This is a genomic window from Allosediminivita pacifica, assembly GCF_003054175.1.
Lineage (GTDB): Bacteria > Pseudomonadota > Alphaproteobacteria > Rhodobacterales > Rhodobacteraceae > Allosediminivita > Allosediminivita pacifica.
Genome location: NZ_QBKN01000024.1, coordinates 1 through 55,856 on the forward strand (window position 1 = coordinate 1; position 55,856 = coordinate 55,856).

The window sequence follows — 55,856 nt, forward strand, 5'->3', positions numbered from 1 at the left end:
GGCAGAAGTCATCCATCGCCGCGGCCCTTGGCGCAGTTTCGAGGCGGTCGAATACGCGACCTTGGAATGGGTCGACTGGTTCAACAATCGCCGTCTGCTCGAGCCCATCGGGAACATCCCACCCGCCGAGGCGGAGGCCAACTTCTACGCGGCTCTGGAAACTGAAGACATGGCCGCGTAACTAATGACAATAAGCCTCCGACAAACTCGGTGCGGTTCATCATAGTCTTGTAGAGTGGAAGTGAGTAACAATGTACTTACTTAGGTCCCAGCCTCAGGCGCGGAAAACCAGTGGCAAAGCCCACCATAACTGGGTTAGTCGACCCCTGCCGACTAGCGTTATTTCGTCTAGCCCGAGACTTATAAGTTATTGAATAATATAGGTATAATCCTTATCGCCGCATCGTTATGAGTTATTGAGTGGTGCTTTGATCACGGGTCTTGATTTTAGGGGGGCTTCGGGAACGCGGTGTCCAGATCCTTCTAGAACTGCGCAAGATTCATGTTATGTTCTTGATCTGTTCGAGTTGATCTGATATCCATATTCGAAAGTATCTTGCGGTTTCTTTTCTTAGCATCGCATCTGGGTCATAATACGTGCTTCCAGTACTAAAGCTAGGGGCGGATGCTTTGCCAACAACATACACGAAAGAGAGCGTATCGGTTAGCTTTCATTTCTTCGAGAAGGGTGTTCGTCAAGATGACGGGCACTTCAACGCATCTGCGTTTAGTCAAGATGAGTTTGAGAATCTCTTGGCCAAGATAGAAGCCCAGCCAGATCCCGACCTCGATGATCCTTACGATTTCGACGGCGTAAAATATGGAAGGATCGTTCCCTTTCTTGAGCTTGAAAGAGTAGATGAACGAACATTGTTTGGCCAGTTTCGGTCCGCCTATTGGGGTCATGCTTTCGAGAATACAGAGAAGGGGGTGATCGCAGCAGATTCTCTTAATCTGCGGAACTTTTGCTTCCTGCTCTACCTATCAGAGGGTGGGCGCATTTATCTTGGATGTCAGTATCTTGGAAACTACGGGGACTATGGATCCTTAAGCCGCTCGCTCTTTAAAAAAATAGGTCTAGGCCCGAATGTGCGGTCGTGCTCATATTTCTCTGAGGCGGAAGACCTAATGAATACAATCCCGCAAGAAGTGAGGGTTACTCTTTCTAGCAGCAATAAGGAGCTAGCTGCCGGAAATGTATTTAATAGTGGGAGTATGGTTGCCTTCAAGAAATCGGGGAAGGACGAGACATTCGAGGTTACGGTAAGAGATAATCTTTTGTCAATGGTGGGGCAGCCTGTCCCTCAGATAAAGAAGCAGGTCGCAGCAATGTTAAGCCAGAACGAGATATTCTCGGTGGACGATGAGGATATTCTCGATTGCGTAGTAACGGTCCGAAAAATGAAAGCAAGAGGAAAAAAGACTGTTTACCTTTTTGGGCAATCAGGGCGTGCTACGAAGTTCCATATGGACGTTGAACTAGACGATGACGGCTGGCCTGTTCTTGCGAAGGCTAAGTCCAAGATGCTAAAAAAGCTCGACGAGGAGATCATCAATAAGGTGATGCATGACTAGCTTGATTGAGATAGTCAGGCGCAACAACAGCACATTCTACGACAACCGATCCGGGAAGAAGAAGAGTGTTGTCGCGAGGACGTTGCTGTTTGTGACACTGTCTCTTATATCCTCTTGGGTGCTAGGGACGCCATCTGACACAGTTGTATCGGCTGTAATCACAGTGCAGTCGATACTTGTTGGTTTCGGATTTAGTGTTATTTTCTTCTTGGTGAGCAGCGAGCGAGAGAATGAAGATGGTGCCAATGGGATTGAAGACAGAATTCGGCGCAAGAGACTGAATACTCTTTCTGATGAGCTATTCTTCAATATATCCTACTACAACGTTGTGACGTTCTTTAGCGTAACTCTATCTCTTTTGTTTGCATTCAACATAGATGGAGTTTCTTCCTTCGCAGGTGGTGTTGTTGCGGACCTAGATATTCAGGGTGGCGTTAAGGATAACCTGCGCCAATATGTGGAGTGGGCGCATCACATCTTAATAGCATTTCTTTTCTTCGTGCTCCTTGAGAGTGTATTTACATTTTATAGAATTGTTATTAGGGTGAACTTTTTCTTTGATCAAAAGAGAAAGGTCAAATCTCAACGGATTGACCCTCCGGTGGATCGTGTCGTAGGCAAATAGCTGAAGTGGCGCGCTGGCACTTTAATAATCGTTGGGTCGCTTCATTCAATTCGGGCAGGCGGCGTTTAAGTTAATCGCGGAGAGACGGTAATTATGATTATGAGGGGAATTTATGCTGTGGTCGCGAACGATCGAGGGTCCGCTATGAGAAGCGTTTCTCGGCGCTTAACTTCCGATCTAGCCTTTGAATTGGCAGAGGGCCGATAAGGCTTTGCAAACCGTTATTCGTGGGTGGTGATGCTCATGCCAGCATCGCCCGCGTGGTTGGGATCCATCAGTCTTGGCTGTGCGGTGCCTTCGGTTAGAGCGCAGAGGCCCAAATCAAAGCGTGTCGAATGGGTCAGAAACGCTCGATTGCGACTCGGTGCCGGTACCCGGAAAGAGCTTTGAGAAAACCGCTGGCGTGACGCCATGTCGTCGATTGGTGGACCTGCCTGTGGCGTAGGGGCACACTTGTGAGCGCGTCCGTGTCCCGTGACGCGAAGAGAAGGGCAGGGGCCTACCAGCTTGTTTCGCTTCCGGCTTGAAGTTGCCGATGTCTATCCACTCTATGATCGGTGTGAACATGTCGGGCTCGGACTAGTAGAGCAATCAACTGCGAACTGTCTCGCGGTCCTTGTCTGCCCGGCGCCTCTCCTTGTTGCGATTGATCGAAGTAGCGTCGCAATGGAATGCTATCATAAAACGTCAGTGACTTACCGAGAAAGTTCACTAACTTTGGCCGCAGCCGTGTGAAATGCGCGTTGGCCAGCCGAACAACTCGCTCACCAGAAAACCTCATCGAGTTGACGCGGAAGCGCTCGCTGGCGTGTTGATCACAGACAGGCGCCTGAGCGAGCGAGGTCGGGCCTTTCGGCCACCATGCGGTTCAAGTCGCAGGGCGGGCCGACTTTGCGGACCGCGGATAAGTGTCTGTAGGCGAAGTAGCCGTGGCGAAGATCCCAAAGATGCGGTTGAAGAAAAGCCTTTGAGGGGGCTGGCTGCGCCGGGCAGCAGTTGGGATCGTGCATCTCGTGTAGCGTCACTCCGAAAGGGAGCGTCGATTGTACAGCGCATGTCGCTTGTCGCGTTCCTGCATCTACACGTGTGGCGGCTTCTAAGCGCTCAGCTAAAGGTTATCACTTTCCGCGAGCCGTAAAGGCGAATCTTGGTGGGGGGCAGGGTTCTCGCCTCGTCCAGCCTATCTGTACAGAAATGGTCCATGAAACGGTCCATCGCTTCTGTTGAAATTGCTTTAGTGCTTTGAAAATATTGATATTTTTTGGTTTAGCTGGTGCCCGGGGGCGGAATCGAACCACCGACACGAGGATTTTCAATCCACTGCTCTACCCCTGAGCTACCCGGGCACGGGGAAGGGCGCTGCCCTTCGGGTGGAGGCGGTCTAGCGAAGCTCCGGGACGGTGTCCAGAGGGATTTGGCAGTTTTTCGAAGCCCCTTTCGCAGCGTCGCCCCAAGGGGTAATCCCGGTGACATGGCGCAGGCTTTCACCGATCTTTCGGCTTTCTTCACCCATGACTACGACGACGTCATCGACGTCCGCTCGCCGGCCGAATTCGCCGAGGACCATGTCCCCGGCGCCATCAACCTGCCCGTGCTCGACAACGAGGAGCGCGCCCGCGTCGGCACGATCTACAAGCAGGAAAGCCCCTTCCGTGCGCGCAAGATCGGCGCCGCGCTGGTCTTCCGCAACGCCGCCACGCATATCGAGACCCGGCTCTCCCACCACGAGGGCGGCTGGCAGCCGCTGGTCTACTGCTGGCGGGGCGGGCAGCGCTCGGGCGCGTTTTCGTGGATGCTGCGCGAGATCGGCTGGCGGTCCGAGACCGTGCAGGGCGGCTACAAGACCTACCGGCGGCTCGTGACGCAGGCGCTTTACGACACCTCTCTGCCGCACCGGTTCATCCAGCTCGGCGGCTACACCGGCACGGCCAAGACCGACCTGCTGCACCGCCTTGCGGCGCGCGGCGTGCAGGTGCTCGACCTCGAGGGGCTCGCCTGTCACCGCGGGTCGTTGCTGGGCGAGATGCCGGGCGGCCAGCCCAGCCAGAAGGGGTTCGAGACGGCGCTGGCGCAGGCCCTGCATGGTTTCGATCCCGCCCGCCCGGTGCTGGTCGAGGCCGAGAGCAGCAAGATCGGCCAGATCCTCGTGCCGCCGTCCCTTTGGGAGGGGATGAAAAAGGCGCCCTGGATCGAGGTGCGCGCGCCGCTGCAGGCTCGCGCGCAGTACCTTGCCCGCGCCTATGACGACATCCTGTCGGACCGCAATCGCCTGCAGGCCCGGCTGGCGCCGCTGCGCCACCACCGGGGCCACGCGCTGGTGGAACACTGGAACGGGCTCATCAATGACGACGACCGCATCGCGCTCTGCCGGTCGCTGGCGGCGGATCACTACGATCCGGCCTATGACAAGTCGATGCGCGCCATGGAGCCCGACGTGCGCGAGGTCTTCGAGACGCCGGCGCTCGACGACGCGGCGCTCGATGTCCTGGCCGACCGTATGGCCGCGGCGCTTCAGGACATGGTGATCTGAGAGCCCTCGGTGATCCGCCCGATCACCGCCGCCTCGTAGCCGTCGGCCCTCAGAGCTGCCACCACCGATGCCCCATCCGGGATCGCCGCCAGTAACCCGCCCGCCGTCTGCGGGTCGAACATCAGGTCGGCGCGCGGGCTTTGTGGCAGGCCGAGCAGGGCAGCACGGTTCTCGGGGTAGAGCGAGGAGCGCACGCCCTCGGCCGCCAGCGTCTCGGCCCCCGGCAGCAGCGGCACGGCTGATAGGTCCAACTCCGCCCCGTTGCCCGAGGCGCGGCAGATGTTCGACAGGTGGCCGGCCAGTCCAAAGCCCGTCACGTCGGTCATGGCATGCGCCCCCGCCAGCAGCTCCGCCGCTCGTGCGGAAGAGCGCATCATGCTCTGAAGTGCCGCGGCTACCACGTCGCCATCGGCGCGGCCTTCCATCTCGGCGGCAAGCACGGTGCCGGTGCCGATGGGCTTGGTCAACACGAGGTCGTCGCCGGGCCGGGCGCCGGCCAGCGTGATGGCCTCGGCCTCGCACAGGCCCGTGATCGAGAACCCGATGGTCATCTCGGATCCCTGGCTGGAATGCCCACCGACCACCGCCGCGCCGGCTTCGGTGATGACCTTTGACGCCGCACTCATGATCTCGCGCAGCGTGCGCTCGGCGAGTGCGGGCGACATGCGCGGGATGACGATCTGCGCCACCGCTGCCTGCGGGGCCGCGCCCATGGCCCAGATGTCGCCAAGCGCGTGCACCGCCGTGATGCGGGCCATGACCGCCGGGTCCTCGACGAAGGCGCGCAGGTGGTCGGTGGTCAGCACCTGCCGCGCCCCGCCCGTCTGCAGCAGCGCCGCGTCATCGCCGGGTAGGGGGGTGATGTCGTCCCTCGTGGTGGCAGGCAGCCCCGCCAGCGCCGCGCTCAGCGCGCCCGATCCCACCTTGGCGCCGCAGCCCCCGCAGAGCATCTTGCCGCCGAGCGCCTCGTCCTGCCCCGCAGCCCGGGGCGAGGGCACCTCGGGCGCGTTCATGCGGGGCAATTCGCGGAATTTCTCCATGAACTTGCGGTCGATCCGATCCTTCCAGCGCCAGAGCAGCGGCCCCGACGGCGCAAACCCACCCCGATCAGCCAGCGCGGATTTCTCTCCCAGCGAGATGAGCTTGAGGTAGTCCTTCTGCGGGCTGTAGCGCCGCATCCGGCCAGTGCCTGCGAGCGCCGTGCGAAGGTTCTCGAACAGCACAGGCGCCTGCCGCACGGCGTAGACGCCCGCCTTGGGGCGTGGCGCGAAGGCCATGTGTGCGCAGTCCCCGGCGGCAAAGACGGACGCGTCCGAGCCGCGCAGGGTCTCGTCCACCGCGATGAAGCCCTCGTGCAGGTCCAGCCCGCTGGCCCGAAGCCATCCGTAGGGCCGCGCGCCCGCCGCGCCGGTGACGAAGCTCGCGTGCAGCACCTCGCCCCCGGCCAGCACCAGCCCCTCCGCCGTCACCGCCTCGATGGCGCAGTTCTCGCGCAGCACTACACCCTGCGCCGCCAGCGCCGCGCGCAGCTTGTCGGCACTGCGTTCGGGCAGCGCGCTCAGCGCCTGCGCATTGTCCAAGAGCGTCACGCTATGGTCTCGCCCGCGGGCGCGCAGGGCATAGGCCATGGCCATGGCAAGCTCCGCCCCCGCCACGCCGCCGCCGATCACCACGGCCTGCGCCGGGCCGCTTCCGTCGCGCCAGACTGCCCATTTCGCAGCGAAAGGACCGAGTGGCTTGGCGGGCACGCCGTGTTCGGCAAAGCCCGGCAGGTCGGGCATGGCCGAGGTGATGCCCACGTCGACCGAGGCCACGTCGAAGCCCACCGGCGGATGCCCTGCCACGCGGACCTCGCCCCGGAGAAGGTCGATGCCCTCCGCCGCGCCCAGCACCAGCCGCGCGCCGGCGAAGCGCGCGAGCTTCACCAGGTCGATGTCCAGCGCCTCGCGCGGGTAGTGCCCGGCCACGTGCCCCGGCAGCATGCCCGAATAGGGCGCCGTGGGTCCCGGATTGATCAGCGTCACGCGCGCGCCGGGCAGGGGGCGCATCCCCCATTTCCGCAGCACCAGCGCATGGGTGTGCCCGCCACCGATCAACACGAGATCGCGGGTCAGGGGGATCGGGGCTGTCTGCATGTCTCACGCCTCAAAGCTCGCGGCGATCCGGGTAGCACTTTTTGGAGGGCGCGCCCATGCCATGACGGGATCGTGCAGGGATGCGGCGCAAGAATGCTGCGCTGCCGCGTAATTAGCCGCATTTTGCTTCTTGCCGAAACCGGTTTCGGGGCGGACAGTCGGGGCATGGGGGAAGAAATCCACATCGACTCACAGCATCGGCAGGGCGCTCGGGTGACGATTTCCGACGTCGCCAAGGCCGTGAGTCTGACCAAGGGCACGGTGTCACGTGCCCTGAACAACTACCCCGACATCAGCGCCTCGACGCGCCAGCGTGTCATGGCAGCGGCCCGTGATCTGGGCTACACGCCGCTCGCTCATGCGCAGGCGATCCGCACCGGGCGGGTGCGCGCCGTGGGGCTTGTCCTGCACCTCGACCAGCACGACGCGCAGAAGCCCTTCCTCGCCGACTTCCTCAAGGGAATCACCCAAGGCGCCAGCGCCGAGGGCTGGACGCTCACCGTCGCCACCGCCGAGACCGAGGCAGAGGCGACCGAGACCTACCGCCGCCTCGTCGAGGAACGGAAGGCCGACGGTTTCATCCTGCCGCGCACCAAGATGGACGATGCCCGCATCGACTTCCTGCGCGAACGCGGTGTGCCTTTCGTCCTCTACGGTCGCACCGGCGACACCGAGGGTTGCGCCTGGTTCGACCTGTTGGGCGAAACCGCGATGGAAGAGGCCGTGGCCATCCTCGCGGGGCAGGGTCACAGCCGCATCGGCTACATCGGCGGCGATGGCGCCTTCACCTATGCGGCGCTGCGCCTTCAGGGCTACCGCGAAGGCCTCGCCGCCGCGGGGCTGCGCCACGATCCCGCGCTCGAGATCACGGGCTGCGCCACCGCGCAGGCCGGGGCCGCCGCCGCGCAGGACCTGCTCGCCGAGGATCCCGCGCCCACCGCGATCATCTGCGCCACCGACCTGCTGGCCACCGGCGTCATCCGCGCCCTGCGCGCCGCCGGGCACCGCCCCGGCGAGACCATCTCCGTCATCGGCTACGACGGTGCGCCCGAAGCGGCCGCGCTCGAGCCGCCGCTGTCCACCTTCGTGGTCGACCAGCAGCGCGCGGGCACCCGCCTGTCGCAGATGCTGATCGCCCGCATCCGGGGCGAGTCCCCGGAGCTTTTGCGCGAAACCGCGCGTGCGACCTACCGGGAGGGGGGCACCGTCGCCCCGCCACCGGGATCTCAACCAGAAAGGGAGGATCCTTCATGACGATCAAACGCAACCTTGCGCGCCTGATGGCGGGCACGGCACTGGCCGGCCTCGCCGCCGGAAGCGCCGCGGCGGACATCCGCTTCTGGACCACCGAGGAGCAGCCCGAGCGCCTCGCCAAGCAGGAGCAGCTCGCCGAGGACTTCGAAGCCGAAACCGGCATCGCGGTCGAGGTGATCCCGGTGACCGAGAGCGACCTCGGCACCCGTGCCACCGCGGCCTTTGCCGCCGGTGACCTGCCGGACGTGATCTACCACACGCTGCAGTACGCGCTGCCCTGGGTCGAAGCTGGCATCCTCGACGTCGAGGCCGCCACCGAGGTGGTCGAGGATTTGGGCCCCGACACCTTCGCCCCCGGCGCTCTGTCCTTTGCGGAAACCGAAGACGGCTGGGCCTCGGTCCCCGTGGACGGCTGGACGCAGATGATCCTCTACCGCTCGGATGTCTTCGAGGAGGAGGGCCTTGAGCCGCCGACGACCTTCGAGGCCGTCGAGAGCGCCATCGAGGCGCTGCACAACCCGCCGGAAATGTTCGGCTTCGTCGCCGCCACCAAGGTGGACGAGAACTTCATGAGCCAGGTGCTGGAGCACGTCTTCCTCGCCAACGGCGCGACCCCCGTGGGCCCCGACGGATTTACCGGTTTCGAGGAAGAGCCCACCATCGAGGTGCTCGACTTCTACAAGACCATCGCCGAGGCATCGCCCCCGGGCGAGCTTTACTGGGACCAGTCGCGCACGCTCTACTTCGCGGGTGACGCGGCCATGATTATCTGGTCGCCGTTTATCCTCGACGAACTCGCCGGGCTCCGCGACAGCGCCCCGCCGACAATCAACGACGATCCCACCTCGGCCGAGCTGGCCTCCAAGACCGGCATCGTGACCAATTTCGCGGGCCCCTCGAACCCTGATGGCGCCGCCTGGGCCGACCTGCGATACCTCGGCATCACCGTGGACGCGGACTTCGACGAGGCGCAGCAGTTCATCGAGTATTCGATGTCCACCGGCTACACCGAAACGCTGTCGATCGCACCCGAGGGCAAGTTCCCGGTCCGCCGCGGCACAGAGGAAAACCCCGAGGAATACGTCGAGGCGTGGTCCGAGCTGCCCGTGGGCGTCGACCGCCAGGCGCCGCTGGGCGAACTCTATGACCCCGAGATGATCGACGAGATCGTCGCCGGTCTCGACGTGGCCCAGCGCTGGGGCGGCGAGGACGGGCAGCTCGCGCTCGCGTCCAAGATCGTCAACAGCCAGGTCATCAACCGCGTTGTGCGCCAGTACATCGACGGCAACATCGAGGCCGCCGACGCGGTCGCGCAAATGAACGAAGAACTGAGCGCCATCCAGTAAGGCGCCATCGGCGGGGGCCGCGAAGGCCCCCGCTCACCTGAAGGAATGGGAGAACTGCATTGACCGATGCCGTCCCGCCGAAAGGCCGGGGCCCGCTGGCGCGACGCGAGGCGCGGCTTGCCTGGGGCCTTCTGCTGCCCACGCTGGCCATTGTCTCGGCCGTGGTCATCGTGCCGCTGCTGGCCATCTTCTGGATCAGCTTCAAGCCCATCGGGCTTGCCGACCTGCGCCCGCCCGCGCCCGTCGTCCGCGAAAGCCTGCGTGGCAGCGACGACGACATCCGCATCCAGTACCGGGTCCGCAACTCGTCGCGCTCCGAGCCGATCATCGGCGTCACGCTGAGCGACACGCTGCCCGACGGCATCGCCGTGGTCGAGGCCGACCCGCGCTGCACGCTCGACGGGCCTTCGGTCTTCTGCGACCTCGGCGATCTCGATGCCGGCGGCCGCGACGAGGTGGAATTCGCCGTCACCCTCGACGGCGACGAGGACACCCTGGGCGATGCGGCCGAGTCCAGCGAGCCGGAGATGCGCGGCAAGGCCAGCAACATCCTGACCAACGCCGAGTTCACGCTCGACAACTTCGAGCGCGTCTTCAGCGGCGACGAGTTCCTGCACGTGCTCTGGGTCACGGTCTTCTACACGCTCTTCGGCACGCTCGGCGCGCTGATCGTAGGCCTGTTCGCTACGATGCTGCTGAACAGCTCCTTCAAGGGGCAGGGCATCCTGCGGGGGCTCTACCTCTTCCCCTACGTGGCGCCGGTCATCGCCGTCGCCTTTACCTGGATCATCCTCTTCGATCCGTTCTCGGGGTCGGCCAACGCGCTGCTCATCCGCATGGGCGTGACCGACAGCGCGATCAACTTCTTCGGCGACCGGCCGCTCGCGCTCATCATGGTGACCGTGTTCGAGGTCTGGCGCTATTTCCCGCTCTCGTTCCTCTTCATCCTCGCCCGGATGCAGTCCATCGGCGACGACATGTACGAGGCGGCGGACATGGACGGGGCCTCGCCCTTCCAGAAGTTCTGGTTCCTGTCGCTGCCGCAGCTTTTGGGGATCCTCTCGGTCCTGTTCCTGCTGCGCTTCATCTGGACCTTCAACAAGTTCGACGACATCTTCCTGCTCACCGGGGGCAACGCGGGCACCCGCACGCTGACCGTGAACGTCTACGAACAGGCCTTCGCCGTCTCGAACATCGGGGCAGGGGCCGCCGTGGCGGTGGTGATCTTCGTCTGCCTGCTGATCTTCTCCTTCCTCTTCTTCCGATTCATCAGCCGCGAGGAGGGCCTGTGACATGAGCAACCTGCGCAAGGGAACTCTCACCGGCGCCGTGCTCGGCGCGCTCTGGGTCATGGTACTGGCGGTGACCGTATCGGTCGCGCTCAGCTTCGGCACCGGCGAGGCGCTGCGTCCGGGCATCCTGTGGTCGCTCGCCTGGGGCGCCGCGCTGGGCCTCGGCACGGTCTTCTCGCCCGCCATCCTGATCGGTCTCTCAGTCGCCATGGGCCTCGCCCACGTGGTCCTGCCGGCCCCGGTGCTCTTCGGGGCCGAGGTCGGGCCGGTCCTTCGCCTCGCCACCGGCGCCATCATGGCGCTGGCCGCATGGTGGAGCCTGCGGCGCATCCTTGATGATGTCGTCCCGGGCGATCTGACCCGGCACGAGTTCGAGGCCGCGGTGATCCGCTTCCTCACCGGTTTCGGCTACGTCTTCTTCACGGCGATTGTGGCCATCCCCTTCTACGTGATGGTCATGACCAGCCTGAAGAACCAGTCGGAGCTCATGCAGAACCCGCTCGATTTCGGGCTCGACCTCAGCCAGGGCTGGCACCTCTTCGACAGCTATTACGAGCTGATGACGGATTTCAATTTCGGCTCCTATCTGCTGACCAGCTTCATGGTCTCGGTGGCCACCGTCTTCCTCACGCTGCTGTTCTCGATCCCCGGCGCCTATGCCGTGGCGCGCCTGCGCTTCAGCGGGCGGGCGGCCTTCTCTCGGTCGATCCTGCTCATCTACATGGTGCCGATGATCGTGCTGGCGCTGCCCATCTACATCGCCTTCTCGATGACGGGCCTGCGCAACTCCATCGTCGGCCTCGTGCTGATCTACCCCGTCACCACCATCCCCGTTGGCCTCTACATGCTGCAGGGCTACTTCCGTGGCCTGCCGGCCGAGGTCGAGGAGGCGGGGCTCATGGACGGGCTCTCGCGGCTGGCGGTGATCTGGAAGATCACCCTGCCGCTCTCGCTGCCCGCGCTGGCCTCGGTCTCGCTCTACGTCTTCATGATCGCGTGGAACGAGTTCCTGCTGGCCTTCATGCTGCTGGACGACCCGTCGAAGTTCACGCTCACCCGCGGGGTGGCGATGCTCAACTCCTCGGAAATCCCGAGACAACACCTCATGGCCGGCTCCGTGATCGCGACGCTTCCGATCATGGCGATCTTCCTCGGCCTCGAACGCTTCATGACCAAGGGCCTGACCGCAGGCTCGGTGAAAGGATGACCATGACAGACGACGCGCTCGACGCCGACGCCCGCGCGATCCTGACCGGCAACGACAAGGGGGGCTACACGATCCCCACAGAGGGGCTCTATCCCTTCCAGTGGAACTGGGACTCGGCCTTCGCGGCCTGGGGCTTCTCCACCTTTGACGCCGACCGGGCCTGGACCGAACTCGACACGCTGTTCTCGGCGCAGTGGGACACCGGCATGGTGCCGCACATCATCTTCCACAAGGAAGACGACGGCTACTTCCCCGGTCCCGACGTCTGGGGCACGGGCACAACGCCCGCCAGCTCCGGCATCTCGCAGCCGCCTGTGACGGCGATCCTCGCGCGGCTGATCCACGAACGCACCGGCGACACCGAACGCCTGCGCGCGCTCTACCCGCACATGCTCGCCTTCCACCGGTGGTGGCGCGACTGGCGCTGCGTGAACGGCGTGGCCTGCGTTACCCACCCATGGGAGTCGGGCCGCGACAACTGCCCCGACTGGGACCCGGGCATGGCCAATGTCGACACCTCCGGCGTGGGCGACTACCAGCGCCGCGACACCGGCCACGTCGATGCCTCCATGCGCCCCGGCAAGGAGGATTACGACCGCTACCTCGCCATCGTCTACTACGGGCGCGAGCACGGCTGGGATCAGGCCAAGATCCTGCACGAGGGCCCGTTCCTCATGGCCGACCCCGCGATCCAGTTCATCCTGATCCGTGCCAACCGCGACCTCGCCGCCATCGCCGAGCTGCTGGGCGAGGACCCCTCCGAGCCGCGCGCCATGGCCGACGAGATCGAGGCCGCGCTGCCCGAGATCTGGAACGAGGAGCTGCAGGCCTACTGTGCCCGCGACATGAAGACGGGCGAATTCGCCAAGGCCATCTCTTCCGGCGCGGCCCTCGGCCTGCTCGCTGGCGTCGAGAACGCCGCGATGGAGCAAAAGCTTGGCGCCATGTGGGACCGGGTGACATACGGCATTCCCTCGAACGACCCCGCCGCCGACAGCTTTGACCCCCGTCGCTACTGGCGCGGGCCGACATGGCCGGTGGTCAATGCCCTCATCGCCGTGGGCCTGTCTAGCGCCGGACGCACCACCGAGGAAGCGCGCCTGCGCCGCGAAACCGCCGAGCTCATCCGCAACGGCGGCTTCTTCGAATACTTCGACCCGATCGACGGCACCGCCTGCGGCGGCGACAGGTTCACGTGGACCGCGGCGATCTGGCTGGCATGGGCCAGCCCAAATGCAGGGGAGGCCTGATATGGGAGCGATCCAGCTCGACAAGATCGAAAAATGGTTCGGCGAGGTCCAGGTCATCAAGGGTGTCGATCTCGACATCCGTGACGGGGAATTCGTGGTCTTCGTCGGCCCCTCGGGATGCGGCAAGTCCACGCTCCTGCGCATGATCGGCGGGCTCGAGGAAATCTCGCGCGGGGCGCTGCGCATCGATGGCAAGGACGTGACCAGCGATCCGCCGTCCAAGCGCGGCCTCAGCATGGTGTTCCAGAGCTACGCGCTCTATCCGCACATGTCCGTGCGCGACAACATGGGCTTCTCGCTCAAGACCGCCGGCGCGCCCAAGTCCGAGATGGACGAGAAGGTCGGCAACGCCGCACGTATCCTCAAGCTCGAGGACTTCCTCGACCGCCGGCCCAAGGCCCTCTCGGGCGGCCAGCGCCAGCGCGTCGCGATCGGCCGCTCGATCGTCCGCGACCCCACCGCCTTTCTCTTCGACGAGCCCCTGTCGAACCTCGACGCCGCGCTGCGGGTCGAGATGCGCTACGAGATCGCCAAGCTGCACAAGGCGCTGGGCCGCACCATGATCTACGTGACCCACGACCAGGTCGAGGCGATGACGCTCGCCGACCGTATCGTGGTGCTCGAATACGGCACCATCGCGCAGGTCGGTACCCCGCGCGAGCTCTACGAGAAGCCCGCCAACCTCTTCGTGGCGCAGTTCATCGGCTCTCCCGCCATGAACGTCATGCCCTGCAGGACCGAGGGTGGAGAGCTGCACCTCGAAGGCGGTCGTCCGTCGCCCTACGAGGGGTCGCGCCCGGCCACGACGCTCGGCGTACGTCCCGAGCACCTGCGCCCCGCCGCGCCGGGGCAGGGGCTCTTCGACGGGCAGGTCGAGGTGATCGAGTACCTCGGCGCCGATACCTACCTGATCGTCGACGCAGGCCCCCTCGGCCGGATCACCCTGCGCCAGCTCGGCGACACGGAAATCTCCGAGGGTGAAGTCATCGGGGTCGAGGCGACCGGCCCGGTTCACCACTTCGACAAGGATGGCAAAGCCATCTGATCTGACTGCGTTCTCATGTCGCGGGTGATGCCAATAATGTCATCTTTTGGCATCACCCGGCACCGAATGCACGAGGCTTCCCCTACCGCCTCCTTGCACCTATCGCGCGAATACTCCTGAGCTTTTTCGTGGGTGACGCCAATGGGCGTCGTTGATCGGAGGGGTAGGAATGATGCGGAACAGGTGGCACGCCGCGCCGGACAACAGCCGACCGGCACCATGAGCGTCCGCAAGGCCACGATCGCCGATGTCGCGCAACTTGCCGGCGTCAGCACCGCCACGGCGGGGCGTGTGCTGGGCGGCTACGGCTATAGCAGCGAGGACAAGAAGGCCCGCGTGCTCCGCGCGGCCGAGGCCCTCGGCTACCAGCCCAACCATCTCGCCCGCAGCCTCATCACCGGCCGCACCCGCACCATCGGGGTGGTCACCGCCGGCATCCAGCGCCAGCTCTACGGCGCCATTATCCGTGGAATCGCCGACACCGCCGAGCGCGAGGGCTTCGGCGTGCTCATCGCGAACAGCGACGAAGCCCCGGACGAGGAAATGCGCGCGATCCGAAATCTCACCGCCCGGCAGGTCGACGGTCTCATCGTTGCGCCCTGCGGCGACAGCTCGGACGCGCACCTGCGCAGGCTCGACGGGCAACTTCCGGTCGTCCTGCTCGACCGCGAGGTGGCGGGCCTCGACGTGGACAGCGTTGCCATCGACAACGTCGGCGCCGCCCGCGACTGCGTCGCCCGGCTGATCGCCGCCGGGCACGAGGCGATCGGCCTTGCACTCGACCTTCCGCGGACCGAGGCGCGCAGCGCCGCGGATTTCGTCACCCGGCCCCGGTCCCGCGCGCTTGCCACGGACAGCATGCTGCACCCGGGATGGCAGCGCTTCCATGGCTACCTTCTGGCCCACGAGGACGCGGGCCTGCCGGTGGACCTCTCTCTTCTCGCACAGGTGGCCGACCGCCGCGCCGAGGCGGCCGAGCGCGCCGCGCTCGAGCTCCTGCAGGCACCGCGGCGTCCCACGGCCCTGGTGGCGGGCAGCGCGAGGATGACGCGCGGGATCATGTCGGCCCTGCTGAAGACCGGTCACCGGATCCCCGATGACCTCTCCTTCGTGGGGTTCGACGATCTCGACTGGATGAGCTTCGTGTCCCCCGGCTACGACGCGGTGGCCCAACCGCGCCGCCGCATGGGCGAAACCGCGGCAAAGATGCTCATCGACCGGATCTCTGGACTGGCCGAGGCGCCGCGCCATCTGCGTCTCTCGCCGCGGCAGACCACCCGCGGCTCGGTCCGGGCCATCGCGGCCGGGGGCTGACCGGCGTCGCTGCGTGTCAGTCGAACTTGCGCGAGGGGGCCAGCACCTTCGCCTCGCCCGCCAGCACCAGCTTGCCGTCGACTTCGCAGCGGCAGTCCAGCGTGACCCGCCGCTTGGCATGGTCGATGCCCGTGACCGTCACCTCCGCGCGTACCGTGTCGCCGGGACGCACGGGGCCGAGGAACTTCAGCGACTGGCCGAGGTAAACGGTGCCGTGCCCGGGAAGCTGCTCGCCGATCACCGCCGAAATCAGCCCGGCCGTCAGCATGCCGTGGGCGATGCGCCCCTCGAAGATCGTCTCCTGCGCGTAGTCCTCGTCCAGATGGACCGGGTTCCGGTCGGTCGAGACCTCCGCGAACATCTCGATGTCGCGATCCGTCACCTGCTTCTGCAGGTAGCGGCTCATCCCCATCTCGATATCCTCGATGCAGATCGTGCCACGCGGAAGATTGTCGAACATCTGAGCCTCCATCGGCCTCTCCCGGCCCACGGCGCGTTGGAACGCGTCGGTAACAAATGACCACGCCTAAGGCGCATTTGGACATTTTATTACTTCGCGCGCGCAGAAAGTGCAAGTCCCAAGGCCTCAGCGTAGCGCGCCGATGGAAAATGTCGGCGAAATGCGGGCCTCTGCCAGGTAGCTCTCCAGCGCCTGCGGGTTCGGCTGGTCGGTGGTCTTCGTCTCCTGCCGGGCCAGCCCGCCGGTGATGAAGAGCGAATCGATATCCTCGCCGAGTGCGCCCTTGATGTCGGTGGCGATGCCGTCACCCACCGCCAGGATCGGCATCCTGTCGACGCCCGCCACCAGTTCCGACAGGCGCCGGCGGGCAAGGTCGTAGATCGGCGGATGCGGCTTGCCGAAGTAGAGGCTCACGCCCCCCATCTCGGTATAGAGTTCGGCCACCGCGCCGGCGCACCACTCGCGCGTCTCGCCCCGGTCCACCACGATGTCGGGGTTGGCACAGAGCAGCTTCAACCCCTTCTTCTGCGCCAGCAGCAGCTCGGGGCGCACCGTCTCGGGCGCCGCATGCCGGTCGAAGGGCCCGCAGCAGACGATGCCCTCGGCCTCTTCCAACTCCACCCGCTCGATCAGCACAGGGTCATCCACCGCCTTCAGCGGCTCGAAGAACCCCATGTCCGTCTCCTCGCCCATGAACCACACACGGCTGCCCACCACGCCCTGGAACATGGCCATGCGCGCCGCGTCGCCCGAGGTCGCAATGCTGTCCCAGGCATCGGCTGGCACGCCCAGCTTCTCGATCTGCTCCTGCACGCCCGCCCGCGGCCGCGGCGCGTTCGTCACCAGGATCACCAGTCCCCCCGCCTTGCGGTAGGCCTGCAGCGCCGCCACAGCCGAGGGGATCGCGCGCACCCCGTCGTGCACGCAGCCCCAGAGGTCCACGAACATGGCGTCGTAGTTGGCGGAAATGTCCGAAAGCTGCTCGATAATGCGCGTCATGGGGGTCTCCTGTCCTGCACGCCCTCTATGCCGCTGCGCCGCCCCGATGGCCAGACGCGAAAGGGGCGGTGGCCTGCGCGCACCGCCCCTGCTTCTTCTTGGTGGAAATATTCCGGGGGAGGCCCGAAGGGCCGGGGGCAGAGCTCCCATGCCCGGCCGGCCAGACGCGCCTCAGACCTTGAGGTTCGGGATAATCTGCTTCTTGCGGCTCATCACGCCGGGCAGAACCACGGTGTCGCCCGTGACGGTGGCGCCAAAGCTTTTCTCGGCCACGCCCTTCACCAGGTCGTTGGGCACCAGCAGCGTCGCCTCTTCCTTCAGGATGTCCACCACGAAAAGCAGCACCTCGTCGACGCCGTCCTCGGCGGCCACGTCCTTCATCGAGGCCATCAGGCTCTCCTTGCGGCCCAGCGGCATTTCCGGCGCCGTGGTCTCGAGCACCGAAACGCGGAACTTCGTGCCGTCGACCTCGTATTCCTTGGAATCCATCCGGATCAGCTCAGCGTCGGAAAAGGCCGAAACGTCCGACTTAGCGGCGAACATCTTGGCCGCGTAATCCGTCAGGTCGAGGCCCAGTTCCTGCGCCAGCGCCTCGGCAACGGCGCGGTCTTCCTGCGTCGTGGTGGGCGAACGGAACTCCAGCGTATCGGACAGGATGCAGGTCAGCATCGCGCCCTTGATCGCCTGAGGCGCCTGCGCCATGTCCTTGCCGATCATCTTGTGCATGATCGTCGCGGTGCAGGCGAGCGGCTCGATGCGGATGTCGATCGGACCCTTGGTCTCGAGCCCGCCGACCAGCTTGTGGTGGTCGATGATGCCGCGGATGTCGGCACCGTTCACGTTGGCGGGCAGTTCGGCGGGGTTGTTGGTGTCCACGATCACCACGGGCGCGCCGTCTTCCACGTCGCCGATGATCTCGGGCTTGTCGAGATTCCAGTGCTCGAGCATGAAGGCGGCCTCGGTGTTGGGCTCGCCCAGCAGGACGGGCTTGGCGGCCTCGCCCTTGATCTCTGTCATGTACCAGGCCCAGATGATCGGGCTGCCGGTGCTGTCGGTATCGGGCGACTTGTGGCCGAAGACTTGAGTGGTCATTGGAAATCCTCTTGCGCAGACGGAGAGTTTTGCGGGCCTTCTAGACATAGGATCGACGCTTGTCACCCCGCCATGCGGCAGTGCGGCGACGCGTGGCCTGTCGCAGCGTCACTCGGAAGTTGCGGGACTCTGGCCTCCGTCGCGCCTTACCGCGTTCCGCCTTTCGTCACTCCTGCCCGCGTGAGCACGCCTTCGATCGCCTCGAGCAGCGCCCGGCGCGGTATCGGCTTGACCAGGCAGGGGTCGTCCGGCCGAACGCCGTCGCTGCCCATGATCGTGGCGCTGGCATGGCCGGTCAGAAAGATGACCGGCAGGTCGGGCCGCGAAGCGCGCAGGGCCCGCGCCAGGTCGCTGCCCTGCAGCTTGCCGGGCATGATCATGTCGGTCAGCAGCAGGTCGATGGGCGGGCCTTGTGAAAACGCCACGGCAGCCTCGTCCCCCGATCGCGCCCGCAGCACGTCGTAACCCGCGGTCTCAAGCATCCGTCCCAGCGTCGAGAGCACCGCCGCCTCGTCCTCGACCAGCAGCACCCGGCAGCCCCGGAAGGGGGCGGTGCCGTGCGTTCTCGGGACCTCGGTCTTGCGCGCGGGGGCCTCCGCCTCGACGGGGAAGTAGAGCTCGAAGGTGCTGCCCTCCCCGGGCGCCGAGCGCACCCGGACCCCGCCATCGGACTGCCGCATGAAGCCGCAGGCCATTGAAAGGCCAAGTCCCGATCCGCTGCCCGCCGGCTTGGTGGTGTAGAAGGGTTCGAAGATGCGCGACACCTCCGTGCCGGCGATGCCCTCGCCGGTGTCCGTAACGGACACCACCACGTAGTCTCCTGCCTGCATGTCGCCCAGGACCGCGCTTGCATCCCGGCTCGTGACCTGCTGGGCCGCCACGTCGACCCGAAGCGCGCCGCCCTCGGGCATGGCGTCTCGCGCGTTGATCAGCAGGTTGAGCAGCGCGCTCGCGGCCATGTCGGGATCGGCCCTCACGCGCGGCAGCCCGGGCGCGGCGCCGACCTCCATGGTGATGGTTGCCGGAAAGGTCCGACCGGCCCAGGCCGTGGTCTGTTGCACCACCTCGCCAAGGTCGAAGACCTTCGGTTCCAGCCGCGCCTGCCGGGCAAAGGCCAGCATGCTGCGCGTGAGCCCCGACCCGCGCTCGACCGCCCCGAGCGCCTGTTCGATGCAGTGCTGCCGGTCGGCCTCGGAAATGGCTTCGCCCATGAGCTCGAGATTGCCCATGATGACGGCGAGCAGGTTGTTGAAATCATGCGCCACGCCGCCCGTCAGCTTGCCGATGGCCTCGTTCTTCTGCGCCCGCTGCGCGATCGAAGCCATGGTCGCAAGCTCGGTCTCCGCCTCGACCTCGGGCGTGACATCAAGAAAGACGCAACTGCCCTCCACGCCGCCCCGGTGGTCCGGGGCCACGCTGCCACGGAGTTCGAACCACCGCGTCGCGCCCTCCGGTGTGCGCATCTGGAAGCGCCCGTTCAGCGTCGAATCCCGCCCCTGCTGCAGCGCCTCCGTGATCCCGGCCTGCACCGCATTTGCGCTCACCGTGTCGAGGATGCCCGGATCGCGGTAGAGATCGGCGGACGAGATGCCCCAGAGCACCTCGCAGCGCGGCGACACGTAGGTGATGCGCAGGCCGCCCTCCACCCCCCGCTCGAAACTCATCATGACCGCCGGCAGGTTCGCGTTCAGTTGAAGCACGCGGGCCTTTTCCTGGTCCCGCTCGGCCTCGGCCTGTCGTTGCCGGGTCAGGTCCTGCACGACGCCGATCACCCGGGTGATGCGCCCGTGCCGCCACTCGGCCTCGCCCTTGATAAGCAAGTGTTTCCGGCGGCCTTCGTCGGTGTCGATCGCCACCTCCGAGGAGAAGGGCTCGCCGGTTCGGCTGGTCCGCGCCAGGTAATGCAGGATGTCACGCCGGACCTGGTCGCTCGACAGGTAGCACGCCGCGTCGACCAGGCTGGGCGCATTGCCCTCGGGCAGGTCGAACAGTTCGAAGACCTTGGGCGACCACCGGAAGGTCTCGGTCTCGACGTCGAAGGACCAGGCCCCGATGCCGCCCAACGTCTCGACCTGCCGCAGCCAGTTGGCCTCGTTCTCGGCTTCCTCGCGGCGACTGGACTGCGCCCGCTCGTAGCGCCGGCGCCGGTCTGCCGGGAAGAGGGCAAGCACCGTCGTGCCTTCGGTGTCGATCACCCGCCCGCTCAGCAGCACGTCCCAGCGCCCGATGTGGGGCCGCTCGATCTGGAAGGCGGTTTCTTCCAGCTCGCCCCCCATCCGGAGCCGCGGCAGCAGGTGCATCTCGTAGAAGACGCGCGCACCGGCCGGCAACAGATCGCTGAAGCTCTGAAGGCCGATCACCTCGGATTCCGACTGGCCGATCCAGTGCAGGAAACGCGGGTTGGCCGCCTCGATCACCCCATCGGCACCGGTCCGGACCAGCCCGCAGGGCGCCGCCGCGGCAAGGTCGAACGGGTCGCCTTGGCCTGCGTCGTCCTGGGCCATCTCAGGTGCCTGCGGCCGGGGCGACGTCGGTCAGCGCACGGCGCACCGTTTCCGCCGTCTCTTCGGGGTGGGTGATGTGCGGGCAGTGTCCCGTCGCCTCGAGCCGCACCAGCCGGCTCCCGGGGATCGTCTCGTGCACGAAGGCGATGGCCGGCTCGGGCGCCACCGGGTCTTCCTGGCACTGCAGGATCGTCACCGGCACGCCGACCTTCGGCATATCCTCCCGGCAATCCGAAAAGAACGTCACACGCGCAAAAGGCGTCGCGAATTGCGGATCGGCGCGGCACAGGGTTTCGACGAAATCGTCGGTGAATTTCGGCCGGTCTGGATTCCCGATGACGATGGGCGCGAAAACCCGGGCCCAGTCCACGAAATTCGCCTCGAGCAGGTCGATCAATTGATCGAGCATTTCCCGCTCGAAGCCGCCGCGATACCCATCGTCGTTCAGGTAGCAGGCCGAGGGGCCGATCATGACGATCGATGCGAACAGATCAGGCCGCCGGATCGCGGCCAGCGCCGCGATCATCGTGCTCACCGAGTGCGCCACGAGATGAACCTGGCTCAGGCCCATGGAGTCGAGCAGCGCGATCAGATCCAGCGCATAGCCGTCGAGCGTGCTGTGCCGCTGCCTGTCGTAAAGCTCCGGGTCCGCGCGCCCCAGCCCCGCAAGGTCGAAAAGGAGCACCCGATGATCGCCTTCAAAAGCGGGTGCCACGTCCTTCCAGACCAGCTGATCGCAGCCAAAGCCGTGCGCGAAGACGACGACCGAATTTCCCTCGCCCCGGATCCTGACATTGTGGCGCTCTGCAAGCGTAGCCATCGCATCCTTCACCGTCCGTGCTGTCGTGCAATTTGCTTAGCACATAAGCAGTCCGATGTCTTGGATGCGATATTGCGGATTGCCGAAAACCGGCAAGTCACTGGGACTCCCGGATTTCCACCGGATGCCCCCGCCATTTCCCGGTCGGATCACTGCGCATTCCGCCCACCGTGGAATTGCCCGAAACACGCGGCGCCGTTCAGACCTCGACCTGTGCGATCATCCGCTCCAGCCGTTCCATGGCGCGCACGCCGTCTTCGATACCGGGCACCTCGCGGCGCTCGCCGCGCAGCACCGCGGCCACGTCGGCCAAAAGCGCGGCATAGCCCTTGTGATCCTCGTTCGCCGCGGCAGTGAAGTTAGGCCGCCAGGAAAGCGTGTCACAGTCCGGATCGAGCCGCGCGCCGGGATCATCCGCCTTGAACGGCGGATCGCGGTAGAGCGCCACGTCGATGATGTTGTCCACGTGCAGCCGGGCGTGATCGCCCATGATCCGGATTTCCTCCATCGGCGTGCCGCGCGACTGCACGGTGCCCATGACCACGTTGCCGATCACGCCGCCTTCGGTGGTGAAGTTGACGTGCAGCAGAAGCTTGCCCGGCGTTGGCGAGGCGCTGCGCACCTGCATCTCGCCGAAATCCTCGCCCGCGAACCAGGGGATCAGGTCCATGTAGTGCACGCAGTGGTGCAGGTAGAAGCCGGTGTAGTCCGGCTCGCCCTCGAAGTAGCCGGGGGCGGTCATGTAGGCGCCGGTGATGCCCAGAACCTCGCCGAAGTCGCCGTCGCGCAGGGTATTCATGGCGATGCGGTTGCCGGTGGAATAGCGCTTCATGAAGCCCACCATGACCGGCTTGCCGGCGCGCCGCGCGGCTTGGGCCACCTCGCGGGCCCCCGCGGCATCGGCGGCTGGGGGTTTTTCCATGAAGACGGGCAGCCCGGCCTCGAGCGCCGCGATGGCGGCCGCGCGGTGCAAATCGGGCCCCACGGCCATGCCCACCGCGTCGATGCCGCCCGCCGCGATCATCTCGCGGAAATCGTCGTAGCAGGCGGTCACGCCGTATTCCTCGGCGGTGCGCGACAGCGCCGCCCCGTCACGGTCGCAGAGCGCCGCCACGCGGATGTCGTTGCGCCCGAGCTGGGGCAGCAGCATCTGGCGCGCGTGCCGGCCGCAGCCGATCCATCCCATCCGGATCATTGGTCTACCTCCGCCAGTGCGAGCGCGTTGCGCACGAGCCCGAGTCCTGCACGCAGCTTGGCGCTCTCGTCCTCGTGCGGCGGGCGCCAGTGCGCGATGGGCAGGGCCACGCGGTCGTCGTCGCGGCGGAACGGCTCAAGCGAGATCGGACCGGCGTAGCCCGCGCGGGCCAGCGCCCGCATCACGGCGGGCCAGTCCACGTGCCCGGTGCCGGGATGGCCGCGGTGGTTCTCGTTGGCCTGGAAGTGCGCGATGCGCGGGCCCGCCATGCGGATCGCGTCGGGGATCGAGCGCTCTTCCATGTTCATGTGGAACGTGTCGAGCATCAGCTTGAACGCCGGGTTGTCGACTGCGTCCACGACCTCGCAGGCCTGCCGGGTGGTGGACAGGATGTCGGTCTCGAAACGGTTCAGGGCCTCGACCGCCAGGGTGATGCCCGCGGCCTCGGCATGGGGTGCGACGGCGCGAAACCCTTCGACGGTGCGTTCGGCCCGCGCCGCGATGTCGTCGTCGGTACGTGGCAGGGGCGGGCGTCCGGCAAAGACCATGGGCTCGCCGTAAAGCGGCCCGCCCACCACGCTCGCGCCCATCTCGGAGGCCACGTCCACGCAACGGCGCAGGTAGTCGAGCCCGCCCTGCCGCGCGCTCTCGTCCTCCGAGGCGATGGACCGCTGCGGGTTCACCCGCGCGGCCAGCACGGTGAAGATGCCCGCATCCTCGGCCGCGCGGCGCACGTCGGCGGGGCTCAGGTCGTCGTCGGGTTCGGGCACCAGCAGCTCCACGAAGTCGAAGCCGAGATCGCGCGCCTTGGCGAAGTAGGGCAGGTCGGCGCGGGTGAAGGGCCGCGCGAACTGCATGGAAATGATGCCGATGGGATTCTGCACGATGGGTCCTCTTGTTGGTTCAGCCCTTGACCGCGCCCTGGGTCAGGCCGGAGATCAGGCGTTTCTGCACGAGAAGGAAAAGCACGGTGGCCGGCAGGGCGCCGACGATGCCGCCGGCGGTCAGCAGCCCCCACTGCACCTCGTATTCCCCGATGAGCGTCTGCACGGCGACGGTGATCGGGCGCACCTCGCGGCCGCCCAGGGTCAGGGCGTAAAGGTACTCGTTCCACGAGGTGATGAAGATGTAGATGCCGGTGGCGATGATGCCGGGCAGGCAGAGCGGCAGGACCACCCGCCGCAGCGCCTGCAGCCGCGTGCATCCGTCCGTCATCGCCGCCTCGTCGAGCGAGCGCGGGATGCCGTTGATGTAGCTGACCATCATCCAGATCGAGAAGGGGATGGCGATGGTCGAGTTCGCCGCGATCAGCGCGATATGAGTGTCCAGCAGCCCCAGCACCCGCATCAGCACGAAAAGCGGCAGGATCAGCAGCACCAGCGGGAACATGTTGATCAGCAGGAACTGCAGCATCAGGATCCGCTTGCCCCGGAATTCGAAGCGCGAGAAGGAGTAGGCCGCCGTCACGCTCAGCGAAAGGCCGACAATGACGGTCCCGCCCGCCACGATGAAGCTGTCGAGCAGGTTGTCCGCAAAGCCCACGGTCCGGAACAGTCGCGCATAGTTCTCGAGCGTCGCGTTCAGCAGCGAGGGACCCTCGGTGAAAAGCGTCGACTCGTCGCTGACCGAGGTGATGAACATCCACAGGTACGGACCCAGCGTGAAGGCGAGGATCGCCAGCATCGGCAGGTCCACCGTCAGGATGCGCCGCATCGTCGAAGGTTTGTGAAGCGCCATCAGGACACCGCCTTTCCGGTCCGCCGGAGGTAGAAGACGACCACCACCATCAGCAGCAGCGTGAACAGCACCGCGATCGCCGATCCGTAGCCGAAGTCGAGGTTCGTGCGCGCCTTCACGAAGGCGTAGAGCGGCAGCGTGTGGGTTGCGTAGCCGGGTCCCCCGCCGGTCATCACGAAGATCACGTCGAAACTGTTGGCCACCCAGATCAGCCGCAGCAGAACCGCGGTCATCATCACGCCCGAGATGCCGGGCAGGGTGATGTGCCAGAATTGGCGCCAGGCGCTTGCCCCGTCGATCGACGCGGCCTCGTAGTAGCTGCGCGGGATCGCCTGCAGCCCGGCAAGGATCATCACCGCGAAGAAGGGAAAGCCCTGCCAGGTCAGCGTCAGGATGATCGAGGCCAATGCATAGGTCGGATCGGCCAGCCAGGGGATCGACTGCTGGATCAGGCCCATGCGCAGCAGGAACTCGTTCGCCACGCCGTAATTGCTGTCGTAGATCCAGACCCACATCAGCGCGATCACGACCGAGGGCAGGGCCCATGGAATGATGATGAGCGCGCGCGCCACCGGTCTCCAGGGAAACTCCTGGTTCAGCAGCAGCGCCGTCACCAGTCCCAGCAGCAGCTGGGCGGGAATGGTGGTGCCCATCCAGATCACCGTGTTGCGCAGCGAGATCCAGAAGACCTCGTCGGCCAGCGCGGTACGGAAGTTCTCGAGCCCCACCCAGTCGAAATCGTTCGGGCGGAAAAGCACGTAGTCGTGCAGGCTCATCCAGGCGGTCTGCACCATCGGAAAGAACACGATGGCCAGCGTCACCAGCACCGCCGGCGAGAGCATCGCATAGGGAAGCACCCGCCGTCCCAGCGCGGCGCGGCGCCCCTGGCGGTCCTGTCGGGATAAATCGGTCGCGGTCGCGTCCGTCATGGCACGAGGCTTTCGGCTGTCGGGAAGGGGAAGCCGGGCGCCGTGGGGGCGCCCGGCGCTGGCGTCACTCGGCGAAGAGTTCCGAAATCGTCTCGTTCATCTCGGCCGCCTCGATGTCGCCGGTCAGCACGCGCTGCATCTGCGTCGGCCAGACCGTGTTCACGAAGTCCGCGGTCGCGGCACTGTCGGGCAGCATCTCGGCAAAGGGCAGGCTGTCCACCGTGGCCTGCACGAAGCGCTGCGGATGCAGGGACCAGCTTTCGCTGTCCGCCTTGACCACCGGCAGCTGGCCGGTTGCCTCGTTGAACATCGTGTTGTTCCCCTCCGACGACAGGTAGGAGATCCACTTCCACGCGGCCTCGGGGTCCTCGGCACCGGCCATGACGGCCGTGCTCTCGTCGCCGAAGGCGGTCCAGCGACCACCGCCGCATTCCGGCACCGGCGCCGCGGCGACGTCGTCGCCAAGCGCCTCGACCATGCCGTTGGCCGAGCCGATGTGGTGGATGGTCATCGCGGTCTTGCCGGCCTTGAAGGCGCCGATGATCTCCTGGAAGCCGTCGTTCGGCGCAGAAGGCGGGAAGACGCCGTCCTCGCGGAACAGATCCGCCACGAACTGCGTCCCCGCGACGCCTGCGTCCGAGGTCAGTCCCTCGGTCAGGCTGACACCCTCGGCACCCAGCGTGAAGCTCGCCCAGTGGTCATGCCCGCCCTTGGCGCCGCGAAAGCCGAAGCCATAGGTGTCGGTCTGCCCGTCGCCGTCGGTGTCGCGCGTCAGCGCGTTGGCAACCTCGCGGAACTCGTCACAGGTGGTCGGCACCTCCAGCCCCAGCTCCTCGAACATAGAGGGGCGGTAATAGAGGTAAAGCACCACGTACTGCACCGGAAGGTAGTACTGCGTGCCGTCGGGCCCGACGGTCAGCTTCAGCAGGTTGTCCTGCAGGCCCTCCGCGCCCTCCCAGTCGGCAAGCCAGTCCTCAATGGGCTGCAGCGCACCCATCTCGACCAGCCGTGGCTGGGCGAACATCTTGACCATCGCCGCGTCGGGGGCGTTGCCGCCGATGATCGCGGTGTAGAGCTGGTCGTAGTAGCTGTTCCAGGGGATGTTCTCGGCCTCGACCGTGATCCCGGGATTCGCCTCCTCGAAGGACGCCACCAGTTCGTCCATGGGGTTGTCGGCGTTGTCGAAGTGGTACCAGAAGCGGACCGTGCTGTCGGCGGCCGCCGCCCCGGCCGTCAGCGCAAGCGCCGTGCCCAGGACCGTCAATGTCTTGAATTTCATAACTTTTCCTCCCTTATGATGCCGCCTCTCCTCTAGGCGGCTGTCGACGTCAGTCTCCCGAAGGCCGCGCCCGCCCGCGCGAAGGCGTCACGCGCCTCCGGCAGGGCGCTGCCCATTTGCATGAAGCCGTGCACCACGCCCTCGATCCGGTCGAAGGGATCGTCGCGCCCGATCGCGCGCAGCCGCGCGACAAGCAGCTCCGTGTCCGACAGAAGCGGGTCTAGCCCCGCCGCGTTGAGGTAGATCGGCGGAAGAGCGGCCAGTGCCGCGTCGCGCGCGGCCAGCGGTGCCACCAGCGGGTCGCCACGCTCGGACGCTGCGGCATACCAGTCCCAGTAGCGCATCATCTTGGCCCGGGTCAGACCCGGCCCCTCGGCCCGTTCGCGGTAGCTCTCGGTTTCGAAATCGGCGCCGTAGACGCCGTAGAACAGCAGCAGCGTGGCCGGCAGCGCCGCCTTCGCCTCGATCAGACCCAGCGTCAGCGCCAGCGCGAGGTTCGCCCCCGCGCTGTCACCGGCAAGGCTCCAGCGCCGCGACGGATCGCGCGCTTCCCAGGCCCGGAGCAGATCGTCGAGCGCCGCGGGGTAGGGGTGCTCGGGCGCCAGCCGGTAGTCCACCGTCAGCACCGGGCAGCCGCAGGCCTCGGCAAGCCGCCGCGACGCCCCCTCATGGGTCTGCGGCGAGCAGAAGGCCCAGCCGCCGCCATGCACGTGCAGGATGGCATCCGTGCCCCTGTCGTTCGCGGGCACCACCCGGCGCGCGGGCATGCCCGCGTGCATCATGGTGCGCGCCTCGGCCATCTCCGGGAGCTCGGCGTTCCAGCGAAGATTGGTCAGCTCCGCCAGCGTCCTGCCGTGCTGCGGCAGAAGCAGCGTCGGATCGCCCAGCCCGGCGTCCTCCGCGCCGAGCCGCTCCAGAACCGCCCGCATGCTTGCCGAAGGCCCCGTCATGACTTGCTCCGCGCCACGTCGCCGGTCAGGTCCGGACCGAAGTCCACGATCGTCGCGATGTGATGGGCCAGCAGTTCGCGCAGCTGATCCAGGTCGCGCGCCTCCAGTGCCTCGATGATGGGGCGATGCCGCTCTGCCGTCTCTTCCAGCGCCCGGTTGGGTTGCGAGTTCAGGATCTTGAAACGGTGCGCGTGGATCAGGCAGCGCGTCAGGATCGGCGAGACCAGCGGCAGGTCCGCCGCCTCGAACAACCGCGTGTGAAAGGCCCGGTCCCGCACCGACAGGGCGTATTCGTCGCAATCCCGCGCCGCGTTGCGCATCGCGTCCAGCAGCGCCCGCAGGTCGGCGGTCAGCGCGCTGTCGGCCCGCGCGATCACACGGTCGAGATGGCTGCATTCAACCTGGCTGCGCAGGCTCAGTAGGGCGCGCGCGTCATCGACGGGGCAGGGGGCAACGCGGGTGCCGCGGTTGGGCTGGCGCTTCACCAGCCCCTCCTCGTTCAGCTGCATCAGCGCCTCGCGCACCGTCCCCTGGCTGCAGCCGAAGCGCTGCGCCAGGTCCAGCTCCGTCAGGGTCCGCTCCGGCGCCAGCACCCCCAGCACGATCTCCTTCTGCAGCGCCACGAAGATCGTGTGGCTGCGCCGGCTCGACTGGCGCGGAACGAGATCCGTGATCGGGTCCTGGTTGAAGCTTTCGACCGCCATCTGTCTTTCCGGTCCTCCCCGACCGAGCCCTCTCAGCGGGCTTGCGTGAAATTATCGATATTGATAACGTGACAATTATCGATAATGCAACCCCGAATATCCGGGGTTGTTCGGGAGGAGGACAAGATGGCCGATATCCGTCTGAACGGACTGGTGAAGAACTATGGCGCCGTGCGCGCCATCCACGGTGTCGACCTGACCATGAACGACGGCGAATTCGTCGCCTTCGTCGGGCCCTCGGGCTGCGGCAAGTCGACGATGCTGCGCATGATCGCGGGGCTCGAGGAAATCTCGGGCGGCGAGCTGCGCATCGGCGGCAGGCTCGTCAACGACGTGGAGCCCAAGGGCCGCGACGTGGCCATGGTCTTCCAGGACTACGCGCTCTACCCGCACATGACCGTGCGCGACAACATCGGCTTCGGTCTCAAGATGCGCGGCCTGCGCCCGGCCGAGATCGCCCCCAAGGTGCAGGAGGCCGCCGACATCCTCCAGATCGGCGAATACCTCGACCGCAAGCCCGGCCAGCTCTCGGGCGGCCAGCGCCAGCGCGTCGCCATGGGCCGCGCCATCGTCCGCGAACCCTCGGTCTTCCTCTTCGACGAGCCGCTCTCGAACCTCGACGCCAAGCTCCGGGTCGAGATGCGCACCCAGATCAAGCGCCTGCACGCCATGCTGAAGACCACCATGGTCTACGTCACCCACGACCAGACCGAGGCCATGACGCTGGCCGACCGCGTCGTGGTCCTGCGTGCCGGCCGGATCGTGCAGGAAGGCCCGCCGATGGAGCTCTATGCGCGTCCCAACTGCCGCTTCGTGGGCGAATTCATCGGCTCGCCGCAGATGAACGTCTTCTCCGGCGCGCTCGACAGGTCCTCGGGCGCTCCCAAGCTGCGCATGGGCGACATGGCCATGGACCTCGGCGAGGTCCCCGCCCACGGCGGCGCCCGCCTCGACGTGGGGATCCGCCCCGAGCACCTGTCCTGGGCCGATCCCGCGGCGGCGAGCCTCACCCCCACTGTCGAGGTCTTCGAGCCGCTCGGCTCCGACACCATGGCGATCTGCCGGCTGGACGGACAGGAACTCACCGCCCGCCTTGCCCCCGACGTCGACCTGCGCCGCGACCAGCGCATCGGGCTCGGCTACGATCCGGCGCAGCTCCACTATTTCGACGGCGAGACGGGCGCCCGCCTCGAAGCGGCCTGAGCCCTAACCGCGCGCGAGGTCGAAGGCCTTGCGCATCACCGTGGGCAGGTCGGCGGGGCTGAACTCGGCCTGCTCGACGAAATCACCCACGTCGGGCTGCCGCTCCATCGGCACCAGCGCGGTCATCACCTTCAGGCGCAGGTGGAAATGGGTGAAGGTGTGGCGCGCCTCGCCCGCCACCTCCTTCCACTCGGCCCGGATCGGCGGCGCCTCCTGCGGCGCCTCGCCCCACTCGCTGCCGGGCCAGCCCAGCATCCCGCCCAGAAGGCCCCGGTCCGGGCGCCGCTCCAGCAGCCAGGCGCCGTCCACGCGGCGGGCGAGGTAGACGATCCCGAGCCGTGTCGGCTTGCGCTTCTTGGGCGTCTTCTTCGGCAGCTCTGCCTGCGTCCCCGCTTCCCACGCGGCGCAGGCGCGGCGCCAGGGGCAAAGCCCGCAGGCCGGGTTGCGCGGTGAGCAGATGGTCGCACCAAGGTCCATCACCGCCTGCGCATAGTCGCCCGTCCGCCCGTCCGGCGTCAGCGCCTCGGCATAGCCCGTCAGGATCGGCTTGGCGGCAGGCAGCGGCGTGTGTTCGTCGTGCAGCCGCGACATGACGCGCTCCACGTTGCCGTCGACTACCGTCGCGGGCAGGTCGAAGGCGATCGCCCCAACCGCCGCCGCGGTATAGGGCCCCACGCCCGGCAGCGCGCGCAGCGCGTCGAGATCGGCGGGAAACACGCCGCCGTGTTCCTCCGCCACGACACGGGCGCATTTCAGCAGATTGCGGGCCCGCGCGTAATAGCCAAGCCCCGCCCAGGCGGCCATCACGTCTTCGTCCCGCGCTGCCGCAAGGTCGGAAACCGTGGGCCAGCGGGCCGTGAAGACCTCGTAGTAGCTCTTGACCGCGGCCACCGTGGTCTGTTGCAGCATGATCTCGCTCAGCCAGACCCGGTAGGGATCGGGGCGCACGCCATCGGCCCGTGCACGCGGGCCCACGCGCCAGGGCAGGGCGCGGGCGTTGTGGTCATACCAGTCGAGCAGATCCGACGGATCGGCGACGTCACGCAAGGGTGAGGCTCCTGTGAGCGGTTGGGTGCGAATCCGGGCTGGCACCGCCCGGCACGGTCACTAGAATAGGGCCGCGACAGGGGAGTCAAACATGCCCAAGCGATCCTCGACCACCCACGGCTTCTCGGCGGCCTCCAAGCTGCTGCAGGGGCGCATCCGTCAGGCCAGCGAAAGCCGCGGCTTTGCCCAGTCGCGGGTGCTCACCCACTGGGAGGAAATCGTGGGCGAGGACATCGCCGCGATGGCCCGTCCGGTCGAGGTCAGCTATGCCCGCAAGGGCATTGGCGCCACGCTCAGCGTGCTGACCACCGGGGCACTCGCCCCCCTCGTCGAGATGCGCAAGGAAGAGATCCGCAACCGCATCAACGCCGTCTACGGCTACAACGCCATCGCCCGGCTGCGCGTGACGCAGACCGCCGCCACCGGTTTTTCCGAGGGGCAGGTCGATTTCACGCACAAGCCGAAAGCCGAGGCCCCCGCCGCGCCATCCCCCGAAGTCCGCATCCGCGCACGGCAAAGCGTCGAGCAGGTCGGCGACGAAGGGCTGCGCGCCGCGCTTGAACGCCTGGGCACAAACGTCCTATCGAAAGGCCGGACCGGGCAGTGATCCCGGACCGCACACCATGAAGAGGCCCGCATGAAACGTATCCTGACCACCGCGCTCGGCGCGATCGCCGTGACAGCCGCCGCCGTCTGGTGGTTCGCCCTCCGCGCCCCCGAGCCGGCCATGGCCCAGACCGCCGAACCGGTGGCCGATGCCTCCGGTACCTCCGAGCAGTTCGGCGTGACCGAGATGACCATGGGCGCCGAGGACGCGCCGATCGAGGTGATCGAATACGGCTCCTTCACCTGTCCGCACTGCGCGCGCTTCCACAACGATGTCCTCCCCGAGATCGAGGAGAACTACATCGACACCGGCGAGGTGAAGTTCACCTTCCGCGAAGTCTACTTCGACAAGTACGGCATGTGGGCTTCGCTCATCGCGCGCTGCGACGGTGGCACCGAGCGCTTCTTCGGCCTCGCCGACATGTTCTACTCCACGCAGTCCGAATGGGTCCGCGCCGGCTCCGAAGGCGCCATCGCCGACGAGCTGCGCAAGATCGGCCGCATCGGCGGTCTCGACAGCGACAGGATCGACGCCTGCCTTGCCGACGGCGACAAGCTCCAGAGCCTTCTGGAATGGTACCAGGCCAACGCCGAGGCGCATGACATCACCGCGACGCCCTCCTTCGTGATCGACGGCGAGAAGTACTCCAACATGCCCTACGATGATTTCGCCGAGGTGCTCGACGCCAAGCTCGGCGAATGAGCGACGCGACCAAGGGGCCGCTTTCCGGCCTGCGCGTGATCGAACTGGCACGCATCCTGGCCGGCCCCTGGGCCGGCCAGACGCTGTCTGATCTCGGCGCCGAAGTCATCAAGATCGAGGCCCCGCAGGGCGATGATACCCGCCGCTGGGGCCCGCCCTTCATCGACCGCGAAGGCGACCGCTCGGCCGCCTACTTCCACTGCTGCAACCGCGGCAAGATCTCCGAGGTGGTGGACCTCGCCTCCGAGGCCGGTCAGGCGCGGATGCGCGAGCTGATCGCCGGGGCCGACATCCTGATCGAGAACTTCAAGGTCGGCGGCCTTCGGAAATACGGCCTCGACTACGACAGCTGCGCCGCGCTGAACCCCGGCCTCATCTACTGCTCGATCACCGGCTTCGGCCAGGACGGGCCCTACGCCCACCGCGCCGGCTACGACTACATCATCCAAGGCATGTCCGGCCTCATGTCGGTGACCGGCGATCCGCAGGGCCAGCCGCAACGCACCGGCGTTGCGGTGACAGACCTCTTCACCGGGCTCTACTCGGTCGCGGGCATCCTCGCCGCGCTGCACCAGCGGGGCCAGACCGGCCGGGGCCAGCACATCGACATGAGCCTGCTCGACTGCGCCGTGGCCACCACCGCCAACCAGTCGCTGAACTACCTCGCCACCGGCGAGGCCCCGGGCCGGATCGGCAACTTCCACCCGAACCTCACGCCATACCAGGTCTTCGACTGTTCGGACGGGCACATCATCATTGCGGTCGGCAACGACGCCCAGTACCGCCGCCTCTGCGAGTTGCTGGACCGTCCCGACCTCGGCGCCCATCCCGACTACGCCACCAACGCCGACCGCGTCGCCCACCGCGACGCGCTGGCGGCGGAACTGACGAAGGCCACTCGCCTGCGCACCAAGGCCGACCTGCTCGCCGCCTGCGAGGCGCAGGGCGTGCCCGCCGGCCCGATCAACGACCTGGCCGAGGTCTTCGCCGACCCGCAGGTCGTGGCCCGCGGATTGCAGATCGCCCCCGAGGGCGTCCCCGGTGTCCGCAGCCCGATCCGCTTCTCCGACGCGCGGCTCGACCTTTCCCGCGCCGCCCCCAAGCTCGGCGGCTGAGCGGACACCTCGCCAAAGGCGCAACAGCTCCCCTCTCCCCTCGGGGGAGAGGGTTAGGGTGAGGGGGCGAGGAGCGCCCGGAAAACATGCTGGGAGCATGTTTTCAGAGACGAGCGGGCGGAGCCCCGGACAGGTGCATCCGACGTCGCGTCCTTCCACTCGCGTCCCGGCCCTTCTCCCGGTACGAGTCGCGCCAACCAAGGGGAGAGGAACGCCCGTGACACTGCACAGCATCACCGAGCCCGCACGCGAAACGCCGGTCATCCACCGCACCGAGCTGCTTGTCGTGGGCTCCGGCCCCGGCGGGCTTGCCGCGGCTCTCGCCGCCGCCCGGGCGGGCGTCGAGGTCACGCTGCTGGAGCGCTTCGGCTGCTTCGGTGGCAACATCACCGTCGTCGGCGTCGAGGGCTTCGCCTGGTATCGCCACGAACAGACCGTCGAGGCCGGCGGCATCGGCTGGGAATTCGAGGAGCGCGCCAAGGCCATGGGCGCCGCCACCCCCGAGAGCCAGTCGCTGAGCTACGAGCTCGACAGCGAGGGCTTCAAGCTGGTCGCCGACCGGCTGGTGGAAGAGGCCGGCATCCACCCCATGCTGCACCGCCAGTTCGTCGCCCCCATCATGGAGGGCGACACGATCCGTGGCGTCATCGTCGAATCCAAGGCCGGGCGCGAGGCGATCCTGGCCGAGCGCGTCATCGACGCCACCGGCGACGCCGACGTGGCCCACCGCGCGGGCGCGCCCACCCACAAGACCCCGGTCGAAGAGATGCAGGCCGCCAGCGTCATGTTCCACCTCGCGGGCGTCGACAAGACGGCCTTCATGGCGGGCGTGAAATCCGACCCCCAGACCTACAGGGACTGGTCCTCCGGCGAATGGGAGGTCGAGACCTCGGGCAAGGAGGACACCATGTTCTCGCCCTTCCTGCGCAAGCCCTTCGAGAAGGCGATTGAGGAAGGCTACATCCCCGCGCATCTCAACACCATCGGCGGCACCTGGGGCGCGGTGCACGACAGCGGCGAGATGACCTACATGAACCTCGTGCACCTGGCCTGCTGCGACGGCACCGATCCCGACAGCCTCACGAAGTTCGAGATCGAGGGCCGCGCGCAGGCCATGCAGGCCATCGACGCGCTGCGCCGCTACACGCCCGGCTGCGAGGGCGTGCGCCTGCGCAACTTCGGCATGTCGATCGGCATCCGCGACACGCGCAAGATCGACGCCCATTACAACATGACCGACCACGACGCCCGCGAGCAGGGCCGCTTCGAGGACAGCATCGGCATCTATCCGGAATTCATCGACGGCTACGGCGTCCTGATCCTGCCCACCACGGGCCGCTACATGCAGATCCCCTACCGCTCGATGCTACCCAAGCAGGTGAAGAACCTGCTGGTCGCGGGCCGCGCCACCGGCGGCTCGCGTATCGCCCATGCCGCAACCCGCAACATGGCCTGCTGCGCCGTGTCGGGTCAGGGTGCGGGCGTGGCCGTGGCGCTTTCGATCAAGGCAGGCACGGCGCTCGACGCCGTGGACATGACCGCCGTGCAGGCCGAGGTGAAACGCCAGGGCGTCCGCATCGACTGAGGCTGTCAGGCGGGCGCGGTGCTGCGATAGGCGGCTTCGATCTCGATCAGGCGCTGCTTGCGCCAGAGCCCGCCGCCGTATCCGGTCAGCCGCCCGTCGGCGCCGATCACCCGGTGACAGGGCACCATCAGCGCGATGCGGTTCGCGCCGTTGGCCCGCGCCACGGCGCGCACCGCATCGGGTCGTCCGATCTCTCGCGCGATTTCCGAATAGCTGCGCGTCTCGCCGGCCGGAATGGCGCGCAGCGCCTCCCAGACCTCGCGGCTGAAGGCGCTCCCGTGATAGGCAAGCGGCGTCGCGAATTGCGCCTGACGCCCGTCGAAAAAGGCGTCGAGTTCCGCGCGCGCCTGCGCGGCGGGCTCCGTCTCGCCGATGCCGATGCCGCCGCTGACCGAGGCCTGCAGCTCTTTCAGTTCCGCCGCCAGCGCCTTGCGCCCGGTGAATTCCAGCAGGTGCAGATGCGTGGGGCAGGCCACGGCGATCATGTCGCCCAGCGGCGTCGGGATCCACGTGGCCTGCAACATCCCGCCGCCTCTCAGGGCGGCGGGCGTGACCCCCAGAAGCCGGGCCACGGCGGCGCGAAAGGCCGCGGGCGACTCGAAGCTTGCCTCGACTTGCGCATCTATCACCCGCCCACCACCGGCCAGCACCTCGAACCCTTCACGCAGCCGCCGCTGGCGGGCCATCTCGAGAAAGGTTATGCCGAACTGACGCTTGAAGGCGCGGCGCACGGTCGAGGAATCGTAGCCGCGCGCAGTCACGTCCCCTTCGGACCATCGGTGGCCGGGATCGGCATCGAGCGCGGCCAGAAGGTCGGTCACGATGGGATCGCGCCCCGCGGCGGCATCGAGCGGCTTGCAGCGCTTGCAGGGGCGGAAACCGGCCTCGATGCACCCCGCGATCGTATCGCGGAAAGTGCAGTTCTCGGACTTGGGTTTCCGCGCCGGACAGACGAAGCGGCAAAAGATGCCGGTCGTCGCCACGCAGACCCAGGCCCGCCCCTCGTAGGAGGGATCGCGGTCCATCAGGGCCTGGTAGAGGGTCGGGTGATCGGGCAGGTCGAACAACATGCTCCGACCCTAGCACCGGCCGATGCCCGGTGCGGCCTGAAATCGGGCGCCAATCTCGGAAACCGCGCAGCCCCGGGACCGGAGATCCGCACGACGCCCGCACCCCGCGCAACAGGTCCCCTCTCCCCTCGGGGGCGAGGAGCGCCCGGAAAACATGCGTGGTCCGTCTGAGGTCAGCGGCACATCACCGGCGGCCCGGAGCAAAGCCCCACGCCGGCCCCCCGCCGCAACCTATCCCCTCCCCCTGTCAGGGGGAGGGCCAGGGAGGGGGGCGGTAATACGTGCCAAAGCCCCGTCCCTGCGGGACAAACCTGACAAACGGTTAACCCAAATATGTAACCTATTGATTCATAAAGGGCGCAAAGATGTCCCGGCCCGGGACACCCGTTTTCAGGCCAGGTGATCCACCCGCTTCAGCTGCTGGGCAAGGCTGTCCACCACCTCCAGCCAGCGGCTCACCAGCGCGGGATCGGATGGCGCCGCGGTGACGCCCACGGGCACTTCCTTGGCCATCACCGCCTCGACCGCGAGCGACACCGGGATCGACACCAGCCGGCCCATGGCATTGCCCCGCTCGTCGCCCCGGGCGTCCATCACCCAGGTCCGGTGCCAGACGGTCTCGCCGTCCTTCTCGGCCTTCAGCGACACGCAGAGCACAACCCGGTCGGCCTCGCCCTCCTCGTAGGCGTTCTCCTCGAGCAGCTTGTCGGCCATTTCCTGCAGCCGCGCATCATCGGCCGTGCCCACCTCGGCAAAGATGTCCTTCCAGGCCGCGGCCCAGCCATCCAGCCGCAGCGTGCCGCGGACGAAGTCCTTCACCGGCCACTCGGGCTCGAAGCCGTATTCGGCCATGAAGGGCAGCGAGTCGCGGTTGGGATAGACCTCGAAGGCCTCGGGGCTGTCGAGCGGCGCCTCGTAGCGCCCCAGCGCGTCCCAGGGCCGGTTCACTTCGAGCACCTCGAAATCCCGCACCGACTTCGACGGCGACCGCAGCGCCTTCAGCACCCCTACAGGCGCCCAGCTGAACTTGTAGCGCATCGGGTTCGGCTTGGCCGGAACGCCGCCACAGTAGGAGGTGAAGCTGACCGTGTTGGCGGGGTCGTAGGCGGCTGAGCCCTTGTAGGCGGTGACAAGGTCATGCGCCATCAGGTGGTCGATGCCCGGGTCGAGCCCGACCTCGTTCACCAGCCGCAGGCCCTTTTCCTGCGCCATCTCGTCAAGGTTGCGCATCTGAGGCGCGATGTACGACGACGACACGAAATCCGCGCCCGTCTCGATGGCGAGCGAGGCCAGCGGCACGTGCCAGTCGGCGGGCAGCATGGAGACGATCACGTCGCCCTGCTTCAGCTCGGCAGACACCGTCTCCATCGAGAAGGGGCCGATCTTGTCCGTCAGATCGCCGACCGCCTCGCGCGCCTTGGATTCGGTCCGGTTCCAGACCTTCACGTCATGCCCCGCCTCGATCAGGCGGCGAAGGCCGGGGATCGTGCTCAGCCCCGTGCCGCACCAGTGGATCGTCATGCTGCCTCTCCTGTGTGTTTGTCGAATTCGGTCCTGGCCCGTCCCCAGACGCCGCTGTCCAGCGCGTCGAGCGTGGCGAGATGCGGCAGAAGCTGCGCCGCGAAATCCTCGGAGCTCTCGAGCGGCAGGAGCGAGGGCAGGTTGTCTATGGCCATGACCTCGAGCGGGGGCGCGTCGTGCACCCGCAGGACGGGGGCCTCCCAGCTTGTGGCGCGGTCATAGACGGGAACGGGGTTGAAGCTGCTGTCGGGATCGCAGGCGATGTCGCCGATCACCCGGAGCTTGCGGTCAAGCCCGCCCGCATCCTCCGGCACGAAGACCGGAACGCCGGGTCCGGCAAGGATGCAGTTGAAGAAAAGCGCGTGGTCCAGCACCTCGGGGAAGGGGCCGCCGTGCGCGGTCTCGGCCATGTCCCAGGGGGTGACGGGCACGCTCATTGCGCTGCAGAGATCCCGCGCCCCGCTGCCCACGCGGCCGAGCGCGCCGATGACCAGCGCGTCAGGTGTCTCGCCCGTGGACTCGACGGCCGCCTTCACATCGGCGCGCATGTCTCCGGCCTGCGGCCAGGTGGTGACCGGCGGGCAGGGCTTGTCCTGCCGCTGCGCGGCCCAGGCCAGCAACGAGACCGCCGCGCCCGCGTAGCCCGCCCAGTAGCCGAAGGCGGCGACGCGGCGACCGTTCTCGTCGACGAGGTATTCGAGATCGTAGAGCGCACCTCCGCCGGCCTTGAAACGGTCCAGCAGGCGGGCACCGGCGCTCTGGCCCTTGTAGGCGTGGCCGAACATGATGTGGCGGTGGGGCAGGGGCGTGCCGTCGTCGGGCAGCTCCTTCAGGCCGAAGATCAGCGCCTCTCGGGGGGCCTCGGGCCAGCTGCCTTCAGGCGCCACCTCGGCACCCGCCTCGCGGTAGGCCGCGATCGGGAAGACCCGGTCGGCGCTCTCTTCCACCGTGACCCGGAAGCCCCGCGCGATCAGCACGCGCGCGCCCTCGGGCAGCAGCCCGACCCGTTCCTCGTGCGGGCGGGATTCGGCCCGCACCCAAAGATGCACCATGTCCTGTTCCTTCATTTTGGGCGCACGCTAGCGCAAGCCGGGACGGGCCGAAACCCGCGGTTCAGAGATGGCTGCGGGCGTGCTGGCGATGGGGGTGTTCGAGGTGGGGCAGGGCGTTGAACTGGACCAGCGCCAGCCCTGTGGGCATCGGGTGCAGCCGGTGGACCGAGCTGTTCTCGATGGCGAGGCAGAGGTGGGACATGGCAGTCACGTCCAGCCCCATGACGATGCGGATGGCCATGCCGATCAGCCCGCCGGAGGTGACGACGAGGGCGCGGCCCTCGCCGGCCGAAATCTCCTCGATCGCTTCGCGGGTGCGGGTCTCGAAGGCCTCGAAGCTCTCGGGCGCGTTGTCGATGCGCCCCGCCTGCCATTCGGAGAAGACCCGCGGCATGTGCCGCAGGAAGCCTTCGCGGTCGCGGGGGATGGCGACGCCCTGCTGCTGCTCCAGAAGCTGGGAGAGGGTGAAGTATTCCAGCTCGTTCAGACGGGGGTCGATCACGAGGTCTTCGGCGCCCATGGCGGCGGCGGTCTCGGCGTGGCGGCGCAGGGTGCCGCAGTAGGCGCGGGCGAAGGTTTCGCCGGCGTCCCGGAAGTGCTCGCCCAGCCAGGCGGCCTGCTGGTGGCCAAGGTCGCTGAGGCGGTCGTAGTCGCCCTCGGTGCGGGCGGCGCTGTTGGCCTGACCGTGGCGGACGAGGGTGACGTGGGACATGAGGCTCTCCTGCTTGCGGAGCGGTCCTAGACCGGCCCGGCGGCGATGGGAAGAGGGGCGTGGAGCGGCCGGTTTCGGGGGCGAACACTCGGGGACATCGGGGTGTCCCGGGCCGGGACATCTTGGGGATATAAGAAAATCAATGGCTTAGATTTTAGCTTTAACTGAATGTTAGGAATGTCCCGCGGGGACGGAGCGCTGCGAGACGTGGCCTACCCCCTCCCTGACCCTCCCCCTGACGCGGGGAGGGGAGGTGTTGCGCGGGGTGGAGGCCGGGGCGTGCCGGATCGGGGTTGGCCAGTTGATCGCCGAGAGCATGCCGTTGGCATGTTTCCGGGCGCCGCTTCATTGGGCTCCGCCCGCTCGTCACTGAAAACATGCCCCCGGCAGGTTTTCCGGGCGCTCCTCGCCCCCGAGGGGAGATGTTGCGCCCGGGCCGCCAGGCGGCGCCGGGATCATGGGAGAAAGCCTCGGAGAGATCAGCGGGCGCCGGGGCCTCAGTTGCCCCGACCGCCGCCCTTGCCGCCACCGTTGCCACCGCCACCGCCGCCGTTGCCGCCGCGGTTGCCTCCCCCCTTGCCGCCTTGCCCGCGATCGGACCTGTCCTCGCGATCCCGGTCACGTCCGCGGCTTTCGCGGTCCTCGGAACGACCGCGACTTGCGACATCGCGATCCTTCCCGCCTGTGCGCGCCGCGGATCTGTCGCGGCCGCGTTCCCCCTTGGGATCGTCGGAAGACCTGACCTCGTCCAGCGTCACGCGGCCGTCCCCATCGGCGTCGAACTTCGCCAGTGCGGCCTGCGCGCGCTCTCCGAAGACGTGTTCGAGTTCGTCCGGTTCGAGTTGGCCGTCGGCATCGAGGTCGATCTCATCGAAGGTCGGCGCTCCGTCGTCGTCGTCCGCTTCATCGGCGGCAACGGCTTCGTCGCGGCTGACGATGCCGTCCCCGTTCGAATCGAACCTGTCGAGCGTGCTGCCACCCGCCGCGCCGAAGGCACCGTCGAGTTCGGCACGGTCGAGAAAGCCGTCATCGTTGGTGTCGATTGTGCCGAAGGCCTGTCCGTCTGCCAGTGCGAGGGTGGTGGAGAGCGCGAGGGCGATCGCGCTGTTGGCAAGTAGTCTGGTCATGATCTGCACCTTGTCGTCATTTCGCGCCAAGGCAGCGTTGGGGCAGTCGGGATGTCCGGGGGCTTTGCCGCGCGTATCGTCCCGACCGCACGCCGTTCGATGCCGTGCCGCCGGGTGCCTCGGTACGCGAGAGGCCTTAACCGCCTGCTTGCGTTGCTTCGCAATGTCCCTTCGCTGTCCGCGACCGGCCGGCATGCGACGGCCCCCGGCGGGCGTCGGGCGACCGGACCGCGGCTTCGCTGTCGAAGAAGCTTATCCTGCACATGCCGGGCCGGGCCGGTGGCGCCCCAGGATCGGCTGCGGTAGGACCGTGGCGCCGGCCCGTGTAGCCCGGGCCGGTCAGCTGTGCTGCTGGTTGCGCTCCATCCAGGCGCGCATTTCCTCGGCCTCCTGACGGGCTTCGCGCAGGCCGTCCATGGCTGCGGCGCGTTCGGCCTCGGTCTGGGCGAGCTGGTTGGTCAGCTCCGCCTCGCGCTGCTGAAGGTAGGTGATGGCCTGGTCGCGGGTTTCCTCGGCCTCGTGCAGTTCCTGGCTCATGCGTTCGAGCTGGTCGACGTCGCTCTGGCTGACGCGGCTGAAGCGGTGGACGAGCCAATGGGCGAACCAGCCCAGACAGAATGCCACGAAGAGGATGATCGCCGTGACAACTACGAATTCAGTTCTGTTCATCCTCTGTCCCTTCAACCGGCGCGTCCCCGGCCGGCGCGTCCCCGTCCTCCGCCGTCCCGGCGTCCTCGGAGGTATCTTCTGCCGCCGCGTCCTGCGCCGGGGCATCCTCGTCCGCTGAGGCCTCGTCACCGGCTTCGGTGGCCTCCTCCTCGTCCGAGTCCTCCTCGGTCTCGAGGAGGCGGAACTCGATGCGCCGGTTCTCTTCGCGGCCCGCCGCGGTACCGTTGTCGGCGATGGGCGTGCTTTCGCCATACCCCGTCACGGTGAAGGGTGCCACAAGAACCTGCCGCATCTGGAGCGCTTCGAGCACGGCCTGGGCGCGATCCTGGCTGAGCTGCTGGTTCATGACCTCGCGGCCCTGGCTGTCGGTATGGCCGCCGATCTCGAGCGGGATCTCGCCGCAGGTGTTCAGAAGCGTGGCGATGTCGTCGAGAACCTCCTTGGCCGAGGCATCGAGCGTGGCCGAGCCCGGTTCAAAGTTGATCTTCTGGGCGGCGACCATGTCGTTGATCTGGGCGACGCATTCCTCGGGGGTGGGAATGCCCAGCAGCGGGTCGAGCCGTTCGTCGTAGCGCACGTCGATGTCGAAATCGCCGTCCTCGCCCAGTTTCTCGGCCAGAAGGCTGGCGATCACGGCGCTCGCCTCGGTGCTGCCGGTCACGCCCGAGACGGCGACGCTGTCGGGGCGCACGGTGACATTGCCGCGTTCCAGCTGGGCGAGGGATTCGAGCCCGGCCAGCACGCGCACGGCCCAGCCCTGCGGCAGCTCTTCCTCGATGCGCGTCGCGGTGAAGACGGATTCGGAGCCGAAGGCCGCGCGGGCGTAGCTGTCGGTGGTCTCGCGCGCGGCGGCGCCCGGGACCACGCCGCGCAGCTGCACCTCGCCTTCGGGGCTCAGGGTGGCTGTGAATTCCTTGGGGCCTTCCGCGGCATCCTCCTGCGGCGGTTCGGGCAGCACGGCGGTAAGCGCGAAGACCTCGGGGAGCTGGTTTTCCAGCTCGCCCACGATGCGGTCGAAGCGGTCCTGCGCGGTGCCCTGCACGGCCTGCAGCGTCACGTCGGCGTTGGAGAATGTCACGGTGCCCGCGCCGAGCTGGTCGAGCTTGGAGATGGCAAGCGCCGCGGCCTCGCCCCACTCCGAGGAGGGCACGCCAAGGCCCAGCGTGCACGAGAGCTGGCCCTCGGCCCCGGCCTCGGCGGCGGCGCGCAGGATCCGGTCGCGGCTTTCCTCGGTATCGGCCGAGCAGCTGTCGAAGCGGGCGCCGTCGCCGTCGATGCGGAAGCGCAGCGCGAAGGGCGAGATGACGGGGCGCGGCGCGGTGATGTCGAGCGCAAGCTGCACGTCGTCGGGGGCGCGGCGCGCGAGGTCGGCCTCGAGCTTGGTGCGGGCGGCGGGGGTTTCGGTCATGGCCTTGACCGCGACGCGTCCCGCCTCGACCGAGATCTTGGAGCGGGGGAGTTCCTCGAGCACGCGGGTGGCGAAGTCGAGCGAGTCTTCCCAGCCCTCGGGCGCGGGGAAATCCGCGGCGTCGAGAAGGTCGGTCACCTCGGCGCCGCCTGCCATGTTGGAGAAATGCTCCATCAGCGCGGCGCGGTTGCTTTCCGCCGGGATCAGCCCGATGGCCGAGATGCCTGCGTCGTTGCGCAGCAGCTCGATCGAGAAGCGGGGCGCCTCGACGGTATCGGCCTCTTCCACCTGCATGTTGTCGATCACGCGGGCCGCGTCGACCACGCGCCCGGCGGCGCTCAGCGCCTCGAAGCGGGTGGCCTCGTCGGGGGCGGTGCCGATCAGGTACACCTGCAGCCCCTCGGTGTCGACCTCGGCCCAGTCGTAGCCGGACGCGCGCAGTTCGGCGAGGACATCCTCGCGCGAGACCGACTCGACCGTGCGGACCGAGAAGACCGCGGCCACGGCGCAGGCGGCCCCGGCGGCGGTGAAGACTCCGATGGTGGGGAGGAGAGAGGAAAGGCGCATCAGCGCGGGTCCATGCCTTGTGGATATCGGCCGGGTGATAGGACGGTGCGCGGTTTCATGCAATCAGACCAGCGCGGCACCGGCGAAAAACAGCACGGGCAGAAGGCCCGCGTCGCGGTTGGAGCGGAAGAGCATGAGCAGCCGGTCGTTGTCGCCGAGGTCCAGCTTGCGCATCTGCCATGTCATGTGCGCGGCCATGGCGCAGGCGCCGGCGAGCGCGAGGATCAGCCTGGCGGGCGAGCCCGCGGGGACGGCCGCAAGGATGGCAAGCGCCATGAGCGCGACGCAGGCCACGAGGAAGCCCGTGAGCCATTTGGGACTGGCCTCATCACCGAAGAGCCGCGCGGTGGACTTCACGCCGATGAGCGCGTCGTCTTCCTTGTCCTGGTGGGCGTAGATCGTGTCGTAGAAGAGCGTCCAGGCCATGCCGGCGACGTAGAGCAGCAGCGCCGGCCAGCCGAGGCTGCCGGTGTGGGCGGTCCAGGCCAGCAGTGCGCCCCAGTTGAAGGCGAGCCCGAGGAAGATCTGCGGCCACCATGTGAAGCGCTTGGCGAAGGGGTAGATGGCGACGGGCGCCAGCGACAGCACGCCGAGCGCGATGGCGGCGGGAGGGAAGGTCACGAGGATCAGGAAGGCCACGAGCGACTGCGCCACGGCCCAGCCGAGCGCCTGTTTCGCGGTGACCTGTCCCGAGGGGATGGGCCGCAGGGCTGTGCGTTCGACCGAGCCGTCGATGTGGCGGTCGGTGATGTCGTTCCAGGTGCAGCCCGCGCCGCGCATGAGGATCGCGCCGATGCCGCAGCCCACAACGATCCAGACGTCGAAGAGGCTGAACTGCCCGTCGGAGACGATGGCGAGCGTGAGCGCCCACCAGCAGGGCAGCAGCAGCAGCCATGTCCCGATGGGGCGGTCGATGCGCGACAGGCGCAGGTAGGGCTTGGCCCATGCGGGGGCGCGGGTGTCGACCCAGTTGCCCTTCACCGCGTCGGCGATGCTGCCCGCTGCCTCTGGCGTCTTCTGGCCGCTGCCCATATCTGTATCCCCCATGAGACCAAAGATCCGCCTCTTCGTAGACCAGCCGCTGGGCCAGGGACAACCGCTGGCCCTCACGCGGGAGCAGTCGAACTATCTCTTTGCCGTGATGCGGCTGGCCGTGGGGGCCGAGGTGGCCGTGTTCAACGGGCGCGACGGCGAATGGCGCGCGCGGGTGACACAGGCCAACAAGAAGAACGGCGCGCTCGCGTGCGAGGAGCAGACCGCCCCGCAGGTGACGCCGCCGGATCTTTGGCTGTTCTTCGCGCCGATCAAGAAGGCGCGCACCGATTTCATCGTCGAGAAGGCCGCCGAGATGGGCGCGCGCCGCATCGTGCCGGTGCAGACCGATTTCACCAATTCCGAGCGCATCCGGCAGGACCGGCTTCAGGCCCACGCGGTCGAGGCCGCCGAGCAGTGCGGCACGACCTTCGTGCCCGAGGTGACGGACCTTCAGCCGTTAAGCGCGGTGCTGGACCACTGGCCCGATGGACGGCGGCTCATGTTCTGCGACGAGGCGCGGGTGGGCGAGACCGCAGGCCTGCCGCCGCGCGAGGGCGCGGCAGGGCCGTGGGCAATCCTGATCGGGCCCGAGGGTGGGTTTTCCGAGGGCGAACGCACGCGTCTGGGCGCGCTGGACTTTGCGCACACGGTGGCGCTGGGGCCGCGCATCCTGCGCGCCGACACCGCCGCTGTCGCGGCGATGACGCTCTGGCAGATGCAACTGGGGGACTGGGCATGATCCGGCAGGCGAAACCCTCTGACATTCCCGCCATGGCGGGCTTTCTCGCCGGGCACATGGAGCGATCCATGTTCCTGTTGGGCAACCTGCAGGCGCACGGTCTTGCCAACACCGACCACCCGCACGGCGCCACCTATTTCCTGCGCCGCGCGGGCGACCGCATCGCCGGGATCTTTGCGATCACCAACGGCGGTTACCTGATGGTGCAGCATCCGGGGCTGCGGGCTGATGCCGCCCGCGACTGGGTGCGCCAGATCGACGGGCGCGAAGTGCGCGGGATCACCGGCGACGACGCCCAGGCGCGACAGATCGTCGAGGCTCTGGGGTTTGCGCCCGAGGCCTGGGAGATCGACCGCCCCGAGCCGCTCTATCGTCTGTCGCTCGATAGCCTGCCAAAGCTGTCGGCGGACAGCCGCGAGGCGGGCGAGGCCGATCTCGACCTGCTGACCGGCTGGTTTGCAGCCTACGGTGAGGAAACCGGCACCGGCAACGACCCGCAGGCCCTCGAAGATCGCGCGCGGTCTTCGCGGAACTCGGACCGGCTGCGCCTGCTGATCGAGGACGGCCGGCCCGTGGCCATGACGGGCATCAACACTCGGGCGGGCCACGCGGTGCAAGTGGGCGGCGTCTACGTCCCGCCCGAGCTGCGCGGGCAAGGCCGGGCGGGCCGCGTGGTGGCGGCGCATCTGGAGGTGCTGCGCGCCGGCGGCGCCGAGACCGCCGTTCTCTTTGCCGGGTCGTCCCAGGCGGCAAGTGCCTACGAGCGCATCGGTTTCCGCAGGATCGGCGACTATCGCGTGTCCATGCTGCGTGCCCCTGCGCGGGTGAAAGTCCCGGCATGAGCCTGATCCGTCCCGAGGCGGCCAAGGTGCTCAACCGTTGGCGCGAGGCGCTCATCGGCGCGGCCGTTCTCTGTCTCGGGACCTACTGGACCTTCCTGACAGGCCCCGGATTGCTGCGCTGGGCCGGCGTGGCCGTTGCGATGGGCGGTGTCGCGCTGGCCGTGGCCGGCATTCAGCGCGCACGGTTCCGCGGCGAGGGGCAGGGGCCGGGCGTGGTGCATGTGGTCGAAGGCCAGATCACCTACTTCGGCCCGCTCACGGGCGGTGTCGCCTATATCGAGTCCATGCGCGCGCTGTCGCTCGACCCCCGCGCCGAACCGCCGCACTGGCTGCTCGAGCAGGAGGGCCAACCGACGCTGGCGATCCCGGTGAACGCGGAAGGGGCCGAGCAGCTTTTCGATGCCTTTGCCCATCTGCCGGGCATCCGCACGGAAAAGATGCTGCGCGAACTGCGGGGTGGGGCGACCGAGCCTGTCCTCATCTGGCGCGCAGAGCCCGCGCGGACCCGCGCAAAGCGGTTGCATTGACACCCCCCGCGTTTGCGCGCATCCCTAGCCACCATTGCGGAAAGACCGGAGCAGCCCATGTCCATCCCCCAATCCGGCGGCGGGCCGATCGAGCGGCACGAACAAATGGCGGAATACCTCGCCGCGGGCTGCAAGCCGAAGGAAGACTGGCGCATCGGCACCGAACACGAGAAGTTCGGCTATCTCACCGATACCCATGAACCGCTGCCCTACGACGGGCCGCGCTCCGTGCGTGCCGTGCTCGAAGGCCTGCGCGACCGCCACGGCTGGTCGCCGGTCGCCGAGGGCGGCAACATCATCGGGCTCGAGAAGGACGGTGCGAACATCTCGCTCGAACCCGGCGGGCAGCTGGAGCTTTCGGGCGCGCCGCTCGAGACGATCCACCAGACCTGCGACGAGGTAAACCATCACCTGGCCGAGGTGCGCGACATCGCCGACGCGATCGGCGTGGGCTTCATCGGTCTTGGCGCCGCGCCGGAATGGCGTTTCGAGGACATGCCCCGCATGCCCAAGGGGCGCTACAAGCTGATGACCGACTACATGGACCGTGTCGGGACCATGGGAAAGACGATGATGTACCGCACCTGCACGGTGCAGGTGAACCTCGACTTCTCGTCCGAGGCCGACATGGTGCAGAAGATGCGCGTCGCGCTGGCATTGCAGCCGGTGGCGACGGCGCTGTTCGCCAACTCGCCCTTCCTCGAAGGTCAGGTGAACGGTCACAAGTCGTGGCGGTCGCGGGTGTGGCGCGATCTGGATGCGGAACGCACCGGCATGCTGCCCTTCGTCTTCGAAGAGGGTTTCGGCTTCGAGGCCTGGGTGGAATATGCGCTCGATGTGCCGATGTACTTTGTCTATCGCGACGGGGAATACATCGACGCGCTGGGCCAGTCGTTCCGCGACTTCCTCAAGGGCGAGCTGCCCGCGCTGCCGGGCGAGAAGCCGACGCTTTCGGACTGGGCCGATCACCTGACGACGATCTTCCCCGAGGCGCGCGTCAAGAAGTTCATCGAGATGCGCGGCGCTGATGGCGGCCCCTGGCGCAGGCTTTGCGCGCTGCCCGCCTTCTGGGTGGGGCTGACCTACGACCAGGGGGCGCTCGACGCCGCCTGGGATCTGGCCAAGGGGTTCACCGCCGAACAGCGCGAGGCGCTGCGCGTCGCGGCCTCGGTCGACGGGTTGCAGGCCAAGGTGGACGGCATCTCGATGCACGATCTCGCGCGCGAGACTTTGAAGATCGCCGAGGCGGGGCTCAAGGCGCGCGCGCGGCCCGGCGCCGGTGGGCTGTTGCCGGACGAGACGCATTTCCTCAACGCGCTGAAGGAAAGCGTGGAGACGGGGCATGTGCCCGCCGACGAGCTGCTGGAGCGCTACCACGGTGAGTGGAATGGCGATCTGAGCCGGATCTACGCCGAATACAGCTACTGAGCGGGGTAGGGCGCCTTGCGCCCGCCCTTGTGCAATCGCGGCGATACCGTGGCGCATCTGCCCCGGCATCGCCGCCGATGTGTTAGTATCCCAGCGCGCAGCCGTCCTTGCGGGGGTCGGATGCGCCCTCGAGTACCCCGTTTTCGTGAACAGTGATCGCCTGCGCGCCGCCCAGCGGGCCGTCGGGGCTTTCGACCTTGTGACCCTTGGCCCGGAGCGCCTCGCGCACCGCGTCGGAGTAGCCGCGCTCGACCTGCAGGACGCCGTCCCCGGCAAAGCTGCGGGGCGCGTCGAGCGCGGTCTGCAGGTCCATGCCGTAGTCGGTGAGGTTGGTCATGACACGGGCGTGGCCGGCGGGCTGGTACTGGCCGCCCATGACGCCGAAGGGCACCGCCACGCGGCCGCCGTCGCGGATCATGGCGGGGATGATCGTGTGCATGGGGCGCTTGCCCCCGGCCATCTCGTTGGCATGCCCTTCGGTCAGGCTGAAGCCCGCGCCGCGGTTCTGGAACAGGATGCCGAACTTCTCGGACGCGATGCCCGAGCCGAAGCCGTGGAAGATCGAGTAGATCAGCGTCACGGCCATGCGGTCGCGGTCCACCACCGTCAGCAGCACCGTGTCCTTGTGCACCGATTCCGAAACCTGCGCGGGGTGGGCCATGGCGCGGTCGTGGTCGATCAGCGCGGCAAGCTGCGCCGCCGTTTCGGGCGAGGTCAGGTGATCGAGCCGCGTCATGTGGTCGGGATCGGCGAGGAAGCGGTTGCGCGCGTCGTAGGCGAGCTTGCCGGCCTCGGCCTCGAGATGCGCGCGCTCGGCCCCCAGCGGGTCGAGCGATGCAAGATCGAAGTGCGACAGGATGTTGAGCATCAGGTGCGCGGTGACGCCCTGGCCGTTGGGCGGATGCTCCAGCAGCTCGCGCCCCTTGTAGGTGCCCGCGAGCGGATCGCCGATGGTGCAGGCGGTGGCGGCGAAATCCTCGGGCGCATGCGTTCCGCCCAGATCCCGCAGGGTTTTCAGCATGTCGTCGGCCACTTCGCCGGCGTAGAACCCGTCGCGCCCCTCGCGCGCGACGCGGCGCAGAACCTCGGCCTGACCGGGCAGCCGGAAGATGTCGCCCAGCTTCGGCGCGGCGCCGCCCGACAGGAAATGATCCCGGGCGTGGCCCTGCAGGACCGCGGCCTCATCGGCCCAGTCGTGGGCCACGCGCGGCGCCACGGGCACGCCTTCCTCCATGTAGTGGATCGCGGGGGCGAGGCTGTCGGCGAGGCCGAGCTTTCCCCAACGCGCGGACATGGTGCAGAAGGCATCGACGGCGCCCGGCAGCGTCACCGCCTCGACGGAATTCACCGGCACTGTGGCCTGGCCCCTGTCGCGCAGGGCGGCGGCGCTGGCACCGCTGGGCGCTCGGCCCGAGCCGTTCACCGCGATCACGTCGTCGCTGCCCGCGGGCGAGACCAGCGCGAAGCAGTCGCCGCCGATGCCGGTCATGTGCGGTTCGACCAGCCCGAGCAGGACACCCGCCGCGATGGCGGCGTCCATGGCATTGCCGCCCCGGCGCAGGATGTCCACGGCGGTCTGCGCAGCCAGCGGGTGCGAGGTGGCGCACATGCCGTTGGTGGCAAGGACGGCGGACCGCCCGGGCAGGTGAAAATCACGCATCTGTATTAGTCTCCCCCTCTGCCGGCGCGGCGGGGCCGCGGCACGGACTGTCCGGCGCAATCTACGGACCCCGGCGGCGGGGTCAATCATCGGCCTGGACCGGGTATCGGGAGGGGGAGAAAAGTCCTCGGCACCGCGCTTTGGGTGGGGGCTGTTGATGCGCGGCGCCGAGGGAAGCCTCGTTCAGCTACAGCTCCTGATATGCGGGGGCAAAGAGGCAGAAAATGGACCCGCCGCAGGTCATTCCTCGGCGTCACATTGTCGGTCCCGCGGCGACAATGGAATCGTGCAACCTGAGGCAGAAAAATGGCCCTGTAGGGTTAATCTCGCCTTAATCACAGCGCCCGAGGTGCTGCGGCCCGTGTCCTGCCGGGAGGCTTTGAGAGGTCAGACGTTTTGTGCTGCCGCGGCGATCCGGTGTCATCCGGGGCCAGCTCTTCCGGCGGGATCAGCGAAGAGGAAGCCTGAAGGTCAGCCGGTTCATCCCGCCGTCGTGGCGGTAGGCCAGCTCCCGCGCCAGCTCGTGGATCAGGAACCAGCCGAAGCCACCTTCGGGCAGGCCTGCCGGGTCCGGCAAGGCGGCCTCGGGGGGGGCGCTCGTGCGGCATGGCGATGCCCCGGTCGCAGACGCAGACCTCCACGCCACCGGGCTGCATCCTCAGCGCCAGCCCGATCCAGCCCGGGTGGTCCGCGCAATAGGCATGTTCGGCGATGTTGTTGAGCACTTCGGCCAGCACCAGTTCGACCCGCTGGGCGTCCGACGCGGGCGCGCCCTGGTCCGCGAGGAAGGTACGGCTGGCCGAGACGCAACTGCGGATACGGCAGGCCTCGCTCCGGAACTGCGCATAGAAACCCGCCGGCGGGGCGGGGGGAGGTCGTGACGGTTCCGCCATCGCCCCGTCCGCGCGCCGCCTCAGCTCACGCGCCGGGCAAGCGCGTCGTTGATGCTGCGGTAGATGGGAAAGATCGTGTCCATCCGGGTCATGCGAAAGACCCGGTCGACGCCCTCCGACAGGCAGGCCAGTTCGAGCTGCCGGGTGTCCGCCATCTGCTTCATCGCCGCGACCACGGCACCCAGACCGCTCGAATCGATGAACTCCACCTTCTGGAGGTCGAGCACGACCCGACCGTCCTGGCCTTCGGTCTCGTGCCGCATGCCGTCCTTGAAGGCGATGGCCGAGGCGGCATCGATGCGGTCGGTTTCGGCCGTGATGATCTGCACGTCGCCGTGCATCTGCGTCGTCAGTTTCATTTGGTTCTCCGTCACCCGGGTCGCGCGCAACCTAGCTGCCGGGGATTACCAGTACGTATGGACGCAAGCGGTTCACGCGATCCGCCGGCTTGACGCGCCGCACGGCAGGGGCCAGATCCGCGGGGCCCCGCGACACGGACCACATGAAGGAGACCGCCATGACGGTGGACTACACCACGCTCGCCAGCACCGCCGCCGCCCTGACCGAGGGCGAAACCGACGCGGTCGCGCTCATGGCGACACTCGCTTGCGAGATCCACCATGCCGACGAGCGCTTCGACTGGACCGGCTTCTACCGCGTCACCGAGCCGGGCCTGCTCAAGATCGGCCCCTACCAGGGCGGGCACGGCTGCCTTGTCATCCCTTTCGAGCGCGGCGTCTGCGGCGCCTGCGCGCGCACCGGCGAGGCGCAGCTTGTCGACGACGTGGAGGCCTTTCCGGGCCACATCGCCTGCTCGACCTCGACCCGGTCGGAGCTGGTGCTGCCGGTGCGCAACGCCGCAGGCGATGTGATCGCCGTGCTCGACATCGACAGCGACCGCCCCGGCGCCTTCACCGAGGCCGATGCCGAGGCCCTGCAGGCCATCCTCGACGCGACCTTCGCGGCCTGAGCTTCCTGCGCCCTTGCGGCGCGCGCCCCGCTCTGCCAAGGCAGCTGTCATGTCCGCAGGTGATTACGATCCGCCGCAGGGAGAGATCCCGGTGCTGCATGCCGACCACGAGATCCTCGTGGTCGACAAGCCCGCGGGCCTGCTGTCGGTGCCCGGCAAGGGCCCCGAACTCGCCGACTGCCTGATCGAGCGGCTGCGCGTGCCCTTTCCCGAGGTGCTGCTGGTGCACCGGTTGGACCGCGATACATCGGGTGTGATGATCTTCGCGCTGACCGCGCCCGCGCAACGCCACCTCGGGTTGCAGTTCGAGAAGCGCCAGACCAAGAAGACCTACGTGGCCCGGGTCGCGGGCCGCGTGGCCGAACGCGAGGGCAGGGTGGACCTGCCGCTCTGCGTCGACTGGCCCAACCGTCCGCGCCAGAAGGTGGACTACGAGAACGGCAAGCCGGCGGTGACCGACTGGAAGGTGCAGCGCGCCTCCGACGCGGAAACCCGTATGCGGCTCTACCCGCAGACCGGGCGCAGCCATCAGCTCCGCGTGCACATGCTCGAACTCGGCCATCCGATCCTCGGCGATCCGTTCTACGCGCCCGAAACCGCCGCCAACTACCCCCGCATGATGCTGCACGCGGAGGAGCTGCGCCTGCGCCATCCCGACGGCGGCGCGGGCGTCCGCTTCCGCGCCAAGCCGCCCTTCTGATCTCGGAGACCCCTGATGCCCTTCACGCTTGCCACCTGGAACATCAACTCAGTCCGTCTGCGCGCGGGCCTCGTGGAACGCCTGCTGACCGAAGAGGCGCCCGACGTGCTCTGCCTGCAGGAATGCAAGTGCCCGGTCGACAAGATCCCGGCCGAGCAATTCGCGGCCCTTGGCTACCCCCACCTCGTGGCGCGCGGGCAGAAGGGCTACAACGGCGTGGCGATCCTGTCGAAGCTGCCGCTTGAGGAGGTCGACGGCCGCGATCTGGTCCAGCTCGGCCACGCGCGCCACGTGGCGGCGAAACTGCCCAACGGCGTCACCGTGCACAATTTCTACGTCCCCGCCGGCGGCGACGAGCCCGACCGCGAAAAGAACGTGAAGTTCGGCCAGAAGCTCGACTACCTCACCGAGATGCGCGACTGGTTCGCCGCCGAGCGCCCCGAGCGCGCGATCCTCGTGGGCGATCTCAACATCGCCCCGCGCGAGGACGACGTCTGGGACCACAAGAAGATGGTCAAGATCGTCAGCCACACGCCTGTCGAGGTCGACCACCTCACCGCCGTGCAAGAGGCCGGCGGCTGGGTCGACGTGACGCGCAAGGACATCCCCGAAGGTCTGCTCTATTCCTGGTGGTCCTACCGCGCCAAGGACTGGGACGCCGCCGACAAGGGCCGCCGGCTGGACCACGTCTGGGCCACGCCCGACATCGCGGATGCCGCCCATTCGAGCCGTATCCTCCGCCCCGTCCGCGGCTGGGACACGCCCTCGAAGCCCTCCGACCACGCGCCCGTCTTCGCGACCTTCGACCTCTAGGGCGCCGCGCCACGCGCTTCTTCTTGGTCCAAATACTCCCGGGGGAGTCCGCGCGCAGGCGCGGACGGGGGCAGCGCCCCCACCACTTTGGGCGCGTGAAAAATCGCGCCGCAGCGGGGGACCGCGCCCGAGCGCGCACTTGCAACCTGCCCCCCGCTGCGCCACATCAGCCCAAAGCAACCGCAAACCGGCGGAGGAAGACATGATCGAACTCGGGGGCGGCGCCGCGGCGCCGGCACAGGACGCCAACATCAAGGACGTCAGCGAACAGGACTTCATGGCCGAGGTGGTCGACGCCTCGATGCAGGTACCGGTCATCGTCGATTTCTGGGCCCCCTGGTGCGGGCCCTGCAAGACCCTCGGCCCCATGCTCGAGGAGGCGGTCAAGGCCGCGGGCGGTGCGGTGAAGATGGCCAAGGTCAACGTCGACGAGGCGCAGATGGTGGCAAGCCAGCTGCGCATCCAGTCGATCCCGACCGTCTACGCCTTCTGGCAGGGCCAGCCGGTGGACGGCTTCCAGGGTGCCGTGCCGCAGTCCGAGATCAAGGCCTTCGTCGACCGGCTGGTGCAGCAGGGCGGCGGCGCCGGGGCGGATCAGGGCAACGGGCTCGAGGATGCGCTGACCGCGGCCGAGGAAATGCTCGAACAGGGCGCCGCAAGCGACGCGGCGCAGACCTTCTCGGCGATCCTGGGCGAGGACGAGAAGAACGCGGCCGCCTATGGCGGGCTGGTGCGCGCCCACATTGCGCTGGGTGAGCTCGAGCAGGCCGAGGCGATCCTCAACGGTGCGCCGGCCGAAATCTCCAAGGCGCCCGAGCTGGAAGCCGCGCATGCGCAGCTGGAGCTTGCCAAGCAGGCGGCGGGCGTTGGCCCGGTGGCGGAACTCACCGCCAAGGTCGAGGCGAACCCCGACGATCACCAGGCGCGCTACGACCTCGCCCAGGCGCTTTATGCGCAGGGCGACGGCGAAGGCGCGGTGGACCACCTGCTGGAGCTGTTCCGCCGCGACCGCGAGTGGAACGATGGCGCCGCCAAGGCCCAGCTCACCACGATCTTCGACGCCCTGAAGCCCAACGATCCGGTAGCGCTCAAGGGGCGTCGGCGGCTCAGCTCCATGATATTTGCCTGAACCCTCCGGGGGGCTAGGTCGAGCGATATGAAACGAGTGCCCGACCTGCCCCCCGTCATCCCGGTCTTCCCGTTGCCGGGGGCGCTGCTTCTGCCGCGTGCCCGGCTGCCCCTCCACATCTTCGAGCCACGCTATCTCGCCATGCTCGACGATTGCCTCAAGACGGACACCCGCCTGATCGGCATGGTCCAGCCCAACGAGGTGCGGGGCCGCGAGGGCAACGGCCTGCACCGCATCGGCTGTGCCGGTCGCGTCACCCAGTTTTCGGAAACCGAGGACGGACGCTACATGATCACCCTCAGCGGGATCTCGCGCTTCCGCGTCACCTCCGAGGTCGAGGGCTTCACCCCCTACCGCCGCTGCGAGGTCGACTGGGCGGGTTTCGAGCAGGACCAGAATCCCGCCGAGGAAGAGGACCATTTCGATCGCGTGGCCTTCCTCAAGCTGCTCGACCGCTACTTCACCGCGCGCGAGCTTTCGGCCGACTGGGAGACGCTTCAGGAGGCCGAGAACGAATTGCTCATCAACTCGTTGTCGATGCTTCTCGACTTCGAGCCCGAGGACAAACAGGCCCTGCTCGAGGCGCCGTCGCTGTCCACGCGGCGCGAGACCTTGGTGACGCTGATCGAATACGCCCTGCGGGGTGGGACCGAAGACGGAGTGATGCAATGAGCGATGAGACCCAGCCGCCGAAGCCGGCCTACGACCGCCGCATGCTCGAGGCGCTGATCTGCCCGGCAAGCCATGCCCATCTGCGCTACGACGCGGAGCGTCAGGAGCTTGTGAGCGAGGCCGCGAACCTGGCCTATCCGATCCGCGACGGCATCCCCGTCATGCTGGTGGACGAGGCCCGGCGCCTCGATCCCTGAGGTGCGGCCGGGCGCGGTCAGATACGCGCCCGTACCAGCAGCCAGAGGCAAAAGGCCGTCTCGGACAGCATCGGCACCAGGTAGGCGGGCTGGATCACAGGGATCAGTCCCGGCGCCAGCAGCCGTGCCAGTCCCCCGGCGATATAGACCAGCCCCGAGAGCCCCAGACCCGCGAGGATCACGCGCGGCACCCCGCCGGATCTTGCGAGCAGCGTCACCATGACCAGCGCGTTGCCCCCGAAGAAGACAAGTCCCACGTCGTAGCCGATGGCGTGCAGTCCGATCATCTGGTGCGCCATGGCAGTCTCGCCCGCATCGATCATGCCGGGCACCCCGGCAAGCCGCACCAGTCCCACCGCGATCAGCGCCCCCTGCAGCAGTCTCAGTACCATGGCCGCCCGCGCCAGCGGTTCGGAGAAGCCACGCAGGATGTCGTAGAATAGCAGCGCCAGCGTCACGTCGGCTGCCACCATGAGCAGATCCGCGCCGAGACTGGCACGAAAGGCGGGCAGGGCGGATTCGATGGAACGGGCTGTCTCCTCCGCCGTTTCTCCTACGAGAGGTGCGCGCAGCAGGAGTTCTGCCGTGAGACCGCAAAAAATGATGATGAGGTAGAGTAGACCGGCGAGTCGGACCGCCCCTTGGGGGGGGGTGCGATGGCGGCTGTACGCGTGTTTGAGGACATGGCGGGATCTCCTGGCTAAGGGCCACCCCTGTCTACCCCATGCGGAAACACCCGTTAATTGGCGGGATCTGCATTCGTGTCATGCGAAAACGCATGCACATTTCCGCTCAAATGCCGGACACCTGTGCGTGAACGCGCTGAAATCGGGATCGCGCCCGCTGTCATGTGCGTTAATATGGCAGCAACACGAGGCGGTCTACGTCTTGAAACATTCCCCGGGCCTGCCCAAGTAATGTAAAGGCCCATAACATTGGAGGGAACAGGAGTGAGCAACTACGCCAATTTGCCGGCACCATCGCCGGAGGCGGGTATGAGCCGCTATCTCCAGGAGATTCGGAAGTTCCCGCTGCTGGAGCCCGAAGAAGAATACATGCTGGCCAAGCGCTGGGTCGAAGATCAGGACGCGACCGCAGCGCACCAGCTCGTGACCTCGCACCTGCGTCTCGCGGCCAAGATCGCCATGGGCTATCGCGGCTACGGCCTGCCGCAGGCCGAGGTGATTTCCGAGGCGAACGTGGGCCTGATGCAGGCGGTGAAGCGCTTCGATCCCGAAAAGGGCTTCCGCCTGGCGACCTATGCCATGTGGTGGATCCGCGCCTCGATCCAGGAATACATCCTGCGGTCCTGGTCGCTGGTGAAGCTCGGCACCACCTCGGCGCAGAAGAAGCTGTTCTTCAACCTGCGCAAGGCCAAGTCGCGCATCGGCGCGCTCGAGGACGGTGACCTGCGCCCCGAGCACGTCGAAAAGATCGCCACCGATCTGGGCGTGACCACCGACGAGGTGATCTCGATGAACCGGCGCCTGTCGGGCGGCGATGCCTCGCTGAACGCCACCGTCGGCTCGGCCGAGGGTGACAGCGCCATGCAGTGGCAGGACTGGCTCGAGGACGAGGGCGCGGACCAGGCCGAGGACTACGCCGAGCGCGACGAACTCGACGC

At 67.3% G+C, this 55,856-nt stretch carries 51 protein-coding genes, 1 tRNA gene and 3 pseudogenes (1 of these 55 running past the window's edge); 27 read left to right on the forward strand and 28 right to left on the reverse strand.

What is annotated here, in order from left to right:
• The 3 genes and pseudogenes from C8N44_RS16825 to C8N44_RS16840 all read left to right on the forward strand — a co-directional run.
• A pseudogene (locus C8N44_RS16825) lies at positions 1–181 on the forward strand (IS3 family transposase); the annotation flags it as partial.
• 416 nt (positions 182–597) lie between these two features.
• The gene (locus C8N44_RS23170) at positions 598–1,575 is read left to right on the forward strand and encodes a hypothetical protein (RefSeq protein WP_146178857.1); all 978 of its coding nucleotides are present in this window, start codon (positions 598–600) and stop codon (positions 1,573–1,575) included.
• Positions 1,568–2,200, forward strand: coding sequence for a hypothetical protein (locus C8N44_RS16840; RefSeq protein ID WP_107977949.1), 633 nt, complete (start codon positions 1,568–1,570; stop codon positions 2,198–2,200). Before C8N44_RS23170 ends, C8N44_RS16840 begins: the two co-directional genes overlap by 8 nt.
• 1,271 nt (positions 2,201–3,471) lie before the next feature.
• On the opposite strand, the gene C8N44_RS16845 is transcribed toward C8N44_RS16840, so the two are convergent.
• Positions 3,472–3,546 (reverse strand) — tRNA-Phe (locus C8N44_RS16845).
• Between the two features lie 125 nt (positions 3,547–3,671).
• Between C8N44_RS16845 and mnmH the strand changes: the two genes are divergently transcribed.
• Positions 3,672–4,730, forward strand: a complete 1,059-nt coding sequence (gene mnmH / locus C8N44_RS16850) for a tRNA 2-selenouridine(34) synthase MnmH (protein ID WP_107977950.1) — start codon at positions 3,672–3,674, stop codon at positions 4,728–4,730.
• On the opposite strand, the gene selD is transcribed toward mnmH, so the two are convergent.
• Positions 4,712–6,865: a selenide, water dikinase SelD gene (gene selD, locus C8N44_RS16855; protein WP_107977951.1), complete on the reverse strand. Its 2,154-nt coding sequence runs from the start codon at positions 6,863–6,865 to the stop codon at positions 4,712–4,714. The two genes, mnmH and selD, sit on opposite strands and share 19 nt — an antisense overlap.
• A gap of 213 nt (positions 6,866–7,078) precedes the next feature.
• Between selD and C8N44_RS16860 the strand changes: the two genes are divergently transcribed.
• The 7 genes from C8N44_RS16860 to C8N44_RS16890 all read left to right on the forward strand — a co-directional run bounded on the left by C8N44_RS16860 (position 7,079) and on the right by C8N44_RS16890 (position 15,573).
• Positions 7,079–8,119: a LacI family DNA-binding transcriptional regulator gene (locus C8N44_RS16860; protein ID WP_244641115.1), complete on the forward strand. Its 1,041-nt coding sequence runs from the start codon at positions 7,079–7,081 to the stop codon at positions 8,117–8,119.
• Complete coding sequence (locus tag C8N44_RS16865; RefSeq protein WP_107977952.1) at positions 8,116–9,465, forward strand: ABC transporter substrate-binding protein; 1,350 nt, start codon at positions 8,116–8,118, stop codon at positions 9,463–9,465. The genes C8N44_RS16860 and C8N44_RS16865 overlap by 4 nt, the downstream gene beginning before the upstream one ends.
• 59 nt (positions 9,466–9,524) lie before the next feature.
• Positions 9,525–10,757, forward strand: coding sequence for a carbohydrate ABC transporter permease (locus tag C8N44_RS16870; RefSeq protein WP_107977953.1), 1,233 nt, complete (start codon positions 9,525–9,527; stop codon positions 10,755–10,757).
• A 1-nt stretch (position 10,758) separates the two neighbouring features.
• Positions 10,759–11,964, forward strand: a complete 1,206-nt coding sequence (locus tag C8N44_RS16875) for a carbohydrate ABC transporter permease (protein ID WP_107977954.1) — start codon at positions 10,759–10,761, stop codon at positions 11,962–11,964.
• Positions 11,961–13,214: an MGH1-like glycoside hydrolase domain-containing protein gene (locus C8N44_RS16880; protein ID WP_308421239.1), complete on the forward strand. Its 1,254-nt coding sequence runs from the start codon at positions 11,961–11,963 to the stop codon at positions 13,212–13,214. The genes C8N44_RS16875 and C8N44_RS16880 overlap by 4 nt, the downstream gene beginning before the upstream one ends.
• A gap of 1 nt (position 13,215) precedes the next feature.
• The gene (locus C8N44_RS16885) at positions 13,216–14,259 is read left to right on the forward strand and encodes an ABC transporter ATP-binding protein (RefSeq protein WP_107977956.1); all 1,044 of its coding nucleotides are present in this window, start codon (positions 13,216–13,218) and stop codon (positions 14,257–14,259) included.
• Positions 14,260–14,478: 219 nt separating this feature from the next.
• Positions 14,479–15,573, forward strand: a complete 1,095-nt coding sequence (locus C8N44_RS16890) for a LacI family DNA-binding transcriptional regulator (RefSeq protein ID WP_158274077.1) — start codon at positions 14,479–14,481, stop codon at positions 15,571–15,573.
• Between the two features lie 16 nt (positions 15,574–15,589).
• On the opposite strand, the gene C8N44_RS16895 is transcribed toward C8N44_RS16890, so the two are convergent.
• From C8N44_RS16895 to C8N44_RS16950, 12 genes are all read right to left on the reverse strand, one after another.
• A complete protein-coding gene (locus C8N44_RS16895; RefSeq protein ID WP_107978019.1) occupies positions 15,590–16,033 on the reverse strand; it encodes a MaoC family dehydratase in 444 nt (147 codons plus the stop codon).
• Between the two features lie 126 nt (positions 16,034–16,159).
• Positions 16,160–17,032 carry a TIGR01459 family HAD-type hydrolase gene (locus C8N44_RS16900; protein WP_107977958.1) on the reverse strand — a complete coding sequence of 291 codons (873 nt, stop codon included), beginning with the start codon at positions 17,030–17,032 and terminating at the stop codon, positions 16,160–16,162.
• A 171-nt stretch (positions 17,033–17,203) separates the two neighbouring features.
• A complete protein-coding gene (locus C8N44_RS16905; RefSeq protein WP_107977959.1) occupies positions 17,204–18,124 on the reverse strand; it encodes a manganese-dependent inorganic pyrophosphatase in 921 nt (306 codons plus the stop codon).
• Between the two features lie 146 nt (positions 18,125–18,270).
• On the reverse strand, positions 18,271–20,628 hold the full coding sequence (locus C8N44_RS16910; protein ID WP_107977960.1) for a hybrid sensor histidine kinase/response regulator: 2,358 nt from the start codon (positions 20,626–20,628) through the stop codon (positions 18,271–18,273).
• 1 nt (position 20,629) lies between these two features.
• Positions 20,630–21,448, reverse strand: a complete 819-nt coding sequence (locus C8N44_RS16915; protein WP_107977961.1) for an alpha/beta fold hydrolase — start codon at positions 21,446–21,448, stop codon at positions 20,630–20,632.
• A 199-nt stretch (positions 21,449–21,647) separates the two neighbouring features.
• Positions 21,648–22,643 (reverse strand): Gfo/Idh/MocA family protein, encoded by a 996-nt coding sequence (locus C8N44_RS16920; RefSeq protein WP_107977962.1) that lies wholly within the window; start codon positions 22,641–22,643, stop codon positions 21,648–21,650.
• Entirely contained in the window at positions 22,640–23,527 is an 888-nt protein-coding gene (locus tag C8N44_RS16925) for a sugar phosphate isomerase/epimerase family protein (RefSeq protein WP_107977963.1), read from the reverse strand. Before C8N44_RS16925 ends, C8N44_RS16920 begins: the two co-directional genes overlap by 4 nt.
• Before the next feature lie 19 nt (positions 23,528–23,546).
• Positions 23,547–24,380 (reverse strand): carbohydrate ABC transporter permease, encoded by an 834-nt coding sequence (locus C8N44_RS16930; RefSeq protein ID WP_107977964.1) that lies wholly within the window; start codon positions 24,378–24,380, stop codon positions 23,547–23,549.
• Positions 24,380–25,309, reverse strand: coding sequence for a carbohydrate ABC transporter permease (locus C8N44_RS16935; RefSeq protein WP_107977965.1), 930 nt, complete (start codon positions 25,307–25,309; stop codon positions 24,380–24,382). The genes C8N44_RS16930 and C8N44_RS16935 overlap by 1 nt, the downstream gene beginning before the upstream one ends.
• A 64-nt stretch (positions 25,310–25,373) precedes the next feature.
• Complete coding sequence (locus tag C8N44_RS16940; protein WP_107977966.1) at positions 25,374–26,588, reverse strand: ABC transporter substrate-binding protein; 1,215 nt, start codon at positions 26,586–26,588, stop codon at positions 25,374–25,376.
• A gap of 32 nt (positions 26,589–26,620) precedes the next feature.
• The gene (locus tag C8N44_RS16945) at positions 26,621–27,538 is read right to left on the reverse strand and encodes an alpha/beta hydrolase (protein ID WP_107977967.1); all 918 of its coding nucleotides are present in this window, start codon (positions 27,536–27,538) and stop codon (positions 26,621–26,623) included.
• Positions 27,535–28,242 carry a GntR family transcriptional regulator gene (locus C8N44_RS16950; RefSeq protein WP_107977968.1) on the reverse strand — a complete coding sequence of 236 codons (708 nt, stop codon included), beginning with the start codon at positions 28,240–28,242 and terminating at the stop codon, positions 27,535–27,537. The genes C8N44_RS16945 and C8N44_RS16950 overlap by 4 nt, the downstream gene beginning before the upstream one ends.
• A gap of 126 nt (positions 28,243–28,368) precedes the next feature.
• Here C8N44_RS16950 and C8N44_RS16955 point away from each other — a divergent pair, with 126 nt between their 5' ends.
• Positions 28,369–29,445 carry an ABC transporter ATP-binding protein gene (locus C8N44_RS16955; protein WP_107977969.1) on the forward strand — a complete coding sequence of 359 codons (1,077 nt, stop codon included), beginning with the start codon at positions 28,369–28,371 and terminating at the stop codon, positions 29,443–29,445.
• Positions 29,446–29,448: 3 nt separating this feature from the next.
• On the opposite strand, the gene mutY is transcribed toward C8N44_RS16955, so the two are convergent.
• Positions 29,449–30,492: an A/G-specific adenine glycosylase gene (gene mutY / locus C8N44_RS16960; RefSeq protein ID WP_107977970.1), complete on the reverse strand. Its 1,044-nt coding sequence runs from the start codon at positions 30,490–30,492 to the stop codon at positions 29,449–29,451.
• Between the two features lie 91 nt (positions 30,493–30,583).
• Here mutY and C8N44_RS16965 point away from each other — a divergent pair, with 91 nt between their 5' ends.
• The 4 genes from C8N44_RS16965 to C8N44_RS16980 all read left to right on the forward strand — a co-directional run bounded on the left by C8N44_RS16965 (position 30,584) and on the right by C8N44_RS16980 (position 34,501).
• On the forward strand, positions 30,584–31,099 hold the full coding sequence (locus C8N44_RS16965; RefSeq protein ID WP_107977971.1) for a DUF721 domain-containing protein: 516 nt from the start codon (positions 30,584–30,586) through the stop codon (positions 31,097–31,099).
• A gap of 30 nt (positions 31,100–31,129) precedes the next feature.
• Positions 31,130–31,801 carry a DsbA family protein gene (locus tag C8N44_RS16970; protein ID WP_107977972.1) on the forward strand — a complete coding sequence of 224 codons (672 nt, stop codon included), beginning with the start codon at positions 31,130–31,132 and terminating at the stop codon, positions 31,799–31,801.
• Positions 31,798–32,916, forward strand: a complete 1,119-nt coding sequence (locus C8N44_RS16975) for a CaiB/BaiF CoA transferase family protein (RefSeq protein WP_107977973.1) — start codon at positions 31,798–31,800, stop codon at positions 32,914–32,916. Before C8N44_RS16970 ends, C8N44_RS16975 begins: the two co-directional genes overlap by 4 nt.
• 223 nt (positions 32,917–33,139) lie before the next feature.
• Positions 33,140–34,501, forward strand: a complete 1,362-nt coding sequence (locus C8N44_RS16980; protein ID WP_244641119.1) for an FAD-dependent oxidoreductase — start codon at positions 33,140–33,142, stop codon at positions 34,499–34,501.
• A 5-nt stretch (positions 34,502–34,506) separates the two neighbouring features.
• Here the strand turns inward: C8N44_RS16980 and C8N44_RS16985 are convergent, their stop codons facing one another.
• The 8 genes from C8N44_RS16985 to ubiA form a co-directional block, all read right to left on the reverse strand.
• The gene (locus C8N44_RS16985) at positions 34,507–35,571 is read right to left on the reverse strand and encodes a bifunctional transcriptional activator/DNA repair enzyme AdaA (protein WP_107977975.1); all 1,065 of its coding nucleotides are present in this window, start codon (positions 35,569–35,571) and stop codon (positions 34,507–34,509) included.
• A gap of 390 nt (positions 35,572–35,961) precedes the next feature.
• Positions 35,962–37,092: a saccharopine dehydrogenase C-terminal domain-containing protein gene (locus C8N44_RS16990; RefSeq protein ID WP_107977976.1), complete on the reverse strand. Its 1,131-nt coding sequence runs from the start codon at positions 37,090–37,092 to the stop codon at positions 35,962–35,964.
• Complete coding sequence (locus C8N44_RS16995; protein WP_107977977.1) at positions 37,089–38,144, reverse strand: saccharopine dehydrogenase; 1,056 nt, start codon at positions 38,142–38,144, stop codon at positions 37,089–37,091. The genes C8N44_RS16990 and C8N44_RS16995 overlap by 4 nt, the downstream gene beginning before the upstream one ends.
• Before the next feature lie 61 nt (positions 38,145–38,205).
• Positions 38,206–38,856, reverse strand: coding sequence for a histidine phosphatase family protein (locus C8N44_RS17000; protein ID WP_107977978.1), 651 nt, complete (start codon positions 38,854–38,856; stop codon positions 38,206–38,208).
• A gap of 497 nt (positions 38,857–39,353) precedes the next feature.
• A complete protein-coding gene (locus tag C8N44_RS17005; RefSeq protein WP_158274078.1) occupies positions 39,354–39,983 on the reverse strand; it encodes an EF-hand domain-containing protein in 630 nt (209 codons plus the stop codon).
• A 339-nt stretch (positions 39,984–40,322) separates the two neighbouring features.
• Positions 40,323–40,652 (reverse strand): hypothetical protein, encoded by a 330-nt coding sequence (locus tag C8N44_RS17010; RefSeq protein WP_107977980.1) that lies wholly within the window; start codon positions 40,650–40,652, stop codon positions 40,323–40,325.
• Positions 40,639–42,627, reverse strand: coding sequence for an OmpA family protein (locus C8N44_RS17015; RefSeq protein ID WP_107977981.1), 1,989 nt, complete (start codon positions 42,625–42,627; stop codon positions 40,639–40,641). Before C8N44_RS17015 ends, C8N44_RS17010 begins: the two co-directional genes overlap by 14 nt.
• Before the next feature lie 63 nt (positions 42,628–42,690).
• The gene (ubiA, locus tag C8N44_RS17020; RefSeq protein ID WP_107977982.1) at positions 42,691–43,659 is read right to left on the reverse strand and encodes a 4-hydroxybenzoate octaprenyltransferase; all 969 of its coding nucleotides are present in this window, start codon (positions 43,657–43,659) and stop codon (positions 42,691–42,693) included.
• A 13-nt stretch (positions 43,660–43,672) separates the two neighbouring features.
• Here ubiA and C8N44_RS17025 point away from each other — a divergent pair, with 13 nt between their 5' ends.
• Genes C8N44_RS17025 through C8N44_RS17040 form a run of 4 tightly spaced genes read left to right on the forward strand, consistent with a single transcriptional unit; the run spans position 43,673 to position 47,198 of the window.
• Positions 43,673–44,401, forward strand: coding sequence for a 16S rRNA (uracil(1498)-N(3))-methyltransferase (locus C8N44_RS17025; RefSeq protein ID WP_107977983.1), 729 nt, complete (start codon positions 43,673–43,675; stop codon positions 44,399–44,401).
• Positions 44,398–45,243 (forward strand): GNAT family N-acetyltransferase, encoded by an 846-nt coding sequence (locus C8N44_RS17030; RefSeq protein WP_107977984.1) that lies wholly within the window; start codon positions 44,398–44,400, stop codon positions 45,241–45,243. Before C8N44_RS17025 ends, C8N44_RS17030 begins: the two co-directional genes overlap by 4 nt.
• Positions 45,240–45,770 carry a hypothetical protein gene (locus C8N44_RS17035; protein ID WP_107977985.1) on the forward strand — a complete coding sequence of 177 codons (531 nt, stop codon included), beginning with the start codon at positions 45,240–45,242 and terminating at the stop codon, positions 45,768–45,770. The genes C8N44_RS17030 and C8N44_RS17035 overlap by 4 nt, the downstream gene beginning before the upstream one ends.
• Positions 45,771–45,827: 57 nt before the next feature.
• A complete protein-coding gene (locus tag C8N44_RS17040) occupies positions 45,828–47,198 on the forward strand; it encodes a glutamate--cysteine ligase (RefSeq protein ID WP_107977986.1) in 1,371 nt (456 codons plus the stop codon).
• Between the two features lie 82 nt (positions 47,199–47,280).
• Here C8N44_RS17040 and C8N44_RS17045 read toward each other — a convergent pair whose 3' ends face one another.
• The 4 genes and pseudogenes from C8N44_RS17045 to C8N44_RS17055 all read right to left on the reverse strand — a co-directional run bounded on the left by C8N44_RS17045 (position 47,281) and on the right by C8N44_RS17055 (position 50,110).
• Positions 47,281–48,858, reverse strand: coding sequence for a gamma-glutamyltransferase family protein (locus C8N44_RS17045; RefSeq protein ID WP_107977987.1), 1,578 nt, complete (start codon positions 48,856–48,858; stop codon positions 47,281–47,283).
• A 448-nt stretch (positions 48,859–49,306) separates the two neighbouring features.
• The gene (locus C8N44_RS24055; protein ID WP_280514091.1) at positions 49,307–49,435 is read right to left on the reverse strand and encodes a hypothetical protein; all 129 of its coding nucleotides are present in this window, start codon (positions 49,433–49,435) and stop codon (positions 49,307–49,309) included.
• Between the two features lie 19 nt (positions 49,436–49,454).
• A pseudogene (locus tag C8N44_RS24190) lies at positions 49,455–49,751 on the reverse strand (ATP-binding protein); the annotation flags it as partial.
• 20 nt (positions 49,752–49,771) lie between these two features.
• Positions 49,772–50,110, reverse strand: a complete 339-nt coding sequence (locus tag C8N44_RS17055) for an STAS domain-containing protein (protein ID WP_107977989.1) — start codon at positions 50,108–50,110, stop codon at positions 49,772–49,774.
• Positions 50,111–50,268: 158 nt separating this feature from the next.
• Here C8N44_RS17055 and C8N44_RS17060 point away from each other — a divergent pair, with 158 nt between their 5' ends.
• The 6 genes from C8N44_RS17060 to C8N44_RS17085 all read left to right on the forward strand — a co-directional run bounded on the left by C8N44_RS17060 (position 50,269) and on the right by C8N44_RS17085 (position 54,232).
• Complete coding sequence (locus C8N44_RS17060) at positions 50,269–50,721, forward strand: GAF domain-containing protein (protein ID WP_107978020.1); 453 nt, start codon at positions 50,269–50,271, stop codon at positions 50,719–50,721.
• A gap of 49 nt (positions 50,722–50,770) precedes the next feature.
• Positions 50,771–51,421, forward strand: coding sequence for a pseudouridine synthase (locus C8N44_RS17065; protein ID WP_107977990.1), 651 nt, complete (start codon positions 50,771–50,773; stop codon positions 51,419–51,421).
• A 15-nt stretch (positions 51,422–51,436) separates the two neighbouring features.
• A complete protein-coding gene (locus C8N44_RS17070) occupies positions 51,437–52,234 on the forward strand; it encodes an exodeoxyribonuclease III (protein ID WP_107977991.1) in 798 nt (265 codons plus the stop codon).
• Between the two features lie 202 nt (positions 52,235–52,436).
• Positions 52,437–53,363: a thioredoxin gene (gene trxA / locus C8N44_RS17075; protein WP_107977992.1), complete on the forward strand. Its 927-nt coding sequence runs from the start codon at positions 52,437–52,439 to the stop codon at positions 53,361–53,363.
• A gap of 27 nt (positions 53,364–53,390) precedes the next feature.
• Entirely contained in the window at positions 53,391–54,035 is a 645-nt protein-coding gene (locus tag C8N44_RS17080; protein WP_107977993.1) for an LON peptidase substrate-binding domain-containing protein, read from the forward strand.
• Positions 54,032–54,232: a Trm112 family protein gene (locus tag C8N44_RS17085; RefSeq protein ID WP_107977994.1), complete on the forward strand. Its 201-nt coding sequence runs from the start codon at positions 54,032–54,034 to the stop codon at positions 54,230–54,232. Before C8N44_RS17080 ends, C8N44_RS17085 begins: the two co-directional genes overlap by 4 nt.
• Before the next feature lie 17 nt (positions 54,233–54,249).
• Here C8N44_RS17085 and C8N44_RS17090 read toward each other — a convergent pair.
• A pseudogene (locus C8N44_RS17090) lies at positions 54,250–54,849 on the reverse strand (DUF4386 domain-containing protein); the annotation flags it as partial.
• Positions 54,850–55,182: 333 nt separating this feature from the next.
• Here C8N44_RS17090 and rpoH point away from each other — a divergent pair.
• Positions 55,183–55,856, forward strand: the 5' portion of a protein-coding gene (gene rpoH, locus C8N44_RS17095) for an RNA polymerase sigma factor RpoH (RefSeq protein WP_107977996.1). Its footprint extends 226 nt past the window's final position; only the first 674 of its 900 coding nucleotides appear in the window; its start codon is at positions 55,183–55,185; its stop codon lies beyond the right edge, outside the window.

Excerpts from the sequence above, each read along its gene's own strand:
- C8N44_RS16840 (WP_107977949.1), top strand. The coding sequence starts at position 1,568 with ATGACTAGCTTGATTGAGATAGTCAGGCGCAACAACAGCACATTCTAC.
- mnmH (WP_107977950.1), top strand. The coding sequence starts at position 3,672 with ATGGCGCAGGCTTTCACCGATCTTTCGGCTTTCTTCACCCATGACTAC.
- selD (WP_107977951.1), bottom strand. The coding sequence starts at position 6,865 with ATGCAGACAGCCCCGATCCCCCTGACCCGCGATCTCGTGTTGATCGGT.
- C8N44_RS16865 (WP_107977952.1), top strand. The coding sequence starts at position 8,116 with ATGACGATCAAACGCAACCTTGCGCGCCTGATGGCGGGCACGGCACTG.
- C8N44_RS16875 (WP_107977954.1), top strand. The coding sequence starts at position 10,759 with ATGAGCAACCTGCGCAAGGGAACTCTCACCGGCGCCGTGCTCGGCGCG.
- C8N44_RS16880 (WP_308421239.1), top strand. The coding sequence starts at position 11,961 with ATGACCATGACAGACGACGCGCTCGACGCCGACGCCCGCGCGATCCTG.
- C8N44_RS16885 (WP_107977956.1), top strand. The coding sequence starts at position 13,216 with ATGGGAGCGATCCAGCTCGACAAGATCGAAAAATGGTTCGGCGAGGTC.
- C8N44_RS16890 (WP_158274077.1), top strand. The coding sequence starts at position 14,479 with ATGAGCGTCCGCAAGGCCACGATCGCCGATGTCGCGCAACTTGCCGGC.
- C8N44_RS16895 (WP_107978019.1), bottom strand. The coding sequence starts at position 16,033 with ATGTTCGACAATCTTCCGCGTGGCACGATCTGCATCGAGGATATCGAG.
- C8N44_RS16900 (WP_107977958.1), bottom strand. The coding sequence starts at position 17,032 with ATGACGCGCATTATCGAGCAGCTTTCGGACATTTCCGCCAACTACGAC.
- C8N44_RS16905 (WP_107977959.1), bottom strand. The coding sequence starts at position 18,124 with ATGACCACTCAAGTCTTCGGCCACAAGTCGCCCGATACCGACAGCACC.
- C8N44_RS16910 (WP_107977960.1), bottom strand. The coding sequence starts at position 20,628 with ATGGCCCAGGACGACGCAGGCCAAGGCGACCCGTTCGACCTTGCCGCG.
- C8N44_RS16915 (WP_107977961.1), bottom strand. The coding sequence starts at position 21,448 with ATGGCTACGCTTGCAGAGCGCCACAATGTCAGGATCCGGGGCGAGGGA.
- C8N44_RS16920 (WP_107977962.1), bottom strand. The coding sequence starts at position 22,643 with ATGATCCGGATGGGATGGATCGGCTGCGGCCGGCACGCGCGCCAGATG.
- C8N44_RS16930 (WP_107977964.1), bottom strand. The coding sequence starts at position 24,380 with ATGGCGCTTCACAAACCTTCGACGATGCGGCGCATCCTGACGGTGGAC.
- C8N44_RS16935 (WP_107977965.1), bottom strand. The coding sequence starts at position 25,309 with ATGACGGACGCGACCGCGACCGATTTATCCCGACAGGACCGCCAGGGG.
- C8N44_RS16940 (WP_107977966.1), bottom strand. The coding sequence starts at position 26,588 with ATGAAATTCAAGACATTGACGGTCCTGGGCACGGCGCTTGCGCTGACG.
- C8N44_RS16945 (WP_107977967.1), bottom strand. The coding sequence starts at position 27,538 with ATGACGGGGCCTTCGGCAAGCATGCGGGCGGTTCTGGAGCGGCTCGGC.
- C8N44_RS16950 (WP_107977968.1), bottom strand. The coding sequence starts at position 28,242 with ATGGCGGTCGAAAGCTTCAACCAGGACCCGATCACGGATCTCGTTCCG.
- C8N44_RS16955 (WP_107977969.1), top strand. The coding sequence starts at position 28,369 with ATGGCCGATATCCGTCTGAACGGACTGGTGAAGAACTATGGCGCCGTG.
- C8N44_RS16965 (WP_107977971.1), top strand. The coding sequence starts at position 30,584 with ATGCCCAAGCGATCCTCGACCACCCACGGCTTCTCGGCGGCCTCCAAG.
- C8N44_RS16970 (WP_107977972.1), top strand. The coding sequence starts at position 31,130 with ATGAAACGTATCCTGACCACCGCGCTCGGCGCGATCGCCGTGACAGCC.
- C8N44_RS16975 (WP_107977973.1), top strand. The coding sequence starts at position 31,798 with ATGAGCGACGCGACCAAGGGGCCGCTTTCCGGCCTGCGCGTGATCGAA.
- C8N44_RS16985 (WP_107977975.1), bottom strand. The coding sequence starts at position 35,571 with ATGTTGTTCGACCTGCCCGATCACCCGACCCTCTACCAGGCCCTGATG.
- C8N44_RS16990 (WP_107977976.1), bottom strand. The coding sequence starts at position 37,092 with ATGACGATCCACTGGTGCGGCACGGGGCTGAGCACGATCCCCGGCCTT.
- C8N44_RS16995 (WP_107977977.1), bottom strand. The coding sequence starts at position 38,144 with ATGGTGCATCTTTGGGTGCGGGCCGAATCCCGCCCGCACGAGGAACGG.
- C8N44_RS17000 (WP_107977978.1), bottom strand. The coding sequence starts at position 38,856 with ATGTCCCACGTCACCCTCGTCCGCCACGGTCAGGCCAACAGCGCCGCC.
- C8N44_RS17005 (WP_158274078.1), bottom strand. The coding sequence starts at position 39,983 with ATGACCAGACTACTTGCCAACAGCGCGATCGCCCTCGCGCTCTCCACC.
- C8N44_RS17010 (WP_107977980.1), bottom strand. The coding sequence starts at position 40,652 with ATGAACAGAACTGAATTCGTAGTTGTCACGGCGATCATCCTCTTCGTG.
- C8N44_RS17015 (WP_107977981.1), bottom strand. The coding sequence starts at position 42,627 with ATGCGCCTTTCCTCTCTCCTCCCCACCATCGGAGTCTTCACCGCCGCC.
- ubiA (WP_107977982.1), bottom strand. The coding sequence starts at position 43,659 with ATGGGCAGCGGCCAGAAGACGCCAGAGGCAGCGGGCAGCATCGCCGAC.
- C8N44_RS17025 (WP_107977983.1), top strand. The coding sequence starts at position 43,673 with ATGAGACCAAAGATCCGCCTCTTCGTAGACCAGCCGCTGGGCCAGGGA.
- C8N44_RS17030 (WP_107977984.1), top strand. The coding sequence starts at position 44,398 with ATGATCCGGCAGGCGAAACCCTCTGACATTCCCGCCATGGCGGGCTTT.
- C8N44_RS17035 (WP_107977985.1), top strand. The coding sequence starts at position 45,240 with ATGAGCCTGATCCGTCCCGAGGCGGCCAAGGTGCTCAACCGTTGGCGC.
- C8N44_RS17040 (WP_107977986.1), top strand. The coding sequence starts at position 45,828 with ATGTCCATCCCCCAATCCGGCGGCGGGCCGATCGAGCGGCACGAACAA.
- C8N44_RS17045 (WP_107977987.1), bottom strand. The coding sequence starts at position 48,858 with ATGCGTGATTTTCACCTGCCCGGGCGGTCCGCCGTCCTTGCCACCAAC.
- C8N44_RS17055 (WP_107977989.1), bottom strand. The coding sequence starts at position 50,110 with ATGAAACTGACGACGCAGATGCACGGCGACGTGCAGATCATCACGGCC.
- C8N44_RS17060 (WP_107978020.1), top strand. The coding sequence starts at position 50,269 with ATGACGGTGGACTACACCACGCTCGCCAGCACCGCCGCCGCCCTGACC.
- C8N44_RS17065 (WP_107977990.1), top strand. The coding sequence starts at position 50,771 with ATGTCCGCAGGTGATTACGATCCGCCGCAGGGAGAGATCCCGGTGCTG.
- C8N44_RS17070 (WP_107977991.1), top strand. The coding sequence starts at position 51,437 with ATGCCCTTCACGCTTGCCACCTGGAACATCAACTCAGTCCGTCTGCGC.
- trxA (WP_107977992.1), top strand. The coding sequence starts at position 52,437 with ATGATCGAACTCGGGGGCGGCGCCGCGGCGCCGGCACAGGACGCCAAC.
- C8N44_RS17080 (WP_107977993.1), top strand. The coding sequence starts at position 53,391 with ATGAAACGAGTGCCCGACCTGCCCCCCGTCATCCCGGTCTTCCCGTTG.
- C8N44_RS17085 (WP_107977994.1), top strand. The coding sequence starts at position 54,032 with ATGAGCGATGAGACCCAGCCGCCGAAGCCGGCCTACGACCGCCGCATG.